Here is a 57,404-nt window from a genome sequence, read left to right on the forward strand (position 1 = left end):
TTCCTGCGTTCAGGATCCCGCTAATCGGCGGCAAAACGCCACCAGGCGGCATCGCCCGTGCTGGCCAGCCTGGCTGAATCCGAGCGCGAGCCGCAAGCGCAGGTCCATTGCGGAACCTTTTTGCGCTGCAGCAAATATCAAAATGCTTTGGTCCTTTTCAAATTGCTTCATACACAAGGCCGGTGTCTATCCGTATAGATACAGTGATTTAGGGGCAATCGTTGGACCATCATCAACCTGTTCGTCGCCCGTCGCGGGCGAACTTTCTGCGCGCGCAAGCCAGCCTGGCTGCCATGGCGGTCGTCTTGCCAGCCCATGCCTGGGCGCAATGCGTGGAAACGGCGGACACTGCGGTGACCTGTACCGGCACGGCCAGCGATGGTTATGTCATCACGCGTTCGGGTACGGCCCTGACGGTTGACGAGGGCGCCAGCCTGAACACCAACGGCCCGGCGGCAATCACGGTGGCGATGCCGGCCACAGCGTCGTTTCAGTCGCGCTATGCCACGATCACGGTCAATGGTGCTGTGTCGAATACGGGGACTGCGGGCATTGCCGTGCTATCTGGGCCAGCCGATTCCAGCGGCACCGATTTTGCCGGCTCCAGCGTCAATCTTAGCGTTGGCGAGAACGGCACGGTCGCGGGCGCGTACGGCATCACCTTGGCGAGAAGCCCTGGCAATCCCTATGGCAGCACCTGGCTGTCGATCGCCAATGCCGGCACCATCACCGGCACGAGCGGCGTGGCGATCTACGATACCAACCCCAATTTCAGCTTCAATACGATCTACAACACCGCCAGCGGGTTTATCGGCGCGATCCAGGCCAATGCCGCAATTCGCAACAGCGGCACGATCGACGGCGGAGCGCTGAGCGCGATCGCGCCATCGCTGGGCAATAGCGCATATTATCGCACGGTATGGAACGAAGGCACGATCACGTCTGGCAGTGCCAGCTCTACCATCGTGCTGAGCTATGGCACGGTGACCAACAGCGGGACGATCAGCAACACCGGCAGCGGGGCTGCGATCGGCGGTGCGTCATACCTGACGCTGACCAACCTTGCGGGCGGCACGATCAGCGCCAGTGGCGCCAGCGTGATCGACGGAACGCCGGTCCAGGCGGACATTACCAACAGCGGCGTGATCAGCAACACCGGCGATGGCACGATCATTGCCGCTGGCAGCGGCACGCTCAATGTCACCAACGCTGCCGGCGGCATGATCTCGGTCAAGCCCGGCAATACCGTGTTGAGCACGCAAGGCAGCCTCAACCTGGTGAACCAAGGCACAATCGTCGGCAATGTCCTCACCGGGTCTGGCAACAGCACGATCGATTCATCCCAAGGGTCGATCGCCGGCAATGTCGTGTTCGGATCGGGCGATGACGTGCTGGTGGGGACGCTCAACGGCGGGAACCTGGTAACCGGCATTTCCGGCGCAATCGATGGCGGCGCCGGGGTCAATACCTTGAAGCTGGTGACCAGCAGCGATGCGACACTGTCGGCAGCGCCGGTGCTGCCGACGCATTTCACCCAGCTCAGCCTGGCGCCCATCTTCGGCACGACGCTGACCGTGGCAAGCGACTATCCCACTGTATCGTCGCTCTACTTCGATGGTGCTGGAACGCTCTTGAACCAGGCCAGGATCAGCGGGACCGGAACGGTGGTGAGCAATACTTCGTTCTATCCAGCGGGCGGAACGTTCGTGAACGAGGGCACTATTACCAGCCAGACCGGCGGTGATGCTTATGCCGTCGACCTTGCCAATACCGTCATCGATAACAAGGCATCCATTTCCGCAAGCGGCAATGGCCTCAGGACAAACGGCGACAATTTCACCAATAGCGGCACGATCACCGCGGGCGGCACGGCTGCCTCGGTCTATACTGGCTCGGGCTTCAGCAACAGCGGCACGATCCGTTCGACCGGCGGAACTGCCCTGGAACTGACCTATACCTGTATCTGCACATCCGGCACCAACAGCGGCACGATTGCTGGAGCGACGACCGGAGTTCTGCTGGGTGACGGGATCCTGACCAATACCGGACAGATCAGCGCGTCTGGGACGGCCGTGGTGCTGGGAGCTTATGCCCAGATCGACAATCGCGCCGGGGGCATCATCACCGGCGGCAATGCCGCCGTCGCGCCAAGCGAGTCCTGGGCATTTTACATCCGTGTCTATAACGCCGGCACGATCAATGGGGACGTCAAGATCGCCACTCGCACTGGCAACTCCTCCTATGGCGGGACGATGTACGTTGCGACCAGTGGTGGGATGCTCAACGGCAATCTGACCCTGGGGCGGGATGACGTGCTGATGACCACGCTGAGTGGGCCGGGAACCAGCGGCTTTGCCGGGATCAACGGCGTGGTTCAGGCGGATCATTCGGAATTGCGATATGACGTGACGGGCGACGCGAGCGCCACCCTGGCGCTGCCCAGTGGCTTTGCCCGCGTCGGCTATCAGGTTGCGAGCGGCACCACCCTGGCATTGCATGCCGATGGAACCTGGGGTTCCACGGTGAGCATCGCCGGCACCGGCAATGTCGTGCTGAGCGGTACGGTCGCCACGACCGACATGGTGGCCTTGGGCACGACGTCGGTGATTCCGACCCAGGCCACTGGATACAATGGCAGCGTCGCGAGCATACCTGCCACGATCACCAACACCGGCACGCTGGCAACCACGCGCAGCGGCGCTGTCTATCCGATGGGCACGGTCGCGCTGCCGACGGCATACTACTCCTATGAAACGGGCACCACATTCATCAACAACGGGACGGTTCGCCTGACCGATACGTCTGCGGGCGGTAATACCGTCAGCTATTATGGCGCTGTCACCGCGCAAACGGTGGTGAACGCCGGCACGATCGTGGCCGATGGCGGCTTGGGCGTGACTGCCCACACACTGACCAACACGGGCAGCATCACCGCGAGCCAAAGCGCGGTGCAACTGATCGGCACCACGGTGAGCAACAGCGGCGCACTCGTCAGCACGGGTGGCGCGGCCATCGCCATGTCGAGCTATGGTTATTACAGCGGCGCGAACCAGGTGACCAATCTGGCGGGCGGCACGATTACCGGCGTTGGCGACGCGGTGGAGATGGGCGGCGGGCTGGTGCGCAATGCCGGCGTCATCAACGGGACAGTCGACCTGGGTTATTCCCCATACTATGACCGCGCTTACAGTAGTGGCGTCTATATTGCCGATGGGGGCACGATCAGCGGGAACCTGTTGTTCGGCGATGCCGATGATCAGTTGATCGAGACGGGAGCCGGTTTCGGCGTAAGCGGAACGATCGACGGCGGCGCGGGCACGAACACGATCGGGCATCTGCGCACCGGAACTGCAACCGTGACGCTGGGCGAGGCATTGCCCACAGGCTTTACGCAGGAATTCACGATTGCCGATGGTGCCGCCGCGCAGGTCACTATCGCTGGCCCGTCTGGCTATACCGGCAACATCTCGGTCGCTGGTACCGGCACAATCATCAACCAGCTGGCCACCACCGGCGGCGTAAGCACGCCGTTGGGCTATAATATCCAGCTTTTGCCTGGTTTGCAGGGCGATCTGGCGGGCTTCGTCAACCGGGCAGATATCGGCAGGGCTTGGGTGGCGACGGCGTTGTTCGACAACAGCGCCAGCATTGGTGCGCCGACCTTGGCTGGCGCTGCCGTTGCGGCATGGAGCAGGTCGAGCCTGACTTTCACCAACAGCGGCGGCATCGGCAACAATGGCGCAAGCCCGGCTGTCGACCTGGCGGCCAATACTTTCGCCGGCAGCAGCGTAAGCAACAGCGGCGTGATCACTGGCGGCCTCAGCATCGTGGATGGCGGTTACCTTTACCCACAGCCAACGGAGGCCGGCACCCTAACTATCGTCAACAGTGGCACGATTACGGGCTTCACGCCGCGGACCGATCCCGATTGGTACGGCTATGGGCAACCCGTCGGCTATGCCGTCTCTGTCGCAGCTAACGCCAGCAATATGGTCTCATTTGACAACGGTGGCCGCATCGTTGGTAACATCTATCTGGTTGGCGGCAACGCCACGCTGCTCAACAGCGGCACGATCACCGGCAATATCGTCACCGGCGACGGTGACGACCGCCTGATCATGAACGGCGCGTTTGCCGGATCGATCTATGCCGTTGGCGGAACCAATGTGCTGGAAATCAATGGTGGCAGCCAGGGCGCGCCGGTGGCGCTGGGCGAGGTGACCGGTATTTCGAGCCTGGCCCAAAGTGGCGGATTTGCCACGCTGGCAAACCAGGGCAGCTTTGGCACGGTGGTGCTGACCGGCGGGCGCATGGTCGGCCTGGCCGGCTCGGTGATGAACGCCGACAGCATTACCGTGGGGCGCGGCGCCGTGTTCGGTTCGGCAGGCACGGTCAACGGCAATATCACGGTGAGCGGCACGCTCAGCCCAGGTGCGTCGCCTGGGACGATGACGGTCAATGGCAACGTCCTGCTGGCCACCGGATCGACCACGGTGTTCGAAATCGCGCCCAACGCCCGTGACAAGCTGAACATCAACGGGACGCTGACGATCAATTCCGGGAGCACGTTGCAGATCGTGGCGACCACGCCGGTCAAGGTGGGTTCCACGCTGGACCTGATCAGCGCATCGGGCGGGGTGACCGGCCAGTTTGACACGGTAACGGGCCTGGCCGGTTCGCTGCGCACCTTGGCCAACGGTGACCTGGGCCTGTTGGTGCAGTTTGCCAATGCGCCGGGATATGCGCCGCAGGTGCGCCGCGCGATCGGCTATATCAACACTGCCATGGCGGCGGCCGATGCACCGGCGGCGCTGTTCCCCGCGCTCGACAGCTTGCAGGACAGCAAGGGCGCACCGATCGTTGCGGCGTTCGCACGCCTGACGCCAGAACCCTATGCCGATGCGCTGCAGATCGGCACGGAAACCGCGCTGGCCCTGGCCAGCACCAGCCGAACGATGGGCGAGGCCGAGGCGCGTGGCGACAGCCATGTGTTCGGGTTTGGCCAGATGGTGGGTGGCGCGCGCCAGTTCAGTGCCAATGGAGCGCAAGGAGTGAGCGCGGCAACGCTCAATGGCTATGGCGGCCTGGTTGGCCTGGGTGTCGGTGGCGAAGGCTATGCCGTCGCTGCCTATGTCGGGTGGATGGACCGGCACCAGACGATTGCCAGTCTGGGTGCATCGACCAAGGCCAGCGGCGCGATCGGCGGCGTGACCGCGCGGTTTGGCGGAAAAACCCGCGTTACGCTGTCTGCCAGCTATGACGATGCCGATGCCTTTACCCGCCGCACCGTGCCCGATGCCGGGGTGATCACGGCCAGCTATTCGCTGCCCAGCTGGTCTTTCGATGCCTCGCTCAGCCGCACGGTCCCGCTGGGATCGGGTTGGTTGCTGCGCCCGCAAGTGGGCACGACCTGGGTGCGGACCAGCCACGAGGCGATCCAGGAAGCGAGCGCCCATCCCTTTGCCCTCGATGTGGCGCGGGCGCGCCTGAGCCAAGGCTTTGTCGATGCCGGGCTCGGCTTCGAGACCGCGCCGGATGCTGCCTCGCTGTGGCGTCGTTTTGTCACGCTGGGCATGCGCTATCGCGTGCAGGGGCGCCAGGCGCGCGCGTTTGCCAGCTTGGCGGGCTCGGCCGACGAACTGGAGGCCGTGGGCGTGCGGCGCAACCGCTTGAGCGCCAGCCTGGTGGCCGGCGTCGAGTATCAGATGGCGCCGGGCGCCACGCTGTTCCTCACCGGTTCGGGCGAGCTGGGCGCGCCCAGCAATGGCGGCAGCGCCACGGCAGGGCTGCGCTTCCGGCTGTGATTCCCGGCGCTCAGGACAGGCGGCGAACCGCCTCGTCCCGGGCGATCAGGGGCAGCAGGGCGTTCATGTCCGGCCCGTGGTCCATGCCGGTCAGCGCCTGGCGCAGCGGCAGGAACAGGGCCTTGCCCTTGCGGCCGGTGCTGTCTTTCAGCGCGGCAGTGAGCGCGGGCCAGGGGTTGGCCCAATCGAGCGTGGCGGCAACCTGCGCGGCTTGCGCCAGGAACGCCCGGGTCTCTTCGTCAAACGCGGGGGCCGCGATCGGCCCCTGGATCACCTGCCACCAATCGGCTGCTTCGCCGATGTGGGCCAGGTTGGGGCGGATCGCTTCCCACGCCGCTGCGCCCATGCCGGCGGGCAGCAGGGCAGCGACGCGGTCATAGGGCAGGCGATGGACCACGGCGGCGTTGACGCGTTGCAGTTCCGCCTCGTCAAACCGGGCTGGCGCGCGGCCGAAATGGGCGAGATTGAAACTGGCGGCGAGGTCTGCCGCGTCGAGCGCCGGATCGACCGGATCGGACGTGCCGAGGCGGGCGAGCAGGGCAACCAGGGCTTCGGGCTCGATTCCCGCCTCGCGCAAGTCGGCCACGCCGAGCGAGCCCAGGCGCTTGGACAGCTTGCCCTCGCTGCCGGTCAGCAGCGCTTCGTGGGCAAAGCGGGGGGGCTGGGCGTTGAGAGCCAGGAACATCTGCACTTGTGTGGCGGTGTTCGACACGTGGTCTTCGCCGCGCAGCACATCGGTTACGCCCATTTCAATATCGTCGATCGCGCTGGGCAGCATATAGAGCCACGAGCCATCGGCGCGGCGCACCACCGGATCGGACATCTGGCGCGGATCGAAATGCTGCGGCCCGCGAATGCCATCGTCCCAGGTGACCGGGGTGTCGTGATCCAGCATGAAGCGCCAGTGCGGCTTGTCGCCGGCAGCGGCGCGGGCGGCGTGATCGGCCTCGGTCAGGGCGAGGGCCGCGCGGTCATAGATCGGCGGCAACCCGCGCCCGAGCAGGATCTTGCGTTTCAGATCAAGTTCCTGCGCGGTTTCATAGCAGCGATAGAGCCGGCCTTGCGCGATCAGCCGCTCGAACGCGGCCTCGTAGATGGCAAAGCGCGCAGACTGGCGCTCTTCGCGCTCGGGATGGAGGCCAAGCCAGGCAAGATCAGCGCGGATCGCCTCGACATGCTCCTCGCGGCTGCGCGCCGCATCGGTATCGTCGATGCGCAGCAGGAAGCGCCCACCATGCTTTTGCGCCAGCAACCAGTTGTGCAGCGCGGTGCGGATGTTGCCGACATGCAGGCGGCCGGTGGGCGAGGGCGCAAAGCGGGTAACCACAGTCATGGCGCGCGCTATAGCGTGATTGGCGGCCAAGGCCAGCCGGGGACTTATCCGAACAGGCGCGGCGCCAGCTGGACAACCTCGGCATCGGTCATTTCGATGTGGAACACATCGGCGAGGGTGCGCTGCCAGGCGGCTGCATCGGGAAGTTCGCTGACGTCGCGCCCATGCGCAGTCTGTACCGTCATCTGGCGGTCGAGCAGCGAGGCAAAGCCCTGCGGCTGCACGATCGAGACGATGCAGGCCTGTGTAAAGCGCGATTCCGGCCGGGTGGCGACCCAGTGGTTGGCCATGGCCAGGTCCAGCGCAGCCACTTCTGTGGTGTCGAAGCTGTATTGCGCCTCCCACGTGGTGCCGTCCTGGCTGCGTTCCACCTCCCATTCGCCGCGCAGCGAGCCGGGCGCGCGGGCGCGGCGCAAGCGGTGGCGATAACCATCAGCAGCCAGCGCGCTAGCGCCATCGGCCAGGGGCATGGGCGGGACATAGGACGAACCGAAACCGGCATCGGCCAGCCACTGCTCGCCGGCCAGTGTCACCAGGCTGAACGTGTGGGTGCGCGGTGGCACCACGCCGGGCAAGACGCGCAACCATACCCGTGCCAGCAGCGGCCGCGTGGGCATGCCCATGGTGGCCAGCATCGCCCCGAACAGGCGATTATGTTCAAAGCAATAGCCGCCGCGCGGCCGATCGACCAGTTTGCCCCGGATATCGGCCGGTTCCAGGCCGATGCCCCGGCCCAGCATCACGTCAAGATTTTCAAACCCGATCGCCTGGCGATGGGCGCGCTGCACCTGTTCGAGGCCCTGCGGCGTGGCAGCGGGGGCGGCGGCAAGGCCGATGCGGGCGAGATAGCTGGGCAGATCGCAGATCATGCGCCGCCACTTAACGGCTATGGCCTACAAGGCAATCACCAGATCGCGGGTGATCTGGTCTACGCTGGTGCAGCCGCATTGCGCCATGGCCAGTTCGAATCCGGTGCGCAGGATGTGCAGCATATGCGCCACGCCGGCCATGCCGCCCACCGCCAGGGCATGGTATTGCGGCGCGCCGACCAGCACCGCCCGGGCGCCCAGCGCCATGGCCTTGAGCACATCGGCGCCGCTGCGGATACCTCCATCGAACAGCAGCGGATAGTCGGCGCCCAGCGCGGCATGCATCGCCGGCAGCAGCATCAGCGCGGGCGCCACGCCATCGAGCACGCGCCCGGCATGGTTGGAGACGATTACCCCGTCGGCCCCGGCATCGCGGGCGCGCAGCGCGTCATCGGGGTGAAGCAGGCCCTTGACCACCAAAGGCAACGTGGTTTCGCGGCGTAGCCAGGCCAGGGTGTCCCAGGTTGGAGCCTGCGCGGCGAGCGCGCTGCCGAATACCAGCTGGCCGCTGTGGGCATGGGTGTGATGACGCGGCGGCGCCTGCCCGGCAAGATTGGCTGCCTCCACGCCGGGCGGCAGCGTAAATTCGGCACGCTTGATGGCGGCATCCACCGTTACCACCAAGGCGCCATAGCCGGCTGCCTCGGCCCGGCGCACCAGGGCGAGCGTGTCTGCCGGATCGGGCTGGACATAGAGCTGGAACCAGGCGGGCGGCGGCGCGGGGCGCTGCAATTCCCTGGCCGCATCGAGCAGGGCCTGGACGATCGTTTCCAGCGCCACGCTCGACAAGGTGCTGGTCACCAGCGCGGTGTCGAGCGCGGCGGCGGCCTGGGCCGTGGCGATTTCTCCCTGGGCATGGGCCAGCCGCTGATAGGCCACCGGGGCGAGCAGGATCGGCGCGGCGTGGGCCTGGCTGAACAGCATGGTGCCGGTGCTGCCGCCGTCGAGCAGGCGCAGTATGCGCGGCACCAGGCCCCAGCGCGCCAGGGCGGCACGGTTGGCATCTGTGTGGCCCTGCTGGATATGTGCCCAGGTAGCCGGATCGATGAGTGCGGCGGCGTGCCGCTCGTAATCATCGAGCGTGACGATGTCGGCCGGCAGGGGCAAGCCGGTCATGGCTGCGACCAGCGGCGCAGCAGATTGTGATAGACGCCGGTGAGCGCCGCGACCGAGGGATGATCGGGCTGGTCGGCGGCAAGGGCCTGGATCGCCTGGTCCATCTCGAACAGGCTGCGGCGGTCGGCCTCGGCCGGGACCAGGCTTTGCGTCCAGAAGAACGCGGCCAGGCGTGCGCCGCGCGTCACCGGGGTGACGTGGTGGTGGCTGGTGCCGGGATAGAGCACCATGTCACCCGCGGCGAGCTTTACCCGGTGCGCGCCATAGCTGTCTTCCACCACCAGTTCGCCGCCATCGTATTCGTGCGGATCGGACAGGAACAGCGTGCTGGAAATGTCGGTGCGCACATAGGTGTCGGTGCCGGGCAGGCGGAACAGGGCGTTGTCGATGTGGCTGCCGTAAGTGCCGCCGCCTTCATAGCGGTTGAAACGCGGCGGCAGCACGCGCAGCGGCAGCGCGGCGGCGATGAACAGCGGCGTCTGGCCGAGCCGTTCGAGAATGCGCTGGCCCAGCGCGGAGCCCACCGCGCTGTCGAGCGGCAATTGCAGGTTGGCCTTGGCGCGCACGGCGAGATGGCCGGCGGTGGCGCGGCCGTCTTCCCATTCGGCCTGGGCCAGCGCGGCGCGGGCCTGCACCACGTCGTCCGGCGAAAGGACGCCGGGAATATGCAGCATCATGGCAGTGGCTTTCAGCCTTGCAGCACGAAGGGAATGGACACCAGGCCCTGGACCATCACGGTTTGCCCGTTCTGGCGGGTGGGTGTCCAGCGCCAATGGCGCACGGCGGCCAGCGCGGCACGATCAAGCCGGTCAAACCCGCTGGAGCGGGACAGGCCGATATCGGCGACACGGCCATCGAGCCCCACCGTGACATTGAGCACGACCGTGCCCTGCTCGCGCGCGCGGCGCGAATCGATCGGATAGCGCGGCGGGCTGGCATCTACCAGGTTGGCCGACAGATCGCGGCCCTTGGCAATCGCTGGCGCTGCCGGTGCGGCCGGGGCTGGCGCCGCCACCGGGGCTGGCGCAGCGGCCGGGGCGGGAGCGGGCACGACAACCGGCGCGGCCACGGGGGCGGTGGCGATCGTCGGTGCGGGCAAGGTCAGCGTAATCGGCGGCGGCGGCGCCACGATGGGCGAGGCAGGCTGCACCGGCGTGCGCGGTGGCTGCTGCGCGGCCTGGGGCGGCGGCGGTGGTGGCGTGAGATCAGCCGAAAGGCGCACCGCCGTGAGCGTGTGATGGCGCGGCTTGGCCGCCACGATGCCCAGCGACAGGAAAGCCACGAGCAGTGCGCCAACGGCAGCGCCCGCCCCGATCATGGCCAGCCCGCGCGGTCGGCTCGGTTCATAGCGCGCAGGCTGCCAGGTGGCAGGCCGCAGCGGCACGACCTCTCCGCGCAGGCCGGACGATGCCGGGCGCGGCGCAAGGGTTGGCGTTGCGATCAAACTGGCCTGGCTGCTCACTATTCTGGCCCCCGTTGGCGGTTTGGCAGGTTATTGAGAGTCATTCGCATAGCCGCTTCTCCGGCGCGAGTCGAGAGAATAGATCGCAATAGCGCTCAGAGCGTTCGGCCAGATGGCTCTGACCGCGTGCATGGGGCCACATTGCGGACGTCTCACCGCCCGTGGCGATGGCGGATTTCTAGGTCGCGCGGTGCTTAGGAGCCTTGAGGTAGATCAAATTGGAGAATCATTATCAATAGCGTTGCGACTGATAGCAATTCGCATTAAAGCGCTCTGCGGCATCGGCGGGGCCGGATGCGCATGCCCGCCGGCACCAGGGATCGGCGCAAGCGCGCCGCAGCCTGCCGCAACGAATGATATGTTTCGCGCAAAGGATGAATGAGTGAGGGACAGTTTTGATCGTGCCGGTGCGGCGGGGGCTGCCGGTTTTCTCGCGCTGGGTTGCATCAGTCTGATCGCGGGTGCCGTACCCGCACTGGCCCAGGATGCAACGGCCGCGCAAAACCCCGAGCCGCGCGTGCTGGGCGACGTGACCGTCACCGATACCGCCATTACCGAGGGCAGCTACAAGACCGAACGGGCCGCATCGCCCAAGTACACCGCCCCGCTGCTCGATACCCCGCGCACGATCACGGTGATCCCCGCGCAGGTGCTGCAGGACAATGCCACGGCCAGCCTGGCCGATGCGCTGCGCTTCGTGCCGGGCATCACCCTGGGCGCGGGCGAAGGCGGCAATCCGCAGGGCGATCGGCCGTTCATCCGTGGCGCCGATGCGCAGAACAGCCTGTTCCTGGATGGCGTGCGCGATATCGGCGCGCAGTCGCGCGATGTTTTTGCCGTCGACCAGATCGAGGTGGTCAAGGGTTCGGACAGCACGATGAACGGGCGCGGCAGCGTGGGCGGGGCGATCAACCTCGTGTCCAAGCAGCCGACCGGCGAGCGTTTTGCCAATGTCTCGGCCGCTACCGGCACGGCGGAATATCGCCGGGTGACCGCCGATGTGAATCAGCCGATCGGCAATGTCGGCCTGCGCCTGGCCGCGATGTATCACGACCAGCACGTGGCCGGGCGCGATGCCGTGTGGCAGGATCGCTGGGGCGTGGCGCCCTCGGTCAAGTTCGGCCTGTCTGGCCCGACCAGCCTGACGCTGGACTACTATCACCTGGAAAGCCATGAGCTGCCGGATTCGGGCATTCCCTATCTGCGCACCACCGCCAATGCGCCGGCCGGCTATAGCGAAACCACCGTGGCCACGACCCCGCGCACGGCGTTCTATGGCCTGGTTGATCGCGATTTCCGCCACACCCTGGTCAACACCGGCACGGCCCGCCTCGAACACCATTTCGCCAATGGGCTGACCTTGCGCAACACCACGCGCTATGGCGTGTCGAGCCAGGGCTATGTCCTGACCCAGCCCGACGATAGCCAAGGCAACGTGATCAACGGCAATGTCTGGCGCCGGGCCAACACCCGCTACAGCCGCACCACCGGCTTCATCAACCAGACGGATTTCTACGGCACGTTCACGCTGGGCGGGATCAAGAACAGCTTTGCCCTGACCGGCGAGGTCAGCCGCGAAACCGCCAATGTCGGCAACTATGTGTCGAATGCGGCCACGGGCACGGCGATTGCCACCGGCATCAGCGCGGCGGGTGGCCGCTGCGGCGCTGCGTCGATTGCCGCCTTCAACTGCACCAGCCTGGCCAATCCGAATCCTTACGACCGCTGGGTCAGCTATACCGCCGATGGATCGGGCGTAACCGCGCCGATCATGCTTTCCGCCGAAAAGACCTGGACCAGGTCGCGCACCAACACCCAGGCGGTGTCGCTGTTCGATACGGTGAACTTTTCCGATGCGCTGCTGCTCAACCTGGGGCTGCGCTATGATCACTATGTCACGCGGGTGAGCCCTGGCCTGTTGCCGACCGCTGCGGATGAAAGCGGCCGCGCGTGGTACAGCCGGATCGACAACCTGTGGACCTGGCAGGCCGGTCTGACGTGGAAGCCTGCGCCCAACGGCAGCATCTATGCCTCGGCCTCCACCGCCGCCACGCCGCCGGGTTCCTATCTGGCCAATGGCAGCGACAGCAACGCGCTCAATACCACCAGCCAGGCGATCACCGATGCCCTCAAGGTGGAACGCACGCGCAGCTATGAAGTGGGCACCAAGTGGAACGTCTTCGGCGAAGGGCTGTCGCTGACGCTGGCCGCGTTCCAGACCGAAACCACCAATGCCCGCGCCACCGATGCCAACGGCACCGTGACCTTCATCGGCAACAAGCGGGTCAAGGGCATCGAGGTTTCGGCCAGCGGCAACATCACCGACCGCTGGAATGTCTTCGGCGGCTATACCTATATGGATTCCACCATCATCAACGGCGGCACCACTGCTGTGACGGCTGGGGGCGTGACCTATTACGTACCCTCGCCCAGCACCGGGCAGCGCTTTCCCAACACGCCCGACCACAGCTTTACCGCCAACACCACTTACAAGGCCACCGACCGCCTCTCGCTGGGGGCCAATGCGCTCTACATGAGCAAGGTCTATGGCGGTTATGGCGCGGCGGTGAGCGGCGGCGTCATGACCAAGACCCTCGCGCGCTATGTGCCCGGCTATTGGCGGTTCGATGCCAATGCCAGCTTCCAGGTTACGCCGCGCTTCTCGCTTCAGGCCAATATCAACAACCTGTTCGACAAGCGCTATTATGACAAGGCCTATAGCTCGCACTTTGCCAGCCAGGCTGCGGGCCGCACGGCGATCCTCACGGCCAATGTGAAGCTCTAACGGCTATTGCATTGCCAAGCAAAAGGCCGCCGGAGACAATCCGGCGGCCTTTCTTGTGGCCATGATGCTATCAGTGTTAGCATGATTATTCCATCATCGCTGCCAATGCCGGGCTAAGCCACTCGCCACCCGACGGATCGACCAACCGCGTGGCGAGATTTTCGCGCACGGCCACAGCGTGGGCCTGGGCTGGCGCCATCACGATCAGCGCGCTGGCCCAGGCATCGGCCATTGCGCCATGGCGGTGCAGCACGGTTGCCGCCCCATGGCCCCGGCCAGGCTGGCCCGTGGCAGGGTCGATGGTGTGCAGGCCCAGATAGCTGCCCGAGGTCGCCGTGCTCAACTGGTGCAGCGCCACGCGCAGCGGCGCCAGGTTGGCGCCGGGCGGGCTTTCCACGTCTACCCACCACGGATCGCCATCGGGACGTAGCCCGCGCCCGGTGCATTCGCCGCCCACCTCGACCAGGGCGTGGCGCAGGCCCTGCGCGGCCAGCAGATCGGCCACGGCATCGGCCGCATATCCCTTGGCCACGCCCGACAGATCGAGCCACAGGCCGCCGGGCTGGCGCAACCAGGCGTGTGCCAGGATCAGGCGCTGCCAGCCTGAAGCCGTGCTGGCGGCGGCCAGTGTGGCGCTGTCGGGCGGGGCGGGGTGGCGGCGGGGGCCGAGGCTCCAGGCGTCGGTCAGGCGGCCAATGGCCGGATCGAACGCGCCATGGCTCGCCCGCGCCACGGCCAAAGCATGGTGCAGCACGCCGGCGAGGTCTTCATCCACATGCAGCCAGGTTCCCGGTGCCGCGCGGTTGAAGCGCATCAGCAGGCTGCCGGGCTGCCAGTGGCTGAGCGCCCGCTCCATCCGGTCGAGCCGCGCCTGGATGAGGGCATGCAATGCGGCGCTGTCCGCGCTGCCAGCCAGATGGGCCAGGCGCACCTGCCAGCGCGTGCCCATGGTCAGGCCCGACAGGGTGATGATCGGCGCCGCCGGATCGAACCCGGCAAGGCTGTCCGGGTCGACCGCGGTGGGCACGGCAAGGCGCAACATCCGGTTTGCCTGGTCGGGCAGGGTCAGGGCGCCACGACTTCCAGCGTGGTGGTATAGCTGGTGCGGCGATGGGCAGCGCGCGGGTTGGCCGGGTGATCGTCCGTCAGGCTGGCGTTCAGCCAATAGAACCCGGGCACCGGCCATTTCACCGTGACCGTGCCATCGGCGGCAGTGGTCAGTTCCTGCGCGCCCTCGATATCGCGATAGCGTTTGGCGCCAGGGATCACCGTCACCTTGAGCTTGGCCGCCGGCTGCCCATCGATCAGGAAGCGGAACTTGCCCGGCTCGTCGCTCACCAGTTCATCGGGATGGGTGATGGGCACCATTTCCAGCCCCTTGCCGCTGGGGGCAAAGGCCTGCGTCGTGGGGGTGCCGGCGGTGACGAACACGAAGTTGCGGTTGAGCGTTTCGGTCAGGTTTACCTCGGTGGCATCGGCGGGAATATCCGCCAGGCTGGCCACCATGTGATCGGGTGCGATCTGCGGGCGGGGGCCGCCTTCGCCACCACCCGGTCCGCCGGGGCCACCGGGACCAGCCGGGCCCCCCGGCATCATGCCGCGCGGCGGCGCACCCATTCCCGCTTGGCCGCCTGGGCCGCCCGTGCCGCCCGTGCCGCCGGGACCGCCTGGGCGGCGCATGCCCAGCCCCCACAGCTCGCCATTCACCTTGAACGTGCCAGAAAGATTGGCCATTTCCGTGCCGATCTTCCAGGTGCCGGGCTTGTCGATCGCTACGTCGAACACCGATCGCGTGCGCAGCCGCGCGGCGTTTTCGATCTTGCCCGGCGTACCATCGGGCGCCCAGACCTTGACCTGGTCAACCCCCAGCGGGAAGTGATCGGGATAGAACAGGTCGTTGGAAATGGCCGCATCGACGGTGACCGATTGGTTGGTATCGGCCAGCACGGTGATCGAGGGCAGCAGCCACATGCGATGCGCCCGGGCGGGCGCGCCAAGTGCCAGCGCCATGAGCGGCGCGGCGAGTGCCAGAGTCTTGCGGTTCATCGGGTCGGTCCTCTCAACGCAGGGAAACGGTCACCTGGCCCAGTTCGGCCCGGCCGCTGGCGCCAGCCGGAGCGGGCTTGGCTGGCACCGAGAACGGCACCTGCACCAGTTCGCGGCCGCCGGTTTCGCGCGCCGCTTCCACGAACAGGGTATAGGCCCCGGGCCGGAGCCCGGCAGGCAGTGGGATGCGATAGGCGCCCGGCGCGCGGGTCTGGCTGGAAAGGCCATCGGCTGGCAGGCCCAGCGAACGGCCGCCCTTGCGCCACCAGCTGCGCAGGTCACCCAGCCACTTGGTGCCCGGTTCGCGACCTACCTTCTTGATATCGTACCACACCCACAGCGTGCGGGCCTGGCCGCCGCCGGCCGGCTCGATCCATCCGGCCACATAAGGCCGGTGGTATTCGGCCACCGACAGGCGCGGGACGGTGACAGTGATCACGCCGGCGGGCGCGGCGGGGGCGGCCAGGGCCAGCTGCGGCGCGGCGAGCACGCCAGCAACAAGCGGAAGGGACTTGCGCATCGACAGGGGTTTCCCTTGCGGTCAGTGGATGAAGAACAGGGCGATGCCTGCGGGGATCACCAGCCCCAGCGCCACCAGCGGCCAGGTGGCGGGGCGATGGCGGGCGTGCAGCTGCAACAGGATCAGCCCGGTCAGCGTGAAGACCACGCAGGCCAGCGCGAACACATCGATGAACCAGAACCACACCGTGCCGGTGTTGCGGCCCTTGTGCAGATCGTTGGCCCAGGAAATCCAGCCGCGATCGGTCTTTTCCGAGGTGATCGCGCCGCTGTGGCGGTTGACGCTGACCCAGCGGTCGGTGCCGGGGCCGGGCATGGCAACATAGACTTCATCGTCAGACCATTCGCCCGCGTGCCCCTGGGGATCGATGCCCACGGCGCGCGCCACCGCCTGGGCCACGGGTGCGGGCAGCGGCGCATCGCTGGCCGCTGGCGCGGCTGCGATCTGTGCCAGCAGCGGGGCGGGCAGGGCGGCGTTGCGATCGACCACCACCGGCTCGGCATTGATCTGCGCGGCATGGTTGAGCGTGATGCCGGTGATGGCGAACAGCATCATGCCAACCAGCGCCACCGCCGCGCTGATCCAGTGCCAGGTGTGCAGCTGCTTGAGCCAGAACTGCCTGGCCTTGCGCGCTTTCTTGCCCTGCGTGCGGTCGGCGGTCGGACCCCTGGGCACGGGCGGCGGGGCAGCAGGCGGGCGCGGGCGGTCGATCTGGTCAAGCGTGGTCAAGGCGGGTCCGTCGCTGGCAGGCTGGAGTTGGTACCGCTCTTAACCTAATGCGAGTCATTTGCAAGTTTGTGGTTGTATCACGGCTGTTACGGGTTTGCCCTGCTCCGCAATTCCCCGGAATCCGCCTGCCGTGCGGGCTTAAGCATCGCCACGCTAGGAAAAGCGCGAAATCCGCCCATGGAGTGTTCTTCGATGCTGAGCGTGCGCACGCGGCAGGCAACGCGGCTGGTCATCGGCCTGATCGTGGTCGCCATCACCCTGGCGGCGTTCGTGGTCGCGCAGATCCGCTTTGGCGGCCCGATGCATCACGAAAGCCTGCTGCAGGACGAACTCCTGGCCGATATCCTGCCGCCACCGTGCTTTGTGGTGGAACCCTATCTGCATACCACGCTGATGCTCGACGAGCCCGCCCGCACCAATGCCGAGATGAAGGCCCTGGCCGAAGAGGAAGCCCAGTTCAAGGAGCGCCAGGCCTATTGGCAGGCGGCGCCCGTGCCCGATGCAATGCGCGCGCCGGTGCAGGCCGTGCTCGATGCCGAAGTGGCGTTCTGGAAGACCGTGGACGAGCAGTTCCTGCCCGCGGCACGGCGGGGCGATCTGGCGGCGATGCGGGCAATCCACGCCGGGCCGCTGCGCCAGGCCTATGCCTTGCAGCACCAGCGCGTCGATGCGCTGGTCACGCTGTCCAACACCAACCGCGCCCGCCTGCTCGAAAGCGGCTATCGCCAGGTCATGGTCTCGCTGGTCGGCACCGGCCTGCTTGCCGCGCTGGTGCTGGTATTGGTCGTATATGTGGGGCACCTGCTGCGCCAGCGGGTGATCGCTCCGCTGGTCGATACTGCCGATGGCATTGTCGATATGGCGCAGGGCGCGCTGGATCGCCCGCTGGCAGGCGCCGAGCGGGTGGACGAGATCGGGCAGATCGTGCGGGCGATGGACGTGTTCCGCGCCGCGGCACAAACGCGCGAGGCCGATCGGGCGGCGCAGGGCCGGGTGGTCGATGCCCTGGCCCATGGGCTGGACGTGATTGCCGGCAAGGATCTGGAGCAGCGGATCGATGCGACGTTCCCGCCCGGCTTCGAGGCGCTGCGCACCAACTATAACACTGCAATCGCCGCCATGGCCGAGGCGCTGCGCGGCGTGCGCGTGGGGGCCAACCGCGTGGCCCGCGCCATCGCCGAAATCCGCGCCGCATCCGAAGACCTGGCCCAGCGCAACGAGGAACAGGCGGCCAGCCTGGCCACGACGGCAGGCTCGCTCGACAGCGTGACCCGCAGCGTTGGCGAAACCGCGCAGCGCGCCGCCAGCGTGCAGAGCGCGATCGGCGCTGCCCAGGACGAGGCGGCTGCCGGTGGCGACGTAGTCACCCGCGCGGTGGCGGCGATGGCGGCGATCGAGGCATCGTCGGCGCGGATCGGCCAGATCATCAGCGTGATCGACGGCATCGCCTTTCAGACCAACCTGCTCGCGCTCAACGCGGGGGTGGAGGCAGCCCGCGCCGGAGACGCTGGCAAGGGCTTTGCCGTGGTTGCCTCCGAAGTGCGCGCGCTGGCGCAGCGCTCTGCCGATGCAGCCCGCGATATCAAGGCCCTGATCGGTGAAAGCACCGAGCAGGTGAGCCACGGCGTGACGCTGGTGGGCGAGACCGGCGCGCGGCTGGGCGGCATCGTCACGCGGGTGGAAGAGATCGGCGGCCTGGTTTCGGGCATTGCGCAAGCCGCGATCGACCAGGCCGACAAGCTGCGCGACGTAAACCGCGCGGTCAGTGACATGGACCGCATGACCCAGCAGAACGCGGCCATGGTCGAACAGTCATCGGCCGCCACCCGCAGCCTGGCCGAAGAGGCCGAAGCGCTGGCCCGGCTGGTATCCACCTTCCGCACCCGCGACGTGGCCAATCGCCCGGCTCATGTGGCCAGGCCCCAGGACCTGCGCCGCGCCTCGATGCGCGAGGATGCCCAGCCGGGTCCGCGCCTGGCACTGGCCGCGGGGTAGCCTGCATCCGCCGATGCCTTGGGAGTGCTCTGTATAAAGTTCGTTGAAGGCCGGGCACATGGCCTCTACAGCTATGGCGCCGGCAATGTTTTTGTCGCTACGGCCGGTCAGGCGTAACGCACCGATCGCCGCAGCAGCGGTGACACGCGTCATCGCGCGCACGAGGACACGGCAGACACCAGCATTCGCGTGCTGGCTATGTCCGGCACATGTTTCGGGGCCGCCCCTGGACGGGAGAAAGCCGTGTTGTCGAGAGTGCCCTTTCCGGTCCGTTTTCCCATTCCCGCCCCGATCATGGCTTTGGCTGTGGCCTGCGGTCTGGTCCTGGCGCCGGCCCCGGAGGCCCTGGCCCAGGCAGAGCCCCAGGCTCAGGATAGCCAGGCCCAGACCAGTCAGGCCACGCCGTCGGCCGCTCCCACGGTGGCCGTGCCGCAGGTTGCCGGGCCGGGGCTACCAACCTTGAGCAATGCCGACGGCAATCTTGCCCAGCGGCTGATCACCGGCAGTCAGGCCACCCGTTGCCGGCCCGGCCGCAGCGCCGATGGCGCGATCGTGGTCTGCGGCGGCGCCGAAGCGCGGGAGAAGGAGCGCCTGCCGCTGCGCGACCAGACCGATACCGCGCAATCGACCAATGACGGCCTGCCGCGTGCACCCAATGTATTTGGCATGGCGCCGTGCAAGGGCAATGGCGCCTGCGTCGGCTTCGGCAGCGTGCCGCCGCCGATGTATTACTTCGATATCACTGCCCTGCCGCCGCCGCCGCCCGGATCGGATGCCGATCGCATCGCCAAGGGCGAGATCCGCGCACCCTGAGCGCTGCTGGTCGCTGGATATGAAAAGGGCCTGGAAAGCGATGCTTTCCAGGCCCTTTTCAGTTTGTCGGCGGCTTGCGGGCCCTACTCGTCGAGGATCGGCAGGACCACGGGCGGCTCGGTCAGGCAGGGGGAGTCGCACAGCAGGGCCATGGCCCGGCCGATCGCGCTTTCCGGGCCATCGTGCGTCACCATGTGCACCAGCACCGTATCGGCATCGCCGGCAGCCAGGCCCGGGGTGCCCTTCTGGATCAGGCTTTCGATCGAAACCCCGGCGTCACGCATCGCGGCGGTGATCTCGGCCAGCGCGCCGGGACGGTCTGCCACGTTGAAGCGGATATAGGCGCTGCCGATGCGATCGCCGGTCTCGGCCGGCGGGGCCTCGCCCAGTTCGGCCACGGGGATGGAGAACGGCGTGCCGATATCGCCCCGCGCAATGTCGATCAGGTCGGCAACCACGGCGCTGGCGGTCGGTCCGTCGCCGGCCCCGGCACCCTGGAACAGCAGGCGGCCGACAAAGTTGCCTTCGGCCACCACGGCGTTGGTGGCGCCATCGACATGGGCCAGCGGGTGGTCACGGTGCACCAGGTGCGGCTGCACGCGCTGCACCAGGCGGCGCTGGCCGCTGGCGTCCACTTCGGTATCGGCCATGCCGATCAGGCGGATGTAATAGCCCAGCACATCGGCCTGGGCGATATCGGCGGCAAGCAGGCGGCGGATGCCGCGCGTCGTCACGCTCTTGAAATCCATCCGCGTGCCGAACGCCACGCTCGACAGGATCGCCAGCTTGTGCGCGGCATCGATGCCGTCGATGTCGAACGTGGGATCAGCTTCGGCATAGCCCTTGGCCTGGGCTTCGGCGAGCACGTCGGCAAAGTCGCGGCCGGTATCCTCCATGGTCGAGAGGATATAGTTGCAGGTGCCGTTGAGGATGCCATAGACGCGCTTGATATCGTTGGCGGCCATGCCTTCCTTGAGGCTCTTGATCACCGGGATGCCGCCGGCCACGGCCGCCTCGAACTTGAGCGCGGCATCGGCCTTTTCGGCCAGCGCGGCCAGTTCCAGGCCATGGTGGGCGATCATCGCCTTGTTGGCGGTGACCAAGTCCTTGCCGGCAGCCAGCGTATTGCGCGCCAGGGTCAGCGCCGGGCCGTCAGACCCGCCGACCAGTTCGACCACCACGTCCACGTCGGGCCGGGCGGCCATCGCGGTCATGTCGTCTTCCCAGGCATAGCGCGACAGGTCCACGCCGCGGTCCTTGCTGCGATCGCGGGCGGCCACGGCCACGATCTCGATCCGCCGCTCGGCCCGGCGGGCGATGAGGTCGGCATTGGTTTCGATCAGCCGGATCACGCCACCGCCAACGGTGCCCAGGCCGGCGAGCGCGATGCGCAAGGGTTCGCTCATGGTCTTCCCACTTCTCGTCTTGTTCTCTGGCCGGTGCCCTAGTTCAGCACCGGCCAAAAGGCCAGCATCAGTGCGCAGTTCTCAGTGCGGCGGGCGATTGCGCGTGCAGGGGCCCAGCTCGCGGATCACCTGGGCATAGTCCTCGCTGGCGATCTGGCGATCGTCGGCCGTGCCGCTGATCACGCTGCGGGGCGGCAGCTCGGGCGGCAGGGCGCAGGCCAGGCGATACCATGCCAGGGTTTCGGGCTGGGGCGGCTTGGCCGATTGGTCGACGATCTCGGAGAAGCTCACGCCCCAGGTGGTTCGTTCGCCGGGGCGGCGCAGGATCGAGAGCGAGGCAGGCTTGCCATCGGGGGTGGAGAGGAACACCTGTGTTTCGCCCTCGCCGGTCAGGTTGCCCGGCACGTGCATGGTCTCGCGCACCCCGGTGATCACCGGCGGCTGGCCGTGGTTGACCAGTTCGGTCAGGATCGGGCGCAGCCGCGCTTCCAGCTCGGGCGTCCAGGGCAGCATCGCATCGGGCGACACCAGCTTGAGCTCGCCCGGACGGCCGTTGACCGGATCGGCCAGCAGCAGCACCGGCATCTTGCGCAGTTTGGGCACCTTGCCCCGCGCATCGAGCGGCACGTCGGCCAGGAAGCTGAGCGTATCGGCAATGTCGGGGCCGACCAGCAGGGCGGTGGTGCGCGCCTCTATATAGAGGCGCACCTTGCCCGGCGCGACATCGGCAGACAGTGCCGGATTGATTTTGGAAACCGCGGTGATTTCTGCCTTGGCCACGATGTGCGCGGGCAGGGCAAGGTCGACAAGATCGGCATAGGTCAGCGCCGGAGCGTCAAGAGTGCGAATCATGGGCGGCGCCGATTGTGCGTGCAGGGGCGCCGAAATGCTTGCAAACACCAGCATGCCAGCGACAAAATTTCGCATCGGATGCGCGGATTTGGGCATATTCCTCCTTCCGTGCGGCGCAGCGCCGCAAAATTGCTAAGATTTCCTTGCGATTGCGGGACGCATCGCTGAATCATGGCTTAACCGATAAAGCATTTGCGCCCTTATAGGTTCGGCGTTAAAGCTCCCGATCGTTCGGGCAAACAAAAAACCAAGTCCGAACCATGCCGCCGCCGGGCCCTCTGCGTCCGATGTCGGCGGTCCGGGTTGTTCGGCAGGGTGGAATGAAATCGCTGGATTGTCTCGTCGGCCGGAACGGTGATTCCGGGCGTCGGTCCTTTTCGGGCGCGATTGGCGTTGTCCTGTGGGCGATGTGTCGGGCTTGGCTAGGACGTTCAGGAGTAATGGAGCTGAATGGCATACGCTGACCAACAGATGAGCGGTAACAAGATCACCGCGCTCATCATCGTTGCTGTTCTTCATGTCGTCGTGGGGTATGCGCTGGTCACCGGCCTTGCCTACTCGGCGTTCAAGAAGATCAAGGACGTGACCACCGCGGTCAAGATCGAAGAGGAAAAGCCGAAGGAGCCGCCACCGCCGCCCCCGAAGCAGCCTGATCAACCGCCGCCACCGATCGTTGCGCCGCCGCCGCCGATCAACCTGAATCTGGCTCCTCCGCCGATTCAGGCTGTGACGACGCCGCCGCCGGTCGCACCGCCGCCGACTCCGGTCGTGCTGCCTCCGGCTCCGCCGGCTCCCCCGGCCCCGCCGCCGCCGCCGCCGCCGGTTCCCGGCACGCCGCGTGGCAACCCGGGTGACTGGGTGACGTCGAACGACTACCCCTCGCGCGCACTGCGTGAAGGCGCCGAAGGGACGACCGGCTTCCGTCTGGAATATGACGCCAGCGGCCGGCCAACCAACTGCTCGGTTACGCGCTCTTCGGGCAACCAAGAGTTGGACGCTGCAACGTGCCAGAACCTGATGCGCCGTGCGCGCTTCAAGCCCGGCACCCAGAACGGCCAGCCGGTCGGCAGCACGTACAGCAGTTCGGTGCGTTGGCAGATCCCGAAGGATTGATGATCTCCATCACCCCTTCGGATATGCCATCGTCCATGCGCAGCCTTTTGCACTTGCTATCGAATTCTTGAGAGGAAGACCCGAATGTTTATCCAGACGCTTGCCGCTGCTGCGGCCAATGCCGCGCCGCAGAACAAGTTCGGCTTCGTTGAAGCCCTGCAGGCTGGCGGTTTCATTTCGTACGCCACGGTGACCATCCTGGGCATCATGTCGTTCGGCTCGTTCTTCATCCTGTTCACCAAGTACTTCGAACAGGCGAAGATCCTTGGCCAGTACAAGGCGCTCGCCAACTTCTGGCGCGCCCCCACCCTGCGCGAAGGCGCTGCCAAGCTGGACAAGAACAGCGCATGGCGCCAGCTCGTCGACGACGGCATCGCCGCTGAAGACCAGCACGCCAAGATGACCGACTCCCTGGAAGCCCATGACTGGCTGCACGGTTCGCTCGCTCGCTCGGAAGCTTCGATCAACGCTCGCCTCGCTGGCGGCCTGCCCTTCCTCGCCACCGTGGGCGCCACCGCGCCGTTCATCGGTCTGTTCGGTACCGTGGTCGGCATCTACCGCGCTCTGATCGCCATCGGCCTTGCCGGTTCGGCCTCGATCGACAAGGTCGCGGGTCCGGTCGGTGAAGCTCTGATCATGACCGCGCTGGGTCTGCTCGTCGCCGTGCCGGCCGTGCTTGCCTACAACTGGCTGCAGTCGCGCAACAAGAAGATCGCCGAGCTGCTCCAGGGCTTCTCGACCGACGTTCTTGCCAACATCACCTCGAAGGGCGCCGTGAAGCCCGCCGTTGGTCCGGCTCCGGCCGCCAAGCCGGCTGCCCCGGTTGCTGCTCCGGTCAAGAAGTAAGCTGTCACCCCAAGGCCGGCAGCAATCCTGTCGCCGGCCTTGTCCGCAGAACGCGGGTCATGGCCAGGGCGGCCCTTTCAAGCCCACACCCTGGCCCCTCCCGCGGCTTCAATCGGATAGGATGTAACCAATGGCAATGTCTGTAGGCGGCGCTGGCGGAGAAGAACGCCCGATGTCGGACATCAACACCACGCCGCTCGTGGACGTGATGCTGGTGCTGCTGATCATCTTCCTCATCGCGGTGCCGGTCGCGATCCAGACCATCGAAAAGCTCAAGGTTCCCGTCCTTGCCTCGGAAGAAACCCAGGACAAGGTGGAAAACCTGCTTCTCGCTGTTGTGGCGACCGACGCGAATGGCCGTAGCCCGCGCGAACCGGGCTATCAGGGCTCTTCTCGCAACGGCGAATGCCGCGTCTATTTCAACAACGTGACTCCGGTGGACAACACCGAGCTGTACAAGCAGGCTTTCGATCGTCTCGACGCGATCGTGAAGCGTGAAGGCGGCGCGGCCAACATGGACCCGGAAAAGATCCCCGAAGTGCACATCCGTGGCGACGTCAATGTTCCGTGGAAGTGTGTCGCCGGTGCGATCTACAACGTGCAGGCTGCGGGCTATCCCAAGGTCGGCTTCATCTCCACCCCGGTCGATCCCAACGGCTAACGCCTGACGGACACCGTCCGGGGCGTGTCCTTCGGGGCACGCACGGCGAACAGGAGTAAAACCCATGGCAATGAGCGGCGGCAAGGACGATGGCGCGCCGATGATGGAAATGAACACGACGCCGTTGATCGACGTCATGCTCGTGCTCCTCATCATGTTCATCATTACCATCCCCGTGGCCACGCACTCGGTCAACGTGAACCTGCCGCAGGCGACCCCGCCTACGAACATGCCTCACGTTGACCCGGTGAAGAACAAGCTGATCCTGACGCAGACCGGTCAGATCCTCTGGAATGGCTCGACCATTACCGAAGGCAACCTGATCTCGCTGCTGCAGGCGACCAAGGCGATGAATCCGGAACCGGAACTGCAGTTCCAGCCGGAAGCCTATGCCAGCTATGAAACGGCCAACCGACTGCTGAAGGACATCACCGAATCGAAGGTGACCAAGTTCGGCTTCGTCGGGAACGAAAACTACGCCACCTTCGGCAAGGCGGCGCAGTAAGCCCTAACCGGCCCGTTTCCTCCGGCTGCCACGCCGGAAACCAGATCAAGGGGCGGAGTGATCCGCCCCTTTTTCTTTGCCCGCGCCCCAGGCGGCCCGCCGGCGTTACGCCGGTCAGAGGATTTCGAACACTTTCTCCTTGGGCCGACACAGGCGCACGCCCTTGTCGGTTTCCACCAGCGGGCGTTCGATCAGCTTGGGCTCCGCCACCATCGCAGCCAGCACCGTGGCGTCATCTGCCTGGGGCAGGCCGCGCTCGGCCGCGTCGGTGCCGTTGAGGCGCAGGCCCTGTTGCGGGGTGATGCCGGCATCGCGATAGAGCTGCGTCAGCTTGTCCGCGCTCGGCGGGGTCTTGAGATATTCGATCACCGTCACCTGCGCGCCGGCCTCGTGAAGCAGGGCCAGCGTATTGCGCGAAGTGCCGCAGGCGGGATTGTGCCAGATCGTGGCATGCATGGTCGTTCTCCTTAATGCGGAAAGGGTCAGTAGCCGCCGGTGGTCGCCGTGCGCGGCGCTGGCAGACGGATCGGGGGTTCCTGGCCGCGCAGGATGCGCCCGGCGCGCTGCACCGCGCGGACCAGGCGGGGCTGTACGCCGCAGCGGCAGACATGGGGCAGCGCGGCGGCAATGTCGGCCTCGGCCGGATCGGCATTGTGCGCCAGTAGGGCGGCGGCGGCCATGACCAGGCCGGGTGTGCAGAAACCGCACTGGATCGCCTGTTCGGCGGCAAAGGCCTGCTGCACCGGATGGTTACGATCGGGTGAGAGCCCTTCGATCGTGGTCACGCTGCGGCCCTCGGCCTCGCCCAGCGACAGCGTGCAACTGGGCATCGCCTGGCCATCGACCATCACCGTGCAGGCGCCACACTCCCCCGTGCCGCAGCCGTATTTCGTGCCGGTCAGATTGGCGGCATCACGCAAGGCCCACAACAGCGGCGTGTCATCGGGCAGACGAATGTCGAGCGGCTGGGCATTGATGGTAAGGCTGGCCATGGCGCCCGGTTATAGTGCCGGCGCGGCCAGGCTCAATGCTGCGCGGCAAGGGCCAGCAGCAAGGCATCGACCACCGGTGTCGCGCTGGTCCCATCGGGCAGATCGTTGACCAGCACGGCAAAGGCCAGGGTATGGCCAGCGGCGGTCGGCAGGAAGCCGGCAAGGGCCTGCGTGCCCAGCAAGGTGCCGGTCTTGGCGCGTAGCCTGCCCTCCAGCGGGGTGCCCTTGAGCCGTGCCTTGAGCGTACCGGTCTGCCCGGCGACGGGAAACCCCGCGATCCAGTCTGAACCCCACGGCTGCGCCTGCCCCCAGCGCAGCAGCAGCGCCAGTGCGCGCGGGGTAACGCGGTTGTAGGTCGACATGCCCGAGCCATCATAGAGGCTGACACTGCCCGGCGGCAGGCCGGCCGCTTGCAGCGCCGCCATCCGCGCGGTGATGCCATCGGCCACCGTGCCAGAGGCGGCAAGGCGCCGCAGCAGCAGTTCGGCATGGAGGTTCTGGCTTTGCCGCAAGGTCAGCGCCACATCGTCGCGCAAGGGCGAGGGCACCAGCCGCGCCAGCACCGGCGGCTCGGCCGGCACGGCGCCATCGCGATGGCGGGCCAGGGTGCTGCCGCGCACCGTCACGCCGCGTGCCACCAGCATCCCGCGCAGCACCCATGCTGCCCGCGCTGCCGGATCGGCCAGGGCCAGGGGTATGCGCCAGGTCTTGCCGGCGGGAACCACGCCATCGATGCGCCAGGCGTCTGACCCCGGCAGGGTGCGGCGGGTGAGGGCAGGCTGATCGCCGGTGCCGATGCGCACGGTGCCGCTGATGGTGAGGCCCGCTGGCGGGGTTATCCGGGCGGGGCTGTCGGCTGTGCCAGCGGCTGCCGCGTCGATTGCGGCCACGGCGATATTGTCATCCAGCGTGAGCGCGGAAATCGCCGTGCCCGAGGGCGTGGCCATGTTGTCCCAGCTCATGCCTGAGGGCCAGCGTTCGTCCGCCATGGCGCGATCATCACCGATCACCGCGCCGACCTGATGGGTGTGCGCGGCCACGGCATCGGCCAGGGTGGCCAGGCAATCGACCGCGCAATCGGGCGTAGAAGACAGGCGCGCATCGCCGTGCCCGCGCAAGACCACGTCGGGCCGGTCGGGGCGGCCTTCCAGGGAAACACTCGCGCCGCCGGTGGTATCGGGCTGATCGGTGGCGGGCAGCAGCGCCAGGGCCGCCGCGGTGGTGAACAGCTTGGTGGTAGAGGCTGGCACCATGCGCGCGTCGGCATTGCGCGCGGCTATCACCGCCCCGGTTTCGTCGATCGCGATCAGGCCGATGCGCGCCCCTGCGGGCAGCCCGGCCAGGATCGGCTCCAGGTCATCGCCGGCCTGGCCATGGGCCACCGGCGCCAAGCCCAGCAGCACCACGGCCAGGGCAGGGCGCCAGCCGCGCATCAGTTGGCCGGCCAGTTGTCGATCAGGCGGGCCTTGCCCAGGTGCGCGGCCACCAGCACGCGGGCCGGGCGGCTGCCCAGCGCATCGAGCAGGTCGAGCGTTTCAGCGTCGCGCAGTTCGGCATAGTCGACACGGGCAAAGCCGCCGCGCAGCAGCGTGGTGCGCAGGGTTTCCAGGGCGGCATCGGCATCGCCCCCGGCACGCAGGCTGGCGATCGCAGTCTCGATCGCGCGGGGCAGGGCGGCGGCCTGGCTGCGTTCGGCGGGCGTGAGGTACTGGTTGCGGCTGCTCAGCGCCAGGCCATCGGCCTCGCGCACGGTGGGCACGCCGATGATCGCGTCGGCACGCGGCAAGGCCAGGTCAAGATCGCGCGCCATGCGGCGGATGATCGCCAGCTGCTGCCAGTCCTTTTCCCCGAACAGCGCGAAATCGGGCTGCACCTGGTTGAACAGCTTGCACACCACCGTGGCCACGCCATCGAAATGGCCGGGCCGGGCCGCGCCACACAGCGGCTCGTCAAGGCCGGCCACCGAAACGGTCGTGGCGAAGCCCTGGGGATAGACTTCGTCGGGCGCCGGGGCCCACAGGATATCCACGCCTTCACGGGCGAGCAGGGCCGCATCGGTTTCCAGCCGGCGGGGATAGGCGTCGAAATCTTCGCCGGGGGCGAATTGGCGCGGATTGACGAAGATCGACACCGCCACGGCATCGGCGAGTTCGCGCGCCCGGCGCACCAGCGTGAGGTGGCCTTCGTGCAGCGCGCCCATGGTTGGCACCAGGGCCAGGGTTTTTTCCCCTGTTTTGGATGCAGCGACGGCCGCGCGCAGGTCGTCCAGGCGATAGATGGTTTGCACGCCGGGTGCCTCTCCTTTAAGCCGGGGCAACAACCGGCCGCGCGGCGGGGTTTCCCCTAGCCGTGGTGGACCGGGTGTTCAAGCGTTCGGTTAACCGCCCCAGATCGAGAGAGAGCCCGCGTGTCGACAGGTCCCCATCGCATCGTTTTCGCCAACGAAAAGGGCGGCACCGGCAAATCGACCACCGCCGTCCACGTGGCCGTGGCCCTGGCCTATCAGGGGGCGCGGGTCGCCGCGATCGACCTCGACAATCGCCAGGCAACGCTGCACCGCTATCTCCAGAACCGCGACGAGACCGCGCGCCGCCGCCAGATCCCGCTGCCCAACGCCACCCACGTGGTGTTCAACGATACCACGCCCGAGGCGTTGGACGCGGTGGTGGCCGATCTTTCGCAGGACCATGATTTCCTGATCTTCGACACGCCGGGCCGCGATGATCCGCTGGCCCGCCACGTGGCCACCAGCGCCGATACCCTGGTCACCCCGCTAAACGACAGCTTCGTCGACTTTGACCTCATCGGCCAGGTCGACGCCGAAACCTTCCGCGTGCGGCGCCTGTCGTTCTATGCCGAGCTGATCTGGGAAGCGCGCAAGAAGCGCGCCATGGCCACGATCCGCGATGCCCGGCGCGAGATGGACTGGGTGGTGGTGCGCAACCGCACCCAGCATGTGGAAGCGCGCAACCAGAAGCGCATCGACCAGGCACTCAACGAGCTGTCCAAGCGCGTGGGCTTCCGCATTTCCAATGGCCTGTCGGAACGCGTGATCTATCGCGAGCTGTTTCCCAGCGGCCTCACGCTGCTCGACAAGGGGCATCTGGGCGAACTGGGCACCAGCCACCTCGTAGCGCGCCAGGAATTGCGCACCCTGGTGGCCGGGCTCAACCTGCCGCCTGCCAATCACCGCACCGCTTCTGGCCAGGCGACCCCGATGGTGGACGTCGCGTGACCAAGCTGCTGCTGCTGGCGGCGCTGGTCTGCGTGGCGGTCAAGGCGCTGACCCAGCGCTGGCCATGGGAACTGGGCCAGCGCGACACGCGTTCGATTGCTGAAACCCGGGCGCGCAATCTCCTGGGCGTGGGGACCGATGCGAGGCGCGAACAGATCATCGAGGCGCATCGCCGCCTTTTGGCCATGGTCCACCCCGATCGCGGCGGCAGCAACGAAGCGGTGCACGAAGCCAACGCCGCGCGCGACCTGCTGCTGGCCCGGCTGGTCGATCGTCGCTGAGCCGGCGAACGGCAGCGCTGCCACACGGCCGGAGGGCAGGCCATGAACCACAGCTTTGATCCCACGATCCTGCGTGAATACGATGTGCGCGGCGTGTTCGGCGAAAGCCTGGGCGCCGACGATGCCCGTGCCATCGGGCGCTGCTTTGGCACGCAGGTGGTGCGCGCGGGTGGCGGCGCAGTGGTGGTGGGCATGGATGGCCGCGTCAGCTCTCCGATCCTGGAACACGCCCTGGTCGAAGGCCTGAGCGCGAGCGGCGCCGATGTGGTGCGGATCGGCCTTGGCCCCACGCCGATGCTCTATTTCGCGGCGCTGACACTGCCGGGCGTGGCTGCGGGCGTCCAGATCACCGGCAGCCACAACCCCGCCCATCACAACGGTTTCAAGCTGGTGCGCGATGGCCAGCCCTTTTTCGGGGAGGCGATCCAGGATCTGGGGCGCCAGGCGCAGGCCGGCGATTGGGACAGCGGCACCGGCACGGTGCGCAGCGTCACCGTGCTCGATGCCTATGTCGATCGCCTGCTCAAGGGACTCGACGGGATCGACCGCGCCAGCCTGGCCGGGCTGAGCATGGCGTGGGACGCTGGCAATGGCGCCGCCGGGCCAGTGCTGGAACGCCTGGTGGCGCGTCTGCCGGGGCAGCACCGGCTGCTGTTTGCCGAGGTGGATGGCACCTTCCCCCACCATCATCCCGATCCCACGGTGGAGAAAAACCTTGCCGATCTGCGCCAGGCGGTGGTGCAACATGGCTGCGATTTCGGCGTAGCGTTCGATGGCGACGCCGATCGCATCGGCGCGGTCGATGGGCTGGGCCGGGTGATCTGGGCCGACCAGATCGTGATGATCCTGGCGCAAGACCTGCTCTCTCGCCGTCCCGGCGCGCTGGTGCTGGGTGATATCAAGACCGGGCGCGCGCTGTTCGATCGGGTACGGGCGCTGGGCGGGCAGGCGCAGATGTGGAAATCGGGCCATTCGCACATGAAGACCCGCCTGCGCGAAAGCGGTGCGCTGCTGGCGGGTGAAATGAGCGGCCACGTGTTCCTGGCCGATGACTGGTACGGCTTTGACGATGGCATCTATGCCGCGATCCGCCTGATCGCGGCTGCGGCGCGGCTGGGCCGGTCGATCAGGGACCTGCGCGGCGCGATGCCCGATACCATCGCCACGCCCGAATTGCGCTTTGCCGTGGATGAAGCGCGCAAGTTTGCCGCGGTGGAAGAGGTGAAAGCACGGCTTGAGGCGCAAGGCGCCGACATGGTGGCAATTGATGGCGTGCGCGTGACCACGCCCGATGGCTGGTGGCTGCTGCGCGCCTCGCATACCCAGGCCGTGTTGGTGGCGCGGGCGGAAAGCGAAAGCGAGGCAGGGCTGGCCCGGCTGATGCAGCAGATCGACGCGCAACTGGCGCTGTCGGGCCTGGCCCGCACGGAACAAGTGCCGCATTGAAACGGACCCGTTCCGTTTTCTGGCGCGATCGCAGCGCCATGCCAGGTTGATCTGAACGTGATTGGAGCGGGTATCGTCTTGCCATCGTCGCCCTCGCCCGGCCATGATCGTCCGATGGCAACGGGTACGCGCGCATGATCATCGGGATTGACCTTGGCACCACCAATTCGGCCGTGGCGCTGTGGGATGGAGAGGCGGCGCAACTGGTGCCCAATGCGCTGGGGCAGATGCTGACGCCATCGGCGGTGTCCGTCCTGCCCGATGGCACCACGCTGGTGGGCCAGGCCGCGCTGGAGCGGATGGCCGCCAAGGATGGCGTCACCCAGGTCAGCTTCAAGCGCTACATGGGCACCGACCACAAGCTCAAGCTGGGACGGAACACGTTCAGCGCCGAAGAGCTTTCCGCCCTGGTCCTCGCCAGCCTGCGCGATGATGTGGCCGCGCAGACCGGCACCGTGCCGACCGAGGCGGTGATCACCGTGCCGGCCTATTTCAACGACAAGCAGCGCAAGGCGACGCGACGCGCCGGTGAACTGGCCGGCCTATCGGTGCGCCGCCTGATCAACGAGCCGACGGCGGCGGCGCTGGCGTTTGGCCTTGCCAGCCGGGGCGAGCATGAGCCGTTCCTGGTGTTCGACCTGGGCGGGGGCACGTTCGACGTCTCGATCGTGGAGATGTTTGCCGGCATCGTCGAGGTGCGCGCCTCTGCCGGGGACAACCGCCTGGGTGGCGACGATTTCAACGCGGCGCTGGCTGGCGCAGTGCGGGCGCGGCTCGATCCCGATCGCCTGCTCGACCGGCTGAATCCCGAACACGCCCGCGCCCTGCTGCTCCAGGCAGCCGAACGCACGCGCCGCGCGTTGTCTGACACGGGCGAGGCGGAACTGGCGCTGACCGTGGCCGAGCAACGCTTGGCGACCCGCGTAAGCGCGGCCGATCTGGAAGCGGCGGCCGAACCCTTGCTGCGCCGGCTGCGCGATCCGGTGGTGCGCGCCCTGCGCGACAGCCAGATCGATACGGCCAGCCTTTCCGAAGTGGTGCTGGTGGGCGGGGCCACGCGCATGCCAGTGGTGCGCAAGGCGATCACGCGGCTGTTCGGCCGCTTTCCCAATTCCACCGTGCATCCCGATCATGCCGTGGCGCTGGGTGCGGCGATCCAGGGCGGGCTGATCGCGCGCGATGGCGGGCTGGACGAAGTACGCATCACCGATGTCTGTCCGTTCACCCTGGGCGTGGACCGCAGCGAGCGCGATGGCCGTGGCGGCATTGTCAGCGGTCTGTTCACCCCGATCATCGAGCGCAATACCCCCGTGCCGGTCAGCCGCGTGCACTATTTCCAGACGATGGGCGACAACCAGCGACGGGTGGAATTCGGCATCTATCAGGGCGAGGCGCGCGAGGTTTCAGGCAATGTCCGGCTGGGCGCGGTGGATATTGCCGTGCCGCCGCGTCCGGCGGGCGATGTGCAGGTGGACGTGCGCTTCAGCTATGACAGTTCCGGCCTGCTGGAGGTGGACGTGTCGATCCCGCTGACCGGGGAAAGCCGCAACGTGGTGTTCGTGGACGAGGAGGACCGCAAGGACGATGCGGAACTCGACCGTCGCCGCCGTGCCCTGGCCGCGCTGAAAGTTCACCCGCGCGAGGACGCCGGCAACCAGGCCCTGCTCGCCCGGGCAGAGCGTATGTGGGAAGATCACCTGGGCGATGTGCGCACGGTGATCGGCCAGTGGATCATCGCATTCCAGTCTGCGCTGGAAAGCCAGGACCATCGCGCCATTGCCCAGGCCCATGCCGACCTTGCCGCCCGGCTCGACAGCCTGGACGCGGAGATGCCACTGTGAGTGACGGCGCCTGGGGCCGCCTGGGCATCGCGCCAACCCCCGATCAGGGCGCGATCCGCCGCGCCTATGCCGATGCGCTGCGGGCGATGGACGTGGACGCCGATGTTGCCGGCTTTGCCGCGCTACGCCAGGCGCGCGATACGGCTTTGGCCTGGGCGCGCAGCCAGGCGGCGCAGGCCAGTGCGCCCGATGCGCCGGGCGATCCCGCCGCGCTGCCCGTGGCGGTGGAAGACGAGCGCGCAACAGCGGCAGAGGCGGCTGACGATACCCCGCCGGGCACTTGGCCCCACGCCGCGCCCCGGCTGGACGGGCATGCCGACACAGGCACCGTACGTGCCGGGCACGACCATGGCCACGATGCGCTGGTGCCGGCTTTGCCGTTTGCGCCGGCGCGCGGTCCGGCCGATGATCAGTTCGTGGTGCAGCGACCCACCTTGGCACCGATCGTTCTGGCCGGGGCAGCCGATGCGCCGGGGGTAAGCCTTGGGCGCCAACAACCCCAAACGCGCGCCGACCATGCCTTGCACGATCTGCTGCTCGCCGGGCCGGGCACCGAGTTTGGCCTGACCGCAGACGATCGCGCGGCCGCCCTGGCCCTGCTCGATCGGCTGATCGCCCAGGCCGATGCCGGCGGCGTGGACCTGTGGTCCCGCACCGAGGAATGGCTCGCCGAAACCCTGGCGCGCAGTTGGCCGCGCGCGGCGCCGCTGCTCGACCGCGCCGCGCAGGCGTTCGGCTGGGCCGATCGGCCGGCGACCACGGGCGATTCGCCGGCTGTGGCGTTCTTGATCTCGCGCCTGGGCAGCCAGCCGCTGGTGCGCACGGCCCACCCGCCGCAAGACGCGTTGTTCGTCGCGCTGATGCCCGAGGGTGGCAGCGAGGCGCCGCTCGACGGTGTGGAGGAAGCGGCGGCCCTCGCGCATCTGCAAACCCTGCTGGGCGAGGCGCACATGGCCCAGGTGGAACGATCGGAAGAGATCGAGACCTGGCTCGCTGATCTGCTCGCGCAATCCTGGCCGCGCTCTGCCCCGCTGCTGGAACCGGCGGCGCAGGCGCTTGGCTGGGAAAGGGAACGCGGCACGCTGAACGAGCGGCCGGTGATCGCCTTCCTCAATGCGCGGCTGCGCGGCCTGCGCTTTGCCCGCAAGGTGCAGGACAAGGCTCACCCGCTGCACAAGGCCTGGGCCGAACTGACCCGGACGGGCACGCGCAAGGGCCTGTTCGTGTCGCGGCGCCAGGTGCGCCAGTTGATCGAGGGCGTACGCAGCAATTTCCCCGAGCTGGAACAGCACTTCAATCCTGTCCTCGTCGCCGCGTGGGAGCCGCAAGGCGGCAGCGGTGGCGGTATCGGCAGGAACTTTGGCTGGATCGCGATCGTGCTGATCGGGCTGGTACGTTTGGTGATCGCCATTGCCGATTATGGGCAGGACCACCCAGCGTCACCGCCGCAGGCAGCCTATGAAACCAGCGCTCCTGCCGCGCCGGGGCAGCCGCTTAATGCCCCCTTTGATCCGGCGGCCGACCCGCTGCTGGCCGATGTGGTTCACCAACTGTTCGGGCCGGGCATGTCTTATGCCGATCTGCGCAAGGCAAATCCCAACTTTGCCGGCACGATCAACGCCAATCGGCATCTCACCGCCGATCCCGGCGAACTCGCGCACCAGGGCCAGGTGGTGCTGACGCAGCGGTTGCTCTATGCGCGCGCCCACGCCGGGCCGGCACGGCTCGATGCCTTGGCGCGCTGGCGCCTCGACATGCTGATGGCGGCGAAAGCCGATGGAGCAGAGACCTGCCTCAAGGTCTACCACTGGGAGGATCTGCCCAAGGGTTCGGCCTTGACCGGCGCCGCGCTGGAGCGGCAGCAGAAGCTGGCGCGGACAATGCTGGCATCGGGCGAAATCGATGCGCCCCAGCCCGATCGCTACACCCGCAGCTATAACATTCCGGGGCCGATCATCGCCCAGATCATCCAGACGACCGGTCTTCCCGAAGGCGCGGTGCGGCGCGCATTCAACGGGGAGGGATTGCCCGCTACGGTCTGCACGGTGCAGATCGCGTTGCTCAAGGCCGCGCTGAACTGGAAGGGCGCCGGGCGCCAGCCGATTTTGCGTTTGCTGTGAACGCGCTGTGCCTCTCGCAGCGGCGGGGCAGCCTACCTATCTTATGACGATGGCCATGATCCCGCCCGAAATCGATAACTGGTTTGCCGGGCGTGGCTGGCGGGTGCGGCGGCACCAGGCCGACATGCTCGCGGCGGCTGACGCCGGGCAGCATGCGTTGCTGGTCGCTGATACCGGCGCGGGCAAGACGCTGGCTGGGTTCATGCCGACGCTGGCGGCGTTCTGCCCCTCGCGCCTGGGCGATGCGCCACCCCCTGACGGCCTGCACACGCTCTATATCTCGCCGCTGAAAGCGCTGGCGCACGATGTGCAGCGCAACCTGTTGACGCCGATCGCCGAAATGGGCCTCAACCTGCGGGTGGAAACGCGCAGTGGCGATACCCCGTCCGATCGCAAGGCGCGGCAGCGGGCCAAGCCACCGCATGTTCTGCTGACCACGCCCGAATCGCTGTCGCTGCTGCTGAGCTATCCCGAGGCGTCTGAAATCTTCGGCGGGCTGAAACGGGTGGTGATCGACGAGATCCATGCCTTTGCCACGGGCAAGCGCGGCGATCTGCTGGCGCTGGCCTTGGGGCGGTTGCAGGCGATCAGCCCCGATCTGCAACGCGCAGCGCTGTCGGCCACCGTGGCCGAGCCCGAAAGCTTTCGCGGCTGGCTGGCCCCCTGGGGCGAGATTGACACTGTTTCTCTGGTCGAGGGCGAAACCGGCGCCCCGCCCGAGGTGGAAATCCTGCTGCCGCAGGAAGAGCGCGTGCCGTGGGGCGGCCATGCCGCCGCCTGGGCCGTGCCGCAACTGATCGAGATGATCCGCGCCAACCGCGTCACGCTGGTGTTCACCAACACGCGCTTTCTGGCCGAATATATCTTTCAGCTGCTGTGGGATGCCAACGAGGGCAACCTGCCGATCGGCATCCACCACGGCTCGCTGTCGGCCGAGGCGCGGCGCAAGGTCGAAGGGGCAATGGCGCGCGGCGAGCTGCGCGCGCTGGTCTGCACCGCCAGCCTCGATCTGGGGGTGGACTGGGGCGATATCGACCTGGTCGTGCAGATGGGCGCGCCCAAGGGTTCCTCGCGCCTGCTGCAGCGCATCGGTCGTGCCAACCACCGGCTGGACCAGCCGAGCCGCGCGGTGCTGGTGCCGGGCAACCGCTTTGAATACCTGGAGGCGATGGCCGCGCGCGATGCCGTGCACGAGGGCCAGCGCGATGGCGAGGATTTCCGCCCCGGCGGGCTTGATGTTTTGGCCCAGCATGTGATGGGCTGTGCCTGTGCCGGCCCGTTCGAGGAAGCCGCGCTGCTGCAGGAGGTGCGCGCCTGCCTGCCCTATGCCTGGGTGGACGAGGCGGTGTTTGCCCGGGTGCTCGATTTCGTGGCGACCGGCGGCTATTCGCTGCGTGCCTATGATCGCTTTGCCCGGATCGTGCGCGACAAGGCCGGTACCTGGCGGCTGACGCACCCGGAACAGGCGGCGCGGCATCGCCTCAATGCCGGGATCATCGTCGATTCCGAAATGCTCGAGGTGCGCTTTCGCAACGGGCGCTCGCTGGGCAAAGTGGAAGAGCATTTCGGCGCGCAGCTGAGCCCGGGCGATACGTTCCGCTTTGCCGGGCTCGACCTGGAAGTGGAAGGTGTGCGCGATCTGGAACTGGTGGTGCGCGCGGCGAAAAAGGCCGGGCAGATCCCCAGCTATGGCGGCGCGCGCATGCCGCTGACCACGCATCTGTCCACCCGTGTGCAGGCGATGCTGGCCAACCGCGGCACCTGGGCGCGGTTTCCCGACGACGTGCGCGAATGGCTGGAAATGCAGGACTGGCGCAGCCGCCTGCCCGCGCCGGGCGAACTGCTGGTCGAAAGCTTTCCCTATCGCGGCCGTGCCTATAGCGTGTTCTACACGTTCGAGGGGTGGAACGCGAACCAGTCGCTGGGCATGCTGATCACCCGGCGCATGGAGGAACTGGGCCTGGCGCCGCTGGGCTTTGTCGCCAACGACTATGCCCTGGCAGTGTGGAGCCTGCGCCCGATCACCGATCCCGCGCCGCTGCTGTCGCCCGACATCCTCACCGACGAATTCGTCGACTGGGTGCAGAACTCGCACCTCTTGCGCCGGGCGTTCCGCGAAGTGGCGGTGATTTCCGGCCTGGTGGAGCGGCAGCATCCGGGCAAGCGCAAGAGCGGCAAGCAGGTAACCTTCTCCACCGACCTGATCTATGACGTGCTGCGCAAGTATGAGCCCGACCACGTGCTGATCGAGGCCGCCTGGGCCGATGCCCGCGCGCGCATGACCGATGTGGGCCGCCTGGCTGACCTGCTCGACCGTTCGGCGGCAGAACTGGTGCATGTGGAACTGGACCGGGTGACGCCGCTGGCCGTGCCGGTGCTGGTGATGATCGGGCGCGAAAGCGTGGCCCAGGGCGAGGCCGATGACGAACTGGTGATCGAGGCGGAAAGCCTGGGCGGGCTGGCGATGCGGGCGGATTAGCGTTTTTTACCCCTCCACCACCGGCTACGCCGGCGGTCCCCCTCCCCGTCGCTGCGCGACAGGGAGGATCTGATCCTCCCCATCGTGATGGGAGGGGGACCGCCCGCGCAGCAGGTGGTGGAGGGGGTAACCCAACAAAAAAGGCCGGAAGGTTTCCCTTCCGGCCCTTTTTTGTCAGCGGTTTGGCTGATCAGCCCTTGAGCACTTCGGCCAGGGTTTCGCCCAGCAGGCTCGGCGAGGGGGAGACGCGGATGCCCGCGGCTTCCATCGCGGCGATCTTGCTTTCCGCATCGCCCTTGCCGCCCGAGACGATCGCCCCGGCGTGGCCCATGCGGCGGCCCGGAGGAGCCGAGCGACCGGCGATGAAGCCGGCCATCGGCTTCTTGCGGCCACGCTTGGCTTCGTCGATCAGGAACTGCGCGGCCTGTTCTTCCGCGTCGCCACCGATTTCACCGATCATGATGATCGACTTGGTTTCATCGTCGGCCAGGAACAGTTCCAGCACGTCGATGAAGTTGGTGCCGTTGACCGGGTCGCCGCCGATGCCGACGGCCGTGGTCTGACCCAGGCCGATGTTCGAGGTCTGGAACACGGCTTCATAGGTGAGCGTGCCCGAGCGCGAGACCACGCCGACCGAGCCCTTTTTGAAGATCGAACCGGGCATGATGCCGATCTTGCATTCGTTGGGCGTCAGCACGCCGGGGCAGTTCGGGCCGATCAGGCGCGACTTGCTACCGGCCAGCGCGCGCTTGACGCGCACCATGTCGAGCACCGGGATGCCTTCGGTGATCGCCACGATCAGTTCCATTTCCGCGTCGATCGCTTCGAGGATCGAATCGGCAGCAAATGGCGGCGGCACGTAGATGCACGATGCGGTCGCGCCGGTGGCGTGCTTGGCTTCGGCCACGGTGTTGAAGTTGGGCAGCCCGATGTGGGTGGTGCCGCCCTTGCCCGGCGTCACGCCGCCGACCATCTGCGTGCCATAGGCCAGGGCCTGTTCCGTGTGGAACGTGCCGGTGGCACCGGTCATGCCCTGGGTGATGACCTTGGTGTTCTTGTTGACCAGAATGCTCATGGATCAGGCGACCTTCTGCACTTCGGCGACGATCTTCTTGGCAGCATCACCAAGGTCGTTGGCCGGAACGATGGGGAGACCGGAGTTGGCGAGGATGTCCTTGCCCGCTTGCACGTTGGTGCCTTCGAGGCGCACGACGAGCGGAACCTGCAGGTTCACTTCCTTGGCCGCGGCAACGATGCCTTCGGCGATGATGTCGCACTTCATGATGCCGCCGAAGATGTTGACGAGAATGCCCTTCACCGCCGGGTCCGACAGGATCAGCTTGAACGCGGCCGTCACCTTTTCCTTGTTGGCGCCACCGCCCACGTCGAGGAAGTTGGCCGGGAACATGCCGTTGAGCTTGATGATGTCCATCGTCGCCATGGCCAGGCCCGCGCCGTTGACCATGCAGCCGATGTCGCCATCGAGCTTGATGTAGGCCAGGTCATACTTGCTGGCTTCGATTTCGGCGGGGTCTTCCTCGGTTTCGTCCCGCAGCGCAACAACGTCGGGGTGACGATAGAGCGCGTTCGAGTCGAAGCTCATCTTGGTGTCGAGGACGAGCAGCTTGCCGTCCTTAGTTTCCACCAAGGGATTGATTTCGAGCATGTCGCAATCGAGCGCGACGAACGCGGTGTAGAGCTGCTGCGCGATCTTGGCGGCCTGCTTGTTGAGGTCACCCGACAGGTTCAGCGCAAAGCCAACGGCGCGGCCGTGGTGGGGCATGAAGCCCTGGGCCGGATCGATGGTGATCGTGGTGATCTTTTCCGGAGTCGCGTGGGCGACTTCTTCGATGTCCATCCCGCCTTCGGTCGAGACGATCAAGGCAACGCGGCCAGTGGCACGGTCAACCACCAGCGAAAGGTAGTATTCCTTAGCGATATCAACGCCATCGGTCACGTAGAGGCGGTTGACCTGCTTGCCCGCTTCACCGGTCTGCACGGTGACGAGGGTGTTGCCGAGCATTTCCTGAGCGAAGCTTTCGACTTCCTCGATGCTCTTGGCGAGGCGCACGCCGCCCTTGGCGTCGGCCGGCAGTTCCTTGAACTTGCCCTTGCCGCGGCCGCCGGCGTGGATCTGCGCCTTGACGACATAGAGCGGCCCGGGCAGCTGCTTGGCCGCAGCCACCGCTTCTTCGACCGTGAGGGCGGCGATGCCGGCAGGAATGCCGACGCCGAACTTGGCGAGCAGTTCCTTGGCCTGATATTCGTGGACGTTCATGCAGGATCCCCGCTTACGTATGAGTGAAGGGAGGGCGTAGCGCCGTGTTTTCCGCGCTGCCATAAGCACAGGTTTTCGCAGTTGCAAAGACCTTCATTGCGCGATTAATCTGCGCACTGTCGGAATCGCTAGCTGGCAGTGGCGCCGGGCAGCGTTCTTGCCCCCTCTTGCCAATCGGGAATCGTGCGCCCAAGGCTGGGCCAGGCATGATCGATCCCGTCACCCTTGCAACCATCGTCGAGGAAGCCGCCGCCAAGGCGCTGGCCCTGTGGCCGGGCCACGGCCATGCCCCCAGGATATGGGACAAGGGGCACAACGATCCGGTGTGCGAGGCCGATCTTGCGGTCGATTCCTTTCTGCACGACCAGCTTGGCGCCCTGCTGCCCGAGGCTGGATGGCTGTCGGAAGAATCTGCCGATGATCCTGCCCGGCTGGAGCGGGGGCTGTGCTGGGTGGTCGATCCGGTGGATGGCACCCGCGATTTCGTGCGCGGCCGGCCGGGCTGGGCAGTCTCTGTCGCGCTGGTTGCGGCGGGGCGCCCGATCGCGGCCATCCTTGCCGCGCCGGCGCGTGACGAGGTGTGGCTGGCGATGGCCGGGCAGGGCGCCACGCGCAATGGCGTGCCGCTGGTTGCCAGCCAGCGCATGGCGCTGAGCGGCGCGCGCATGCCGATGGACCTGCGGCCGCCGACCGAGGTGGACCTGGTCATGGTCGACAAGCCCAACTCGATCGCGCTGCGCATGGCCATGGTCGCGGCGGCCGAGGCGGATCTGCTGGCGACCTGGCGCTGGGGCTATGAGTGGGACATTGCCGCTGCCGCGCTGATCGCGCAGGAAGCCGGCGCCCTGGTGACCGACGCGCATGGCGCGGACCTCTTGTTCAACAAGCCCGATCCGCGCGCGTTCGGCGTGCTGGTCAGCGCACCGGCGATCCACGAAGCCGCCCGTGCGCTGGTTTCTCCCGCCACGTCCAAGGCCCTGCGCGGCTAGGCCGGGATCAGGCCTCGGCAAAATCCTCGGTGTCGATCGTGGCGCGGATCGTTTGGGCATAGCGGTGGCCGGCGACGGTCTGCTGGTTGATCAGCGCGTCGATCTCTGCCGTGACGGCGGCGGGGATCTGCCACTCCCAGCGCGCGATGTTTTCCTCGAGGTGGGCGATCTTGCCGGTGCCGGGAATAGCGACGATGTGATCGTCCTTGCCCAGCACCCAGGCCAGCGAGAGCTGTGCCGGGGTGACGCCCTCACGCGCGGCGATGGCGTTGAAGGCATCGACCAGCGCCAGGTTATGCACCCAGTTCTCGCCGACAAAGCGCGGCATGGCCTTGCGGATGTCGCCGTCTTCCAGGGCCTGCGGATCGCGCACGCCATTGGCCAGCACGCCGCGCGCAACCGGGGAAAACGCCACGAACGTGGTGCCCACCTCGCGGCAGGCGTCGAGCACGGCAATTTCTGCCTGGCGCGTCCACGGCGAATATTCGGTCTGCATCGCGGCAATGGGATGGACGGCGGCCGCGCGGCGCAGCGTATCGGCCGACATTTCAGAAAGGCCGATCGCGCCGATCTTCCCTTCCTTGATCAGGTCGGCCATCGCGCCCACCGAATCCTCGATCGGCACGGTGAAATCGCGGCGGTGCATGTAATAGAGATCGATGTGATCGGTCTGCAGCAGGGTCAGCGACTTTTCCAGCTCGGCGCGGATCGTGTTCGGGTGGCAATCGACCCCGCGCTTTTCGCCGCTGGCGAAGATGCCCATCTTGCTGGCAAGGAACACCTTGTCGCGCTTGCCCTTGAGCGCCTGGCCCACCAGCGTTTCGTTATGCCCCTGCCCATAGAGGCGCGCGGTATCGAAGTGATCATAGCCCACGTCGATCGCGCGGTGCAGCAAGGCAATACCGTCGGCGTCGGTCGGCCGCTCGCCATAGGCCCAGCTCAGCGACATGCAGCCCAGCCCGATCGGGTTCATGGCTTTGCCGGCCAGCGTGCGGAAGCGGTGCGAAGCGGTGGACATTGCGGTATCTCCTTGTTGGCGCGGGGAATGCCAGCCGATGGTGCGCTGCGTCAACCGGCATGAGGGGCAAACGAAAAGGGGCGCCATCCGGTCTGGATGGCGCCCCCTTTACAAGGGCCAAGGCCGTTGCGGCTTACTGGCCGCGGGCGCGGGCCACGTCGTCCTGCGTCACCGGCACAATCTTGATTTCCACGCGGCGGTTGGCGGCGCGGCCTTCCTCGGTGGCGTTGGAGGCGACCGGGCGGGTCTTGCCAAAGCCCTGTGCGCGGATACGGGCCGGGGCCACGCCACGCGACGACAGGTAATCAGCCACGGCCTGCGCACGGTTCTGCGACAGGGTCATGTTGTAGGCATCCGACCCGGTCGAATCGGTGTGGCCATAGACGTCGATCAGCGAGTTGGGATACTGCACCAGCGACTGGGCGACGCGGTCGAGCGTGTCGCGGAACGCGGGCTTGATCATCGTGCTGTCGGTGTCGAACGTCACGCCGTTGGGGAGGTTGACGAGGATCGCCTGGCCATTGTCGGTCGGCGTCACGTCGACGCCCGAGCCGGCGGTCTGTTCGCGCAGCTGCTTGATCTGCTTGTCCATGGTGTAACCCACGGCCGCGCCGGCGATGCCGCCGATGCCCGCGCCAACGATGCGGCCGGTGCCACCACCGATCAGGCCGCCGAGCAGCAGGCCACCCAGGGCGCCCGCGCCAGCACCGATCGCGGTGCGCGACACCTTCTGCTGGCCGGTGTTGGGATCGGTGACGCAGGCCGACAGGCTGACCAGCGACACGGCGCACATGCTGGAGACAAGCACCCGACTGAATTTCATGACAAATACCCCTTCTTTCATCCTCGGCCCCGGCAATTGTGCCCGCCAGGCCTCCCGACATGATCGGTAATTCGGACAAGCCCAATACACCAGCGCCGCCTGAATGGTTCCCGAATGCTGGCGGCAACCGTAGCCACACCGGAGGGACTTCGCGGCGCGGCGCAAATCTGCTAGGGGCCGTCTCGTGACCTCTTTTCCGTGGCCAGACGCCCTCGTGATCCTGGGCCTTGTCGTGCTCAACGGCCTGTTTTCCATGTCGGAACTGGCCATTGTCTCGGCACGGCCAGCCCGCCTCAAGGTTCTGGCCGAAGGCGGCAGCGGCGGCGCGAAAGTGGCGTTGGAACTGGCTGCCGATCCCGGAAAATTTTTGTCGACCGTGCAGATTGGGATCACCCTGGTGGGCATCGTCGCCGGTGCCTATTCCGGATCGAGCCTGGGCGGCCCGGTAGGAGAGCGGCTGGCCGCGCTGGGCGTGCCGGCGGCCTATGCCGCCGAGGCCGGCTTTGCCCTGGTCATTGCGGTGACCACCTACCTCAGCCTAGTGGTGGGCGAACTGGTGCCCAAGCAGCTGGCACTGAACGCGGCAGAGCCGATCGCCGTAGTCGCGGCCCGGCCGATGGTGGTGATGTCGCGCGTGACGGCGCCGTTCGTCTGGACGCTCAACCGCTCATCGGGCCTGATCCTGCGCCTGTTGGGCCTGGCCAAGGGCGGCGAACAGGAAGTGACGGCCGAGGAACTGCAGATGATCTTCGCCGAAGCTACCCGCTCTGGCGTGATCGAGGAGGAGGAGCGCGCGCTGATGGCCAGCGTGATGCGCCTGGCTGACCGCCCGGTGCGCGAGGTGATGACGCCGCGCATCGAACTGCACTGGATCGAGCAGGACGCACAGCCGGCCAACCTGGACGAGGCCATCGAAGACAGCCCGCATTCGCTGCTGCTGGTGGCCGATGGTTCGGTCGATCGCATTGTCGGCGTGGTCAAGGTGCGCGACATCCTGGCGGCGCGGCTGCGCGGGGTGGAGCCGGCGCTGGCCAGCCTGATGAAAAAGCCGGCGATCGTGCCCGATCGGCTCGATACCATGGACGCGCTGCGGGTGATCCAGCAGGCCGAAGTGGCCATGGCCCTGGTCCATGATGAATATGGCCATCTCGAGGGTATCGTCACCCCGGCCGATCTGCTGGCCGCGATTGCTGGCAATTTCGTGGCCCATGGCGATGAAGGCGATGCGCCGATGATCGTGGAGCGCGAGGATGGCTCGCTGCTGATCGCCGGCGCCTTGCCGGCCGATGCCATGGCCGATCGGCTGGGCATCGATCTGCCCGAAGACCGCGACTATGCCACGGCAGCAGGATTTGCCCTGTCCGTGCTGCGCAAGCTGCCCACCGAGGGCGAGCATTTTGCCGAGCAAGGCTGGCGCTTCGAAGTGGTCGACATGGATGGCCGCAAGATCGACAAGCTGCTGATCCAGCGCGCCAAGGCGGCCACCCCGCCGGTGGAACTCGACGGGTAAGAGCGAGGCATTGGCTGGCCGAACCGCCGCGTGGCAGGTTTGGGTCGTTTCGCCTTTCCAGCGTCACCCCGGCCTTCGAGCCGGGGTCCCGCTTTTTACCTTAACCGTATGTGCTTGGCGCAAAGAAAGCGGGACCCCGGATCATGTCCGGGGTGACGAAGGTCTATACGGCAAGGATTTGCAGGCACGGCCTAGAGCAGGCCGTGGGCCAGGAGATCGGCTTCGAGGGCAGTCGCACCTTGCGCAAAGTGGTGCGTGTGCCAGCCTAGCGCGCGGGCCGTGGCGATGTTGGCGGCATTGTCGTCGATGAACAGCATGGTTTCGGGGGCCTGGCCGAATCGGCGTGCCGCCAGCTCGAAAATTGCCGGATCGGGCTTGATCAGCCGTTCCGCCCCCGACACGACGATATCGCGGCAGTGATCGAGGATGGGGAAAGTCGGGCGGAACTGCGCCCAGGCGTCCACGCCGAAATTGGTGATCGCATATTGCGGAACGCCGCGCGCGGCCAGGCGGCGCACCAGATCGTGCGTGCCGGCCACCGGGCCGGGGATGCTTTCCAGCCAGTGACTGGCATAGCGGGCGATCAGCGTGGCATGCTGGGGAAATTCGGCACTGCGCGCGGCGACCATGGTGGACCAGGGCACGCCGGCATCGTGCTGCCCGTGCCATTCCTCGCTCACCACCTCGGCTACGAATCGGGCGCGCTCGGCCGGATCGGGAATGGCATCGCGATAGAGCAGCGCCAGATCCCATTCCACCAGCACGCGGCCCACGTCCCACACCACGATGGTCGGCCGGCTGATGACAGACTGATTCGGGGCTTGCGGCATCGCGCGGTTATCCGTGGGGAGGGGGCAGACAGACAGGGGCACAGGCGGGCGGCAGGCACAAACGAAACCAGCCCGCTTCCCGGACCGGGGCCGCAAGCAAGGCGGTTACCGGGCCGGGAAGCGGGCTGGCATCAGCGTTCCGTCGTGCCGGCGAGCGGCACAACGTTCACGCACGCCGGGCGATTAGCCCTGGCGCGCCTTGAAACGACGCTGGGTCTTGTTGATCACGTAGGTCCGGCCACGGCGGCGAATCACGCGGTTGTCCCGGTGACGGTCCTTGAGCGACTTCAGGCTGTTGCGAATCTTCATGGCTATTCCCTTTGCCCGAATCCGACCCGGGCGCGAAACTGAAGGTGCGCCGTTAGTGGCCCCCCTGTGGAAAGTCAACCGTGGCATGGCATATCGCGGTTGTGGGGATAAACCGGTCCGGGCATGGAGGGTTTCGCGCGCCGATGCGTTAAATCATATGGTTCAGCCGCGCGACAGCCGTTTTTCGGCACAGCTGCGGCCCTGTCGATGGGATTTCCTGCCATGCTCCGCCTTTCGCGCGCGCTCTTGCCGTTGTCTGCCACCGCCACGCTGGCGCCGATCCTGCTCGCCGTGGCGCCGGCCACTGCGCAGGCGCAAGGCTGGGGCGGCTGGGGTGGTGGCTATGGCCCCGGTTGGGGCGGGTATGGCGGCTTTGACGGCCCGCGCCGGGGACCCACGGCGGCCGAACCGTCGAGCCGCATCGACGTGACATCCTATCGCAGTGCCGATGCGCTGGCGCTGCTGGGCAAGGGCAGGATCGTGGTGGCTGGCGTCGATGCCCCGGCCGATGCGCTGGAACAGGGCGCCGATGAGCCGACGCCTGACAAGCTGCCGGTTTACGAGGCCGCAGTGGTCGATTCGCTGGTGGGCCATGGCTATGACACCCAGACGGTGAGTGATGCCGGGCAGATCGCGCAAGTGGCGGTCAGCCACCAGGTGGTGGTGCCTGAAGAGCAGAAGCATTCCCCGGTCAGCGGCGCGATGAGCACGACGGTGAGCAACTACGGCTCCGCCGTTTCGCTGGGCGTGGCTCTCGACTTTACCAAGCCGGCCAAGGCGATCGTGGCCACGCGCATGGACGTGCGCATCCGTGACAAGGCCAGCGGCCGCGTGCTGTGGGAAGGCCATGCCGAAGGGATGGCGCGCGAAGGCGAGGGCGGGCTGGACGACGGCAAGATGGCCGCACGCCTGGCCAAGGCGCTGTTTGCCCGCTTCCCCGAAGGCCAGGTGGTGGTGGCCGATGCCGCCGCGCCCGGTAATGGCGCCGCTGGCCTGGCGCCCGCCGGCGCTACCCCGGCTGAGGGCACCCCCTGAACTGCGCCATGATCTGCCCTGGCCGCCCTTGAGCAGGCCCGGTGCCATGCCTATCTCTCGAGCGGAACGATCCGCACCGAGCGGGCGCCTGAGGAAGGATGCAAAGGGTATGCGTAGGCTGGCTTTTGTGATGCTGATGGCCGCACCGCTGCCTGCCCTGGCAGCGCCGGTGCAGGTCACCCGCTTTACCACGCCCGAGATTACCGCCCGCCAAGGCCATGATGCCGTGACCGTGGTATCGGTTGGCGGTGGGCCGACGGCCGATCCGCAAAGCCTTGCTGACCAGCCCTGGCTGATGGCCGTGCAACGCGAAGTGGCGGGCCTGGGCTTTGGTGCTGCAACGCCCGGCGCTGCCGATATCGTGGCCGAAGTGCAGGTTTCGCGCGAGGCGCAGGTGCGTGGCGGCGGCAATGGCCCGGTCAGCCTGGGGCTGGGTGGCTCTACCGGCGGCTGGCACAGCGGGGTTGGCCTGGGGCTGGGGTTCAACATCGGCGGCGGCCCGCGCCGCGTCGATGCCACGTTCCTGCGCGTGGTGCTGCGCGATCGCGTCAGTGGCCAGCCGCTATGGGAAGGGCGCGCCGAAAACGCCGAAAAGACCGGCTCTGCCGCTGCATCGGCCGATGTTTTGGCGCCGCGCATGGCCCATGCGCTGTTTGCGGGCTTTCCCGGCAAGTCGGGTGACACTATCTCGGTCAAATGACGCAAGAAAATTCAGCCCCCGCCCCGATTCTAGTCAACGCCGCGTTCGATGCCGGCAATATCGAGGTGCTGGCCGTCGATGGCGCCCGCGCCACACTGGCCATCCGCCGCGACAACCAGTCCGAATTTGCCCAGTGGTTTTATTTCCGCGTCAGCGGCGTGGCCGGGCGCGAGCTGGACCTGGCGATTACCGGGCTTAACACCTCGGCCTATCCCGATGGCTGGCCCGGCTATTCCGCCTGCGTTTCCGAAGACCGCCAGGAATGGACGCGCGCGGCATCCGATTTCGACCGTGGTCGCGATGGCGGCACTCTGCATATCCGCCATCGCCCGGTGGGCGACCAGGTGTGGTTCGCCTATTTCGCGCCCTATTCACTGGAACGCCACAACGACCTAGTGAGCGAGGCTGCCGCCAGCCCGGGCGTGTCGCACCAGGTGCTGGGCCTGTCGCTCGACGGGCGGGCGATCGATTGCCTGACGCTGGGCACCGGTCCACGCCAGGTGTGGCTCTATGCCCGGCAGCATCCGGGCGAAACCATGGCGGAATGGTGGATGGAAGGGGCGCTGGAAATGCTCACCGATCCGGCCGACCCGCATGGCCGCGCGCTGCGCCAGGCCTGCACGTTCCACATCGTGCCCAATTGCAACCCCGATGGCAGCGCGCGCGGACACCTGCGCACCAATGCCATCGGCGTAAACCTCAACCGCGAATGGCACGAGCCGACCGCCGAGCGCGCGCCGGAAGTCCTGGCGATTCGCAACGCGATGGACGCCACCGGGGTGGACTTTGCCATGGACGTGCATGGTGACGAGGCGATCCCGGCGGTGTTCCTGGCCGGTTTTGAAGGCATTCCCGGCCTCATGCCCGCGCAGCTCGACGGATACCGGCGCTATCGCGCGATTCTCGATCGGCGCAGTCCCGATTTCCAGGTGCGCCGTGGCTATCCCGAAGCCCGGCCGGGGCAGGGCAACCTGGCGATGTCCACCAACCAGGTGGCGCAGCGCTTTGGCTGCGTGGCGATGACGCTGGAAATGCCGTTCAAGGACAATGCCGATCTGCCCGATCCGGTCTATGGCTGGAGCGCGGAACGCAGCAAGCTGCTGGCCCGCGAATGCCTGGCTTCGCTGTGGGAATGGCTGCAACCGCAAGAGGGTTAAGCGCGGATAGGTGCCTTCGGTTGGAGGGCGGGCAAGCCCGCCCTCTTTACGGCGCGTTAATTCCTTTGGCGCCATGACAGGGCATGGACCGCATCCTGCCCCTTTCCGCCCCCATGCGCCACGTTGGGCCTCTGGCCAGCCGCATGCTGCACGGCCGGGGAATCGCCACGTTGCCGGGCCGCGCCGGGCACGTGCTGGCCAGCGTGCCGGTCCTGGCCTGCGCCGCCGCGCTGATCTGCGCCGGCCGCGCGCTGCCGTTCTGAAGCAGACTTCCCCGCATTATTGCTGAGCACCGGGACGGCGCTGCCCCTCAGGCTGCGCCGCGCTGGCGTTGGCGTGCGCCCCAGGGGCGCTGCCGTTCCCATTCCGTGCAAAGCGCAAGCAGCGCATCGAGCGTCAGCGGCTTGCTGAACAGATAGCCCTGTGCGTGCTTGCAGCCGGCCTCCTGCAGCATGCGCCACTGGCTGGGCGTTTCCACGCCTTCGGCCACGCAACTCAGCCCAATGGTGTGGCAGAAGGTGATCACGGCGCGCGCGATGGTATCGCCATCGGTCCCGTCGAGCCCGGCGACGAAGCTGCGATCGATCTTGACCTTGTCGAGCGGCAGGCGCTGGACATAGCCGAGGCTGGAATAGCCGGTGCCGAAATCATCGAGTGCCACGTGGACGCCGATGTCGCGAAAGGCCTGCAAGGCCTGGGCCGCGGTTTCGGCATTGGCCATGACCGCGGTTTCGGTCACTTCCAGCCAGATGCGGCCCGGATCGATCCCGGTCCGCTCGATCTCGCGGCGGATGAAGGCGAGCGTGGTCGCCGAGGTCAGGTCGCAGGCGGAGATATTGAACGATACCGCGACATCGTCGGGCAGGTGCTGCGCGGCCTTGAGGCCCTTGCGGATCACCGCGCGGGTAATGCTGTGGATCGCGGTGGAGCGTTCGGCCACGGCAATGAAATCGGCGGCGGAAACCTCGCCCAGCACGGGGCTGGTCCAGCGCACCAGAACTTCCACCGCGCTCAGCTGGCCGCTTGCCAGTTCGATGATCGGCTGGAACACGATCGTCAGTTCGTCTTCCAGCGTGCTGCCCTGCAGCGCCACTTCGATCGCGCGATCGGCCCGCACGGCGGTTTCCAGCGCGGCGCTGAACACGCAGACGCCACCACCTTCGACATGCTTGGCATGATACAGCGCATAGTCGGCGCGATCGAACAGGTCGTCTGCCCCGGTGCCGGCCTGCGGGCAATGCGCCACGCCGAGCGATGCGCCGACATGGAGCACGATTTCCCCCACCTGCAATGGCGCGCGAATCTGCTGCAGCAAGCGCTCGCAGGTGCGCGTAAAGCCGGATACGTCCGGGTCGATCAGCCCGAATTCGTCACCACCCAGGCGATAGACCTGGGCCGATGGGCCGGCGGCATGGCGCAGGCGCGCGCCGATTTCTGCCAGCAGGCGATCGCCCACGTGATGGCCATAGGTATCGTTGATCGGCTTGAAGCGATCGAGATCGAGCACACCCACGGCAAACGGCATGCCGGCGTGGGTGGTGGTCCAGGCTTCGAGATCGGCATGGAAGCGGCGGCGGTTGGCCAGGCCGGTGAGTGCGTCTGTCAGGGCGAGGCGGCGGTTTTCCTCGTTCAGGCGCTGCAGTTCGGCGTGCTGCGCGGTGAGCAGCGTGCCGGCGCGGACCTGGCCTTCGAAATGGGCAAAGCTGTTGAATAGCACGCGCAGCAGTACGGCCAGGACCAGCGCCACGTTGATGCCGATCGTCACGAAGATCAGCTGCTGGCGCGCCAGGCACATGATGATGAATGCCGGCAGCACGGTGAGCGCCACCAGCAGCGCGGCCTGGGGCAGCACGATCAGGCAGAAGATGCAGCCGATCACCGTGGTGGAGATATAGAGCCCCACGTGCGCCTGCTCGAACGGGCCGCCATAGGGCGCCAGCGCCAGGGACCAGCCGACATAGGCAAGCGCCACCGGGCCAGATACGGCGGTGATCGCGCGCAACTGCCGCCGCGCCTGTTCCGCAGTGGGCACGCCCTTGCGGGCCTGGCGCAGCCAGTGGATCATGCGGAAGAAGGTGATGGCAAACAGCACGGCGGGCACGCTGATCGTCAGGACCGCCGGTGCCTGGTGGCGGTGGGTGATCGCCACGGCCAGCGAATTGATCAGCAGCAGGCCATAGAGCAGCGGCACCTGGCGTTGCAGGTTCACCGCCTGCGACACGGCCAGCGCGGGATCATCCCCGATTTCGGCGAACCAGCGAAATGGACGCGACGCGCGCAACAGCATTCTCCCCCAGTCGGTCGAATTCCTTCGCAAACCAGGATTATGCCTGCAAAAACATGAAAAGAATCATACCGCCCGGACGGTGATCCCCGCGCGGCACGTGGGTGCCTGCCGCCGCCGCAGCGGGCGTGGCGCAGGCCAATGGCGCGCAGACGCACCAAGGCAGCCGGCAATCATGCCAGCTGAAAAGAATATTCTGCGATTTCAGAAGATTGGATGCCCCGCGAGGATTCGAACCTCGATTGACGGAGTCAGAGTCCGTAGTCTTACCTTTAGACGACGGGGCATCGGGAGGCGCCCCTCTAGTCGGGCCGTTTCAGAGCGTCAACCCGTTTTTTCGCCTCTGCATCAGGGTGCGATCGCGCCGGTTGATCGCGCCGGCGCCAGGGCTGGCGTGGCCTCGCCGGGGCGCTTGCCGGGGGCGAACCTTGCCGCGCGGGCGCCATGACGCTACGGTGACAGGCAAGTACCCGACCGGCACCGATGCCGGCGGGAAAACATAAGCGAATTTGTATCATGGCGGAATCCACTCCGCCGGCCAGGGGACGAGGGCCGCGATCCGGCGGAAGGAACAGGCAGCGAGGGCCGCGCAAGGCCGCACCCGCGCCCGATGCCGCCGGACAGCCGCCCGCCGCCACGCCGGCCGGCCATAGCGCAGCGCAAGGCGCCGCACCGACAAAGGGCAAGGCCAAGGGCAACGGCCGCGCGAGAGGCCGGGGCCGCACTGGGGCGCGCCGGGGCAGGCCGGCGCCGGCCGCCGTTGCCACGCCCCTTGCCGCATCCCCCGCTCCCGGCGCTGCAGCAGTGCCGCAATCCGGCATGGCACAGCCAGATCCTGTGGCGGCGCCATCGGCTGTCACCGCCGGGCGAGAGGTGCTGCCCGAAGCGCTGTTTGCCGCTGACGAGGCCGTGGGCCAGGGCGGGGCGCGCGCCTGGCACAAGCCGGTGCCGTTTCATCGCCAGGCCTATGCCGCGATCGATCTTGGCACCAACAATTGCCGCCTGCTCATCGCACGGCCGGCCGGTGGGCATTTCGTGGTGATCGATGCCTTCAGCCGCGTTGTGCGCCTGGGCGAAGGGCTGGCCCAGTCTGGCCGCCTGTCCGACGCGGCAATGGACCGCGCGCTAGCCGCGTTGCATGTCTGCGCGGAAAAGCTGCGCAAGCGCAATGTCCACCTGGCCCGCTCGGTCGCCACCGAAGCCTGCCGCCGCGCCAGCAACGGCGCCGAATTCATCGAGCGGGTGCACCGTGAAACCGGTATCCGCCTCAACATCATCACCGCGCAGGAAGAGGCGCGGCTGGCCGTGCTCGGCTGCCATATCCTGCTCGAACATGGCGATGGGCCGGCCATGATCTTTGACATCGGCGGCGGATCGACCGAGATGGTGCTGGTCGATCCGGCCGATCCGGTGCCGCGTATCCTCGATTGGCAAAGCGTGCCGTGGGGCGTGGTCTCGCTCACCGAAGGGGTGGGGCCGATCGCCGATAGCCCGGCCGCGCGCGCCGCCGCCTATGCCGACATGCGCGCACGCGTCGCCGATGGCTTTGCCCCGTTCATCGAGCGTATCGCGCCCACCCGCGCACACGCTTTGGCCGAAGGGGCGATTCGCCTGCTCGGCACCAGCGGCACGGTGACCACGCTGGCCAGCCTCCACCTGGGTCTGCCGCAATATGATCGGCGTGCGGTCGATGGGCTGATCGTGCCGACCACGGCGATGCGCGGCATCAGCCAGCGCCTGGCGCATCTCTCGCCGGCCGAGCGGATCGCTGTGCCGTGCATCGGGCGCGAGCGGTCTGATCTGGTGGTGGCGGGCTGCGCCATCCTGGAAACCATTTTCGATATCTGGCCGGCCGATCGGCTGGGCATTGCCGATCGCGGCATCCGCGAAGGCATCCTGCGCTCCCTCATGGCCACTGGCGGCGATGCCGTGCGCAGCCGCGAGGCGCTGCGCCAACTCAATAGTGGAGCAACCCCATGAGCCGTTCCGGCAAGGATCCGCACGAACGCCTGAAAACCGCCAAGAAGCGCACGGCGTCTTCGGCGCGCTGGCTCTCGCGCCAGATCAACGATCCCTACGTCAAGCAGGCCCGCGCAGAAGGCTGGCGCAGCCGCGCGGCGTTCAAGCTGATCGAGCTGGACGAGCGCTTTGCCCTGCTCAAGGGGCGGCAGCGCGTGGTCGACCTCGGCATCGCACCGGGCGGCTGGAGCCAGGTGGTGCGCAAGAAGGCACCGGCCGCGCGCGTGGTCGGGATCGACCTTTTGCCGACCGAGCCGATCGATGGCGTGACCATATTCGAGATGGACTTCATGGCCGATGAAGCCCCTGCCGCGCTGGAAGGCGCGCTCGACGGCCCGCCCGATCTCGTGCTGTCGGACATGGCCGCCAACACCGTGGGCCACAAGCAGACCGACCACCTGCGCACCATGGGCCTGGTGGAGACGGCAGTGGATTTCGCCATCAACACCCTGGCCCCGGGCGGCGCCTTCGTCGCCAAGGTCTTTGCCGGCGGCACCGACGGCGACCTGCTCACTATCCTCAAGCGCAATTTCACCACGGTGAAGCACGCCAAGCCGCCGGCCAGCCGCAAGGACTCCTCGGAATGGTACGTGATCGCCCAAGGCTTCAAGGGCCGCGCCGCCACGAGCAACCCTGCGGATGATCCGTCGGGCGAACAGGACGCCTGATCCTGATGCGCGTGCATGGCCGGGGATAATCCCCGGTCGTGCAAAGAATCCCGTTGCGATGCGCGCCACTCTCGGCTAACCGCCCGTCTCCCACCCGCGGCCCCACCCGGCGCCGCGCGACGAGAGGCCCGATGGCGGAGTGGTGACGCACCGGACTGCAAATCCGTTTACGCCGGTTCGATTCCGGCTCGGGCCTCCATCGCAGCTGGGTTTCATCCCATACAGTGCCGATTTCGGTCTCAGCTGCCGCAGGCGACCTCGGCGATAGACCTCGCGATTGGGCGTGGTCGGGCGCGCGCGAGGCTGGGTGATGCGGCTGCGGCGCCAGCGCTGCTTATTGATAGCGCAAGGTGTTCTCGAACCCGACGTTGGTCTTGGCCATCTTGGCCAGTTTCCTGAGGTTGGCGCGGACATATCTTTCAAAGCGCCGGTCGTCATATATGCCCGTGGTCTGATAGTCGTCCTGCCCCAGCAAGTGCTTGAGGCGGGCGGCGAAGGCGGCTTGGTCGCCCTGGCGCGCGGCTGCCTTTACGGCGCGGCAGACCCATTCCTCGGCGGCTGCCTTGTCATAATCGTCCTGGCCTTCATATCCCCGCCGGTCCGCCGCGATCTGATCCAGTCGTGCGGCGTCGATGCGGCGTTCCAACCATGTGCAGACCACGTCGCTTTGCCAGGGTTTTGCCGAAACGCTCATCGTGCTCTCCACGCTTGTTAGTTCCCGTCTGCATCGACGACGAACACCATGGTCTTGCCGCGCGACATCGGCTCCCACCCGGCGAGCAGGGCGGCGCGAATGCCGCGTGACACCAGGGCGTCGCTGATTTGCAGCCGGCTGGGTGGCAAGCCTTTCAGCAGGCGCTTGGGAGTGGGAAATTCGAGGATCGCGCCACGCGGGGCATCTTGCTGGAGCAAGGCAACGGCCATACCCCGCCAGCCATCAAACTCGCTCCATTGCGGCTCGCGTCGCAGTTCCCAATCGTAGCGAAGCCCGTCAACCTCGACGGTACCGGCAAGCCTGTGCATGTTTGACATGGCGATGCGGTTAGCAGGATTCCGTCGCCAAGCCACGGCAATGTCGACCGCATGATCGATGGGAAAGAGACGAGCGCCGTCCGATCATGGGCGCCGGGGCACTTCTCGCCGGAAGCGTCACGGAGCCGCAGCGGGTTTGGTGAGGGCCTGGCCTGCCTCTGCCGCAAACCTGCGGTTCCAGATGATGGCGCTGCCCGAGATGAAGGACACCAGGAGGAAGGCCAGGGAAAAATCACCGAGCGTCAGCACCCCGCGACCGGCCATCCGCGGGGCCAGTTCCAGCGTCGCTGCGGCGAGGCAGATGCCGAGCGACATGCTCAATTGCTGGAACGTGGCATAGAAGCTGGTCGCCGAACTCATGCGTGCTTCGTCGATATCGGCATAGGCGATGGCGTTGTAAGCGGTGAACTGGAACGAGGTGAAGAACCCGGCGACGAGCAGGATCAGGGCGATCAGCGGCAAGGGCCATTCCGGTCGAAATGCGCCGCACAACGCATAGCCCGCCGTCCCCGCCAATCCGGACACGATCAGGCTGCGACGAAAGCCCCAGCGCCGCAGGATGCGCGGGGCCAGCGTCTTCATCGCCAGCCCGCCGATGGCGACCGAGACGGTCAGCGTCCCGGTCAGCGCCGCGGAAAAGCCGAAGCCAAGCTGGAACAGCAGCGGCAGGAGGAACGGCTGCGCGCCCTGGGTGATGCGCGCCAGCGATCCTGCAATGACCGACAGACGGAAGTTGGTGGTGCGCAGCAGCGCAGGGTCGAGGATCGGGTTCTGGGTGTGGCGCGCATGGAGCAGGTAGGCTGCGGCAAGCAGGCTGCCGAGAAGCAGCAGGGCGAGGGCCACGGTCCCCGTGCCGCTGCGGCTGGCGAGCTCCAGCCCGAACAGGATGCAAGCGAGTGCCGCCCCGGACAGGAAGAAGCCGGCCCAATCGAACCGCGCCTGCAATCCGTGGATGTTGGGCACCAGCATGATGGCAAAGACGATACCGGCAATGCCGATCGGGATATTGATGTAGAAGATCCAGCGCCAATCGAACCAGGTTACGATCATGCCGCCGAGCGGAGGCCCGAGGATCGGGCCAACGAGGGCCGGCATGACCAGCCACGACAGCGCCTGGACGATCTCGCTCTTGTCGACGCTGCGCAAGACCACCAGCCTGCCGACCGGCACCATCATCGCCCCGCCGATGCCCTGCAGGAACCGTGCCGCGACAAGCGATGGCAGGTTGAAGGCCAGCGCGCAGGCCACCGATCCAACGAGGAAGATGGCAATGGACAGGCAGAACACGATGCGCGATCCGAATCGATCGGCAAGTGTGCCGCTGGCCGGAATGAACAGGGCCAGCGCGATCAGATAGCTGGTCAGCGCAAGGCTCAGCGTTGGCGCCGCCACGCCCAGATCCCGGGCCATGGTGGGCAGCGCCACGGTCAGCACGGTACTGTCCAGTTGCTGCATGAACATGGCCGAAGCGACGACCACCGCCGTGCTCCTGAACGTGCGAGGACGCGCCGCGATGCGCTGCCACAGCCCCGCGGACCGTTCGATCGCCCTATCCGTGTTTGCGTTCAATCCCTTATCCTGACGAGAGAACCGTGCGGGTCATGTTCCAGAAGGCGGCCCGCACTGTGTTGAAGAGAAGGGCAGGGGTCAGTCCTTGGCGCGGGCCGCGTGCTTGCCGCCGATCACAAGCGCGAGCAGCGAGAGCAGGGCGGCCGCGGCGCACCATGCCCCCGGGATTGCCTTGTCACCGGTGGCGCCGATCAACGCGGTGCTGATAGCCGGGGTAAAGCCACCGAAGATCGCCGTCGCCAGGCTATAGGCCAGGCTGAAGCCCACGGTGCGGACGTGCGCCGGTATGATCTCGGTCAGGAAGACGATGAACGCGCCGTTGTAGGTGGCATAGATGGCCGCCAGCAGCAGTTCCACCGCCAGCAGTCTGCCAAAGCTTGGCGCTGCAACCAGCCAGCTCATCAGCGGGTAGGCCAGCAATCCGCCCAGCACGGTGGCCGTGATCAGCAGCGGCTTGCGCCCAACCTTGTCGGACAGCGCCCCCATGATCGGCAGCAGCGTGAAGTTGGCAAGCCCGACACACGCGGTGACGAACAGGCTTTCACCCGAGGACAGCGCGAGTTCCTTGCTGCCGAAGGTCGGCGTGTAGGCCGTGATCATGTAGAAGAACACGGTGGTCATCACCGCCATCAACGTGCCCTTGAGCACCAGGCCCCAGTTCGCAGCGACGATGCCCACGATCTGGTTGAGCTGTGGGTGCTCCTGGCGGTTGAGGAACGCCTCGGTCTCTTCCATGTGACGACGGATGACGAACAGGAACGGGACCATGATGCAGCCGATGACGAACGGCACACGCCAGCCCCACGCCTGCATCGTTGCGGCATCGAGCGAGTTTGAGACGAGCAGGCCGATCAGTGCCGCGAAGACCACGGCGGCTTGCTGGCTTGCCGACTGCCACGCGCAGAAGAAGCCCCGGCGGTGCGGTGGGGCGATCTCGTTGAGATAGACCGATACGCCGCCCACCTCGACACCGGCCGAGAGGCCCTGCACCAGGCGACCGACCAGGATGATGATCGGTGCGGCCAGGCCGATCTGCGCATAGGTGGGCGTGATGGCGATGGCCAGCGTGCCCGATGCCATGAGGCCCAGTGTCAGCAAGAGACCTTTGCGGCGGCCGTGATTGTCGATGTAGGCGCCCAGGACCAGCGCGCCGACGGGACGCATGAGGAAGCCCGCGCCAAACGTCATCAGCGTCAGCATGAGCGAGGCAAATGCGCTGCCGGTCGGGAAGAACGCCTTGGCGATGTAGGTGGCGTAATAGCCGAACACCATGAAGTCGAACATTTCCAGGAAGTTGCCGCTGGAAACGATGAAGATCGACGTGAAGGCCGAGCGCGTGCTGGCCCGTGGCGCTGCCGGTGTCGCTGGCGGCGGATTTGCGGCGGAAGCTTGGGTCATGGCAGAACCTTCTGCGGTGCAGGCTCGAGTCCGCTCTCGCGGATGATGGCACTGGCCTTGGGAGAGGCGAGATAGGCGATGAGTGCCTTCGCGTCGGCAGGATGGGGCGAATAGGCGACGACGCCGGCGGAAAAGGCCGTGACCTTTTGCAGGTCGGCCGGCAGCAGGCCGACGATGCGGATACCCTTGACCGGCTTCAACTCGCTCAGTTGCTGGAAGCCCAGCTCTGCCTCGCCACTGGCGACAATCTGGCCGACGGGCGTTGCCGGGATCATCCGGCCCTTGCGGCGGACCTGATCGGCGATGCCCAGCTTGTCGAGCATCGTCGTCTGGATATAGACGCCCGAAGCGCTGTCGGACCATGCCACGGACCTGGCGGCGAGCAGCGCCGAGCGGACCGCTGCGGCGGTACTGATGTCGGGGGCGGGCGCGCCAGCCTTCACCGCGACGGCGATCTTGGACAGCACGAGATCCGTTTGCGTACCGGGCATGATGGAACCGTCGGCAGTCAGCGTGTCAAGCGCAGACCTGGCCAG

The 57,404-nt window shown here is 66.9% G+C and carries 49 protein-coding genes and 2 tRNA genes (1 of these 51 running past the window's edge); 23 read left to right on the forward strand and 28 right to left on the reverse strand.

The window, feature by feature from the left end:
- Positions 1-332 precede the first annotated feature (332 nt).
- Positions 333-5,804, forward strand: a complete 5,472-nt coding sequence (locus SCA01S_RS18685; RefSeq protein WP_157089041.1) for a hypothetical protein — start codon at positions 333-335, stop codon at positions 5,802-5,804.
- Between the two features lie 10 nt (positions 5,805-5,814).
- Here SCA01S_RS18685 and gltX read toward each other — a convergent pair whose 3' ends face one another.
- The 5 genes from gltX to SCA01S_RS18710 are packed head-to-tail and all read right to left on the reverse strand — an operon-like array spanning position 5,815 to position 10,584.
- Complete coding sequence (gltX, locus tag SCA01S_RS18690) at positions 5,815-7,137, reverse strand: glutamate--tRNA ligase (RefSeq protein WP_062788161.1); 1,323 nt, start codon at positions 7,135-7,137, stop codon at positions 5,815-5,817.
- A 44-nt stretch (positions 7,138-7,181) separates the two neighbouring features.
- On the reverse strand, positions 7,182-8,006 hold the full coding sequence (locus SCA01S_RS18695) for an arylamine N-acetyltransferase family protein (RefSeq protein WP_062788163.1): 825 nt from the start codon (positions 8,004-8,006) through the stop codon (positions 7,182-7,184).
- Between the two features lie 24 nt (positions 8,007-8,030).
- A complete protein-coding gene (locus tag SCA01S_RS18700; RefSeq protein WP_062788165.1) occupies positions 8,031-9,122 on the reverse strand; it encodes an alpha-hydroxy acid oxidase in 1,092 nt (363 codons plus the stop codon).
- Positions 9,119-9,799 (reverse strand): Fe2+-dependent dioxygenase, encoded by a 681-nt coding sequence (locus SCA01S_RS18705; protein WP_062788169.1) that lies wholly within the window; start codon positions 9,797-9,799, stop codon positions 9,119-9,121. Before SCA01S_RS18705 ends, SCA01S_RS18700 begins: the two co-directional genes overlap by 4 nt.
- Positions 9,800-9,810: 11 nt before the next feature.
- The gene (locus SCA01S_RS18710) at positions 9,811-10,584 is read right to left on the reverse strand and encodes an energy transducer TonB (protein WP_062788171.1); all 774 of its coding nucleotides are present in this window, start codon (positions 10,582-10,584) and stop codon (positions 9,811-9,813) included.
- Between the two features lie 382 nt (positions 10,585-10,966).
- Here SCA01S_RS18710 and SCA01S_RS18715 point away from each other — a divergent pair, with 382 nt between their 5' ends.
- Positions 10,967-13,369: a TonB-dependent receptor gene (locus SCA01S_RS18715; RefSeq protein WP_062788173.1), complete on the forward strand. Its 2,403-nt coding sequence runs from the start codon at positions 10,967-10,969 to the stop codon at positions 13,367-13,369.
- Between the two features lie 85 nt (positions 13,370-13,454).
- Here the strand turns inward: SCA01S_RS18715 and SCA01S_RS18720 are convergent, their stop codons facing one another.
- The 4 genes from SCA01S_RS18720 to SCA01S_RS18735 are packed head-to-tail and all read right to left on the reverse strand — an operon-like array spanning position 13,455 to position 16,610.
- Complete coding sequence (locus SCA01S_RS18720; protein ID WP_327195897.1) at positions 13,455-14,411, reverse strand: FAD:protein FMN transferase; 957 nt, start codon at positions 14,409-14,411, stop codon at positions 13,455-13,457.
- A 23-nt stretch (positions 14,412-14,434) separates the two neighbouring features.
- Entirely contained in the window at positions 14,435-15,415 is a 981-nt protein-coding gene (locus SCA01S_RS18725) for a DUF4198 domain-containing protein (protein ID WP_062788175.1), read from the reverse strand.
- A gap of 13 nt (positions 15,416-15,428) precedes the next feature.
- Positions 15,429-15,935 carry a DUF2271 domain-containing protein gene (locus SCA01S_RS18730; RefSeq protein WP_062788177.1) on the reverse strand — a complete coding sequence of 169 codons (507 nt, stop codon included), beginning with the start codon at positions 15,933-15,935 and terminating at the stop codon, positions 15,429-15,431.
- Positions 15,936-15,956: 21 nt separating this feature from the next.
- Positions 15,957-16,610 (reverse strand): PepSY-associated TM helix domain-containing protein, encoded by a 654-nt coding sequence (locus tag SCA01S_RS18735; RefSeq protein WP_062788206.1) that lies wholly within the window; start codon positions 16,608-16,610, stop codon positions 15,957-15,959.
- A gap of 246 nt (positions 16,611-16,856) precedes the next feature.
- Here SCA01S_RS18735 and SCA01S_RS18740 point away from each other — a divergent pair, with 246 nt between their 5' ends.
- The gene (locus tag SCA01S_RS18740) at positions 16,857-18,659 is read left to right on the forward strand and encodes a methyl-accepting chemotaxis protein (RefSeq protein WP_062788178.1); all 1,803 of its coding nucleotides are present in this window, start codon (positions 16,857-16,859) and stop codon (positions 18,657-18,659) included.
- 294 nt (positions 18,660-18,953) lie between these two features.
- Complete coding sequence (locus SCA01S_RS18745) at positions 18,954-19,472, forward strand: hypothetical protein (protein WP_062788180.1); 519 nt, start codon at positions 18,954-18,956, stop codon at positions 19,470-19,472.
- Between the two features lie 83 nt (positions 19,473-19,555).
- On the opposite strand, the gene SCA01S_RS18750 is transcribed toward SCA01S_RS18745, so the two are convergent.
- Positions 19,556-20,878 (reverse strand): homoserine dehydrogenase, encoded by a 1,323-nt coding sequence (locus SCA01S_RS18750; RefSeq protein WP_022675742.1) that lies wholly within the window; start codon positions 20,876-20,878, stop codon positions 19,556-19,558.
- An 81-nt stretch (positions 20,879-20,959) separates the two neighbouring features.
- Positions 20,960-21,730 (reverse strand): hypothetical protein, encoded by a 771-nt coding sequence (locus SCA01S_RS18755; RefSeq protein ID WP_107718762.1) that lies wholly within the window; start codon positions 21,728-21,730, stop codon positions 20,960-20,962.
- 450 nt (positions 21,731-22,180) lie between these two features.
- On the opposite strand from SCA01S_RS18755, the gene SCA01S_RS18760 reads away from it, so the two are divergent.
- From SCA01S_RS18760 to SCA01S_RS18775, 4 genes are all read left to right on the forward strand, one after another.
- Positions 22,181-22,843 carry an energy transducer TonB gene (locus tag SCA01S_RS18760; RefSeq protein ID WP_022675740.1) on the forward strand — a complete coding sequence of 221 codons (663 nt, stop codon included), beginning with the start codon at positions 22,181-22,183 and terminating at the stop codon, positions 22,841-22,843.
- Positions 22,844-22,927: 84 nt separating this feature from the next.
- Positions 22,928-23,689: a MotA/TolQ/ExbB proton channel family protein gene (locus SCA01S_RS18765; protein ID WP_022675739.1), complete on the forward strand. Its 762-nt coding sequence runs from the start codon at positions 22,928-22,930 to the stop codon at positions 23,687-23,689.
- A 130-nt stretch (positions 23,690-23,819) separates the two neighbouring features.
- A complete protein-coding gene (locus SCA01S_RS18770) occupies positions 23,820-24,350 on the forward strand; it encodes an ExbD/TolR family protein (RefSeq protein WP_082209053.1) in 531 nt (176 codons plus the stop codon).
- A 64-nt stretch (positions 24,351-24,414) separates the two neighbouring features.
- Positions 24,415-24,855 (forward strand): ExbD/TolR family protein, encoded by a 441-nt coding sequence (locus tag SCA01S_RS18775; RefSeq protein ID WP_028657722.1) that lies wholly within the window; start codon positions 24,415-24,417, stop codon positions 24,853-24,855.
- A gap of 114 nt (positions 24,856-24,969) precedes the next feature.
- Here SCA01S_RS18775 and arsC read toward each other — a convergent pair whose 3' ends face one another.
- The 4 genes from arsC to panC are packed head-to-tail and all read right to left on the reverse strand — an operon-like array spanning position 24,970 to position 28,134.
- Positions 24,970-25,311 (reverse strand): arsenate reductase (glutaredoxin), encoded by a 342-nt coding sequence (arsC, locus tag SCA01S_RS18780; protein ID WP_062788181.1) that lies wholly within the window; start codon positions 25,309-25,311, stop codon positions 24,970-24,972.
- Positions 25,312-25,337: 26 nt separating this feature from the next.
- The gene (locus SCA01S_RS18785) at positions 25,338-25,847 is read right to left on the reverse strand and encodes a (2Fe-2S)-binding protein (protein ID WP_028657721.1); all 510 of its coding nucleotides are present in this window, start codon (positions 25,845-25,847) and stop codon (positions 25,338-25,340) included.
- Positions 25,848-25,879: 32 nt separating this feature from the next.
- Entirely contained in the window at positions 25,880-27,280 is a 1,401-nt protein-coding gene (gene dacB, locus SCA01S_RS18790; RefSeq protein ID WP_084391126.1) for a D-alanyl-D-alanine carboxypeptidase/D-alanyl-D-alanine endopeptidase, read from the reverse strand.
- Positions 27,280-28,134: a pantoate--beta-alanine ligase gene (panC, locus tag SCA01S_RS18795; RefSeq protein ID WP_062788183.1), complete on the reverse strand. Its 855-nt coding sequence runs from the start codon at positions 28,132-28,134 to the stop codon at positions 27,280-27,282. The genes dacB and panC overlap by 1 nt, the downstream gene beginning before the upstream one ends.
- Before the next feature lie 120 nt (positions 28,135-28,254).
- On the opposite strand from panC, the gene SCA01S_RS18800 reads away from it, so the two are divergent.
- The 6 genes from SCA01S_RS18800 (at position 28,255) to SCA01S_RS18825 (ending at position 37,249) form a co-directional block, all read left to right on the forward strand.
- Positions 28,255-29,082 carry a division plane positioning ATPase MipZ gene (locus tag SCA01S_RS18800; protein WP_062788184.1) on the forward strand — a complete coding sequence of 276 codons (828 nt, stop codon included), beginning with the start codon at positions 28,255-28,257 and terminating at the stop codon, positions 29,080-29,082.
- Positions 29,079-29,363 carry a J domain-containing protein gene (locus tag SCA01S_RS18805; protein ID WP_062788185.1) on the forward strand — a complete coding sequence of 95 codons (285 nt, stop codon included), beginning with the start codon at positions 29,079-29,081 and terminating at the stop codon, positions 29,361-29,363. The genes SCA01S_RS18800 and SCA01S_RS18805 overlap by 4 nt, the downstream gene beginning before the upstream one ends.
- Before the next feature lie 42 nt (positions 29,364-29,405).
- Entirely contained in the window at positions 29,406-30,809 is a 1,404-nt protein-coding gene (gene pgmG, locus SCA01S_RS18810) for a phosphoglucomutase/phosphomannomutase PgmG (protein ID WP_062788186.1), read from the forward strand.
- 134 nt (positions 30,810-30,943) lie between these two features.
- Entirely contained in the window at positions 30,944-32,650 is a 1,707-nt protein-coding gene (locus SCA01S_RS18815) for an Hsp70 family protein (protein ID WP_062788188.1), read from the forward strand.
- Positions 32,647-34,770, forward strand: a complete 2,124-nt coding sequence (locus SCA01S_RS18820) for a hypothetical protein (RefSeq protein ID WP_062788189.1) — start codon at positions 32,647-32,649, stop codon at positions 34,768-34,770. Before SCA01S_RS18815 ends, SCA01S_RS18820 begins: the two co-directional genes overlap by 4 nt.
- A 43-nt stretch (positions 34,771-34,813) precedes the next feature.
- Positions 34,814-37,249: a ligase-associated DNA damage response DEXH box helicase gene (locus tag SCA01S_RS18825; protein WP_062788191.1), complete on the forward strand. Its 2,436-nt coding sequence runs from the start codon at positions 34,814-34,816 to the stop codon at positions 37,247-37,249.
- A 190-nt stretch (positions 37,250-37,439) separates the two neighbouring features.
- On the opposite strand, the gene sucD is transcribed toward SCA01S_RS18825, so the two are convergent.
- The gene (sucD, locus tag SCA01S_RS18830) at positions 37,440-38,324 is read right to left on the reverse strand and encodes a succinate--CoA ligase subunit alpha (protein ID WP_054132605.1); all 885 of its coding nucleotides are present in this window, start codon (positions 38,322-38,324) and stop codon (positions 37,440-37,442) included.
- 3 nt (positions 38,325-38,327) lie between these two features.
- Positions 38,328-39,527 carry an ADP-forming succinate--CoA ligase subunit beta gene (gene sucC / locus SCA01S_RS18835; RefSeq protein WP_022675717.1) on the reverse strand — a complete coding sequence of 400 codons (1,200 nt, stop codon included), beginning with the start codon at positions 39,525-39,527 and terminating at the stop codon, positions 38,328-38,330.
- A gap of 206 nt (positions 39,528-39,733) precedes the next feature.
- On the opposite strand from sucC, the gene SCA01S_RS18840 reads away from it, so the two are divergent.
- A complete protein-coding gene (locus tag SCA01S_RS18840) occupies positions 39,734-40,516 on the forward strand; it encodes an inositol monophosphatase family protein (RefSeq protein WP_054132606.1) in 783 nt (260 codons plus the stop codon).
- Between the two features lie 7 nt (positions 40,517-40,523).
- Here SCA01S_RS18840 and SCA01S_RS18845 read toward each other — a convergent pair whose 3' ends face one another.
- Positions 40,524-41,534, reverse strand: coding sequence for an aldo/keto reductase (locus SCA01S_RS18845; RefSeq protein ID WP_062788209.1), 1,011 nt, complete (start codon positions 41,532-41,534; stop codon positions 40,524-40,526).
- A 133-nt stretch (positions 41,535-41,667) separates the two neighbouring features.
- Complete coding sequence (locus SCA01S_RS18850) at positions 41,668-42,357, reverse strand: YiaD family glycine zipper/OmpA-like lipoprotein (RefSeq protein WP_022675720.1); 690 nt, start codon at positions 42,355-42,357, stop codon at positions 41,668-41,670.
- 184 nt (positions 42,358-42,541) lie between these two features.
- On the opposite strand from SCA01S_RS18850, the gene SCA01S_RS18855 reads away from it, so the two are divergent.
- Complete coding sequence (locus SCA01S_RS18855) at positions 42,542-43,867, forward strand: hemolysin family protein (RefSeq protein WP_022675721.1); 1,326 nt, start codon at positions 42,542-42,544, stop codon at positions 43,865-43,867.
- 191 nt (positions 43,868-44,058) lie between these two features.
- Here the strand turns inward: SCA01S_RS18855 and SCA01S_RS18860 are convergent, their stop codons facing one another.
- Together SCA01S_RS18860 and ykgO are read right to left on the reverse strand one after the other, a co-directional pair.
- Positions 44,059-44,697: an HAD family hydrolase gene (locus SCA01S_RS18860; protein ID WP_062788193.1), complete on the reverse strand. Its 639-nt coding sequence runs from the start codon at positions 44,695-44,697 to the stop codon at positions 44,059-44,061.
- A 183-nt stretch (positions 44,698-44,880) separates the two neighbouring features.
- Positions 44,881-45,006: a type B 50S ribosomal protein L36 gene (gene ykgO / locus SCA01S_RS18865; protein ID WP_008069451.1), complete on the reverse strand. Its 126-nt coding sequence runs from the start codon at positions 45,004-45,006 to the stop codon at positions 44,881-44,883.
- A 222-nt stretch (positions 45,007-45,228) separates the two neighbouring features.
- Here ykgO and SCA01S_RS18870 point away from each other — a divergent pair, with 222 nt between their 5' ends.
- From SCA01S_RS18870 to SCA01S_RS18885, 4 genes are all read left to right on the forward strand, one after another.
- Positions 45,229-46,041, forward strand: coding sequence for a DUF4136 domain-containing protein (locus tag SCA01S_RS18870; RefSeq protein WP_174544813.1), 813 nt, complete (start codon positions 45,229-45,231; stop codon positions 46,039-46,041).
- 109 nt (positions 46,042-46,150) lie between these two features.
- Positions 46,151-46,741, forward strand: a complete 591-nt coding sequence (locus tag SCA01S_RS18875) for a DUF4136 domain-containing protein (protein ID WP_022675724.1) — start codon at positions 46,151-46,153, stop codon at positions 46,739-46,741.
- A complete protein-coding gene (locus SCA01S_RS18880) occupies positions 46,738-47,898 on the forward strand; it encodes a M14 family metallopeptidase (RefSeq protein ID WP_062788195.1) in 1,161 nt (386 codons plus the stop codon). Before SCA01S_RS18875 ends, SCA01S_RS18880 begins: the two co-directional genes overlap by 4 nt.
- A gap of 83 nt (positions 47,899-47,981) precedes the next feature.
- Positions 47,982-48,161 (forward strand): hypothetical protein, encoded by a 180-nt coding sequence (locus tag SCA01S_RS18885; RefSeq protein WP_062788197.1) that lies wholly within the window; start codon positions 47,982-47,984, stop codon positions 48,159-48,161.
- Between the two features lie 47 nt (positions 48,162-48,208).
- Here the strand turns inward: SCA01S_RS18885 and SCA01S_RS18890 are convergent, their stop codons facing one another.
- Positions 48,209-50,179: a putative bifunctional diguanylate cyclase/phosphodiesterase gene (locus tag SCA01S_RS18890; protein ID WP_167542924.1), complete on the reverse strand. Its 1,971-nt coding sequence runs from the start codon at positions 50,177-50,179 to the stop codon at positions 48,209-48,211.
- Between the two features lie 216 nt (positions 50,180-50,395).
- Positions 50,396-50,469: transfer RNA gene (locus tag SCA01S_RS18895), tRNA-Gln, on the reverse strand.
- Positions 50,470-51,001: 532 nt separating this feature from the next.
- Here SCA01S_RS18895 and SCA01S_RS18900 point away from each other — a divergent pair.
- From SCA01S_RS18900 to SCA01S_RS18910, 3 genes are all read left to right on the forward strand, one after another.
- Entirely contained in the window at positions 51,002-52,162 is a 1,161-nt protein-coding gene (locus SCA01S_RS18900) for a Ppx/GppA phosphatase family protein (protein WP_082350255.1), read from the forward strand.
- A complete protein-coding gene (locus tag SCA01S_RS18905) occupies positions 52,159-52,869 on the forward strand; it encodes an RlmE family RNA methyltransferase (RefSeq protein ID WP_054132614.1) in 711 nt (236 codons plus the stop codon). The genes SCA01S_RS18900 and SCA01S_RS18905 overlap by 4 nt, the downstream gene beginning before the upstream one ends.
- A gap of 125 nt (positions 52,870-52,994) precedes the next feature.
- Positions 52,995-53,068 (forward strand) — tRNA-Cys (locus SCA01S_RS18910).
- 135 nt (positions 53,069-53,203) lie between these two features.
- Here SCA01S_RS18910 and SCA01S_RS18915 read toward each other — a convergent pair.
- The 5 genes from SCA01S_RS18915 to SCA01S_RS18935 all read right to left on the reverse strand — a co-directional run.
- Positions 53,204-53,515, reverse strand: coding sequence for a hypothetical protein (locus tag SCA01S_RS18915; RefSeq protein WP_369801314.1), 312 nt, complete (start codon positions 53,513-53,515; stop codon positions 53,204-53,206).
- A 65-nt stretch (positions 53,516-53,580) separates the two neighbouring features.
- Positions 53,581-53,901, reverse strand: coding sequence for a hypothetical protein (locus tag SCA01S_RS18920; RefSeq protein ID WP_028657923.1), 321 nt, complete (start codon positions 53,899-53,901; stop codon positions 53,581-53,583).
- Positions 53,902-54,018: 117 nt separating this feature from the next.
- Positions 54,019-55,380: an MFS transporter gene (locus SCA01S_RS18925; RefSeq protein WP_245652777.1), complete on the reverse strand. Its 1,362-nt coding sequence runs from the start codon at positions 55,378-55,380 to the stop codon at positions 54,019-54,021.
- Positions 55,381-55,548: 168 nt separating this feature from the next.
- Positions 55,549-56,868 (reverse strand): MFS transporter, encoded by a 1,320-nt coding sequence (locus SCA01S_RS18930; protein ID WP_084391127.1) that lies wholly within the window; start codon positions 56,866-56,868, stop codon positions 55,549-55,551.
- Positions 56,865-57,404, reverse strand: partial view of a substrate-binding domain-containing protein gene (locus tag SCA01S_RS18935; RefSeq protein ID WP_084391128.1) — the 3' portion only. Its footprint extends 327 nt past the window's final position; 540 of the gene's 867 nt are visible here — the last part of the coding sequence; its start codon lies off the right edge, out of view — the gene reads right to left on this strand; it ends in the stop codon at positions 56,865-56,867. Before SCA01S_RS18935 ends, SCA01S_RS18930 begins: the two co-directional genes overlap by 4 nt.

The sequence above is a fragment of the Novosphingobium capsulatum NBRC 12533 genome (assembly GCF_001598375.1).
Lineage (GTDB): Bacteria > Pseudomonadota > Alphaproteobacteria > Sphingomonadales > Sphingomonadaceae > Novosphingobium > Novosphingobium capsulatum.

Excerpts from the sequence above, each read along its gene's own strand:
- gltX (WP_062788161.1), bottom strand. The coding sequence starts at position 7,137 with ATGACTGTGGTTACCCGCTTTGCGCCCTCGCCCACCGGCCGCCTGCAT.
- SCA01S_RS18695 (WP_062788163.1), bottom strand. The coding sequence starts at position 8,006 with ATGATCTGCGATCTGCCCAGCTATCTCGCCCGCATCGGCCTTGCCGCC.
- SCA01S_RS18700 (WP_062788165.1), bottom strand. The coding sequence starts at position 9,122 with ATGACCGGCTTGCCCCTGCCGGCCGACATCGTCACGCTCGATGATTAC.
- SCA01S_RS18705 (WP_062788169.1), bottom strand. The coding sequence starts at position 9,799 with ATGATGCTGCATATTCCCGGCGTCCTTTCGCCGGACGACGTGGTGCAG.
- SCA01S_RS18720 (WP_327195897.1), bottom strand. The coding sequence starts at position 14,411 with ATGTTGCGCCTTGCCGTGCCCACCGCGGTCGACCCGGACAGCCTTGCC.
- SCA01S_RS18725 (WP_062788175.1), bottom strand. The coding sequence starts at position 15,415 with ATGAACCGCAAGACTCTGGCACTCGCCGCGCCGCTCATGGCGCTGGCA.
- SCA01S_RS18730 (WP_062788177.1), bottom strand. The coding sequence starts at position 15,935 with ATGCGCAAGTCCCTTCCGCTTGTTGCTGGCGTGCTCGCCGCGCCGCAG.
- SCA01S_RS18740 (WP_062788178.1), top strand. The coding sequence starts at position 16,857 with ATGCTGAGCGTGCGCACGCGGCAGGCAACGCGGCTGGTCATCGGCCTG.
- SCA01S_RS18745 (WP_062788180.1), top strand. The coding sequence starts at position 18,954 with ATGGCTTTGGCTGTGGCCTGCGGTCTGGTCCTGGCGCCGGCCCCGGAG.
- SCA01S_RS18750 (WP_022675742.1), bottom strand. The coding sequence starts at position 20,878 with ATGAGCGAACCCTTGCGCATCGCGCTCGCCGGCCTGGGCACCGTTGGC.
- SCA01S_RS18755 (WP_107718762.1), bottom strand. The coding sequence starts at position 21,730 with ATGATTCGCACTCTTGACGCTCCGGCGCTGACCTATGCCGATCTTGTC.
- SCA01S_RS18760 (WP_022675740.1), top strand. The coding sequence starts at position 22,181 with ATGGCATACGCTGACCAACAGATGAGCGGTAACAAGATCACCGCGCTC.
- SCA01S_RS18765 (WP_022675739.1), top strand. The coding sequence starts at position 22,928 with ATGTTTATCCAGACGCTTGCCGCTGCTGCGGCCAATGCCGCGCCGCAG.
- SCA01S_RS18770 (WP_082209053.1), top strand. The coding sequence starts at position 23,820 with ATGGCAATGTCTGTAGGCGGCGCTGGCGGAGAAGAACGCCCGATGTCG.
- SCA01S_RS18775 (WP_028657722.1), top strand. The coding sequence starts at position 24,415 with ATGGCAATGAGCGGCGGCAAGGACGATGGCGCGCCGATGATGGAAATG.
- arsC (WP_062788181.1), bottom strand. The coding sequence starts at position 25,311 with ATGCATGCCACGATCTGGCACAATCCCGCCTGCGGCACTTCGCGCAAT.
- SCA01S_RS18785 (WP_028657721.1), bottom strand. The coding sequence starts at position 25,847 with ATGGCCAGCCTTACCATCAATGCCCAGCCGCTCGACATTCGTCTGCCC.
- dacB (WP_084391126.1), bottom strand. The coding sequence starts at position 27,280 with ATGCGCGGCTGGCGCCCTGCCCTGGCCGTGGTGCTGCTGGGCTTGGCG.
- pgmG (WP_062788186.1), top strand. The coding sequence starts at position 29,406 with ATGAACCACAGCTTTGATCCCACGATCCTGCGTGAATACGATGTGCGC.
- SCA01S_RS18815 (WP_062788188.1), top strand. The coding sequence starts at position 30,944 with ATGATCATCGGGATTGACCTTGGCACCACCAATTCGGCCGTGGCGCTG.
- SCA01S_RS18825 (WP_062788191.1), top strand. The coding sequence starts at position 34,814 with ATGACGATGGCCATGATCCCGCCCGAAATCGATAACTGGTTTGCCGGG.
- sucD (WP_054132605.1), bottom strand. The coding sequence starts at position 38,324 with ATGAGCATTCTGGTCAACAAGAACACCAAGGTCATCACCCAGGGCATG.
- sucC (WP_022675717.1), bottom strand. The coding sequence starts at position 39,527 with ATGAACGTCCACGAATATCAGGCCAAGGAACTGCTCGCCAAGTTCGGC.
- SCA01S_RS18840 (WP_054132606.1), top strand. The coding sequence starts at position 39,734 with ATGATCGATCCCGTCACCCTTGCAACCATCGTCGAGGAAGCCGCCGCC.
- SCA01S_RS18845 (WP_062788209.1), bottom strand. The coding sequence starts at position 41,534 with ATGTCCACCGCTTCGCACCGCTTCCGCACGCTGGCCGGCAAAGCCATG.
- SCA01S_RS18850 (WP_022675720.1), bottom strand. The coding sequence starts at position 42,357 with ATGAAATTCAGTCGGGTGCTTGTCTCCAGCATGTGCGCCGTGTCGCTG.
- SCA01S_RS18860 (WP_062788193.1), bottom strand. The coding sequence starts at position 44,697 with ATGCCGCAAGCCCCGAATCAGTCTGTCATCAGCCGGCCGACCATCGTG.
- ykgO (WP_008069451.1), bottom strand. The coding sequence starts at position 45,006 with ATGAAGATTCGCAACAGCCTGAAGTCGCTCAAGGACCGTCACCGGGAC.
- SCA01S_RS18870 (WP_174544813.1), top strand. The coding sequence starts at position 45,229 with ATGCTCCGCCTTTCGCGCGCGCTCTTGCCGTTGTCTGCCACCGCCACG.
- SCA01S_RS18875 (WP_022675724.1), top strand. The coding sequence starts at position 46,151 with ATGCGTAGGCTGGCTTTTGTGATGCTGATGGCCGCACCGCTGCCTGCC.
- SCA01S_RS18880 (WP_062788195.1), top strand. The coding sequence starts at position 46,738 with ATGACGCAAGAAAATTCAGCCCCCGCCCCGATTCTAGTCAACGCCGCG.
- SCA01S_RS18885 (WP_062788197.1), top strand. The coding sequence starts at position 47,982 with ATGGACCGCATCCTGCCCCTTTCCGCCCCCATGCGCCACGTTGGGCCT.
- SCA01S_RS18900 (WP_082350255.1), top strand. The coding sequence starts at position 51,002 with ATGGCACAGCCAGATCCTGTGGCGGCGCCATCGGCTGTCACCGCCGGG.
- SCA01S_RS18905 (WP_054132614.1), top strand. The coding sequence starts at position 52,159 with ATGAGCCGTTCCGGCAAGGATCCGCACGAACGCCTGAAAACCGCCAAG.
- SCA01S_RS18920 (WP_028657923.1), bottom strand. The coding sequence starts at position 53,901 with ATGTCAAACATGCACAGGCTTGCCGGTACCGTCGAGGTTGACGGGCTT.
- SCA01S_RS18930 (WP_084391127.1), bottom strand. The coding sequence starts at position 56,868 with ATGACCCAAGCTTCCGCCGCAAATCCGCCGCCAGCGACACCGGCAGCG.